This is a genomic window from Blastococcus mobilis, assembly GCF_900188025.1.
Taxonomy (GTDB): domain Bacteria; phylum Actinomycetota; class Actinomycetes; order Mycobacteriales; family Geodermatophilaceae; genus Blastococcus_B; species Blastococcus_B mobilis.
Genome location: NZ_FZNO01000026.1, coordinates 1 through 57,671, shown reverse-complemented (window position 1 = coordinate 57,671; position 57,671 = coordinate 1). Strand labels below are relative to the sequence as shown.

Annotated in this window: 54 protein-coding genes and 3 pseudogenes (1 of these 57 running past the window's edge); 19 read left to right on the top strand and 38 right to left on the bottom strand. The window is 73.1% G+C overall.

The window, feature by feature from the left end; genetic code table 11:
• From CHB94_RS19770 to CHB94_RS19750, 5 genes and pseudogenes are all read left to right on the top strand, one after another.
• Positions 1-951, top strand: partial view of a sensor histidine kinase gene (locus CHB94_RS19770; RefSeq protein WP_089338280.1) — the 3' portion only. It extends 51 nt beyond the left edge of the window; the window shows 951 of its 1,002 coding nt (coding positions 52-1,002); its start codon lies beyond the left edge, outside the window; its stop codon occupies positions 949-951.
• On the top strand, positions 948-1,607 hold the full coding sequence (locus CHB94_RS19765; RefSeq protein WP_089338270.1) for a response regulator: 660 nt from the start codon (positions 948-950) through the stop codon (positions 1,605-1,607). Before CHB94_RS19770 ends, CHB94_RS19765 begins: the two co-directional genes overlap by 4 nt.
• A gap of 620 nt (positions 1,608-2,227) precedes the next feature.
• On the top strand, positions 2,228-2,926 hold the full coding sequence (locus tag CHB94_RS19760; RefSeq protein ID WP_141137570.1) for a hypothetical protein: 699 nt from the start codon (positions 2,228-2,230) through the stop codon (positions 2,924-2,926).
• Between the two features lie 71 nt (positions 2,927-2,997).
• Positions 2,998-4,109: pseudogene (locus CHB94_RS19755) on the top strand (IS630 family transposase).
• Positions 4,110-4,386: 277 nt separating this feature from the next.
• Positions 4,387-4,896, top strand: coding sequence for an inorganic diphosphatase (locus CHB94_RS19750; protein WP_089338268.1), 510 nt, complete (start codon positions 4,387-4,389; stop codon positions 4,894-4,896).
• Between the two features lie 368 nt (positions 4,897-5,264).
• Here the strand turns inward: CHB94_RS19750 and CHB94_RS19745 are convergent, their stop codons facing one another.
• Positions 5,265-5,843: a hypothetical protein gene (locus tag CHB94_RS19745; RefSeq protein WP_089338267.1), complete on the bottom strand. Its 579-nt coding sequence runs from the start codon at positions 5,841-5,843 to the stop codon at positions 5,265-5,267.
• 544 nt (positions 5,844-6,387) lie between these two features.
• Entirely contained in the window at positions 6,388-6,828 is a 441-nt protein-coding gene (locus tag CHB94_RS19735) for a hypothetical protein (RefSeq protein WP_089338265.1), read from the bottom strand.
• Between the two features lie 150 nt (positions 6,829-6,978).
• On the opposite strand from CHB94_RS19735, the gene CHB94_RS19730 reads away from it, so the two are divergent.
• Together CHB94_RS19730 and CHB94_RS19720 are read left to right on the top strand one after the other, a co-directional pair.
• Complete coding sequence (locus CHB94_RS19730) at positions 6,979-7,326, top strand: hypothetical protein (protein ID WP_217899391.1); 348 nt, start codon at positions 6,979-6,981, stop codon at positions 7,324-7,326.
• 478 nt (positions 7,327-7,804) lie between these two features.
• Complete coding sequence (locus CHB94_RS19720; RefSeq protein WP_089338263.1) at positions 7,805-8,464, top strand: hypothetical protein; 660 nt, start codon at positions 7,805-7,807, stop codon at positions 8,462-8,464.
• Between the two features lie 322 nt (positions 8,465-8,786).
• On the opposite strand, the gene CHB94_RS19715 is transcribed toward CHB94_RS19720, so the two are convergent.
• Positions 8,787-9,194: a hypothetical protein gene (locus CHB94_RS19715; RefSeq protein ID WP_089338262.1), complete on the bottom strand. Its 408-nt coding sequence runs from the start codon at positions 9,192-9,194 to the stop codon at positions 8,787-8,789.
• Positions 9,195-9,797: 603 nt separating this feature from the next.
• Here CHB94_RS19715 and CHB94_RS25370 point away from each other — a divergent pair.
• Positions 9,798-9,968, top strand: coding sequence for a hypothetical protein (locus CHB94_RS25370; RefSeq protein WP_176445657.1), 171 nt, complete (start codon positions 9,798-9,800; stop codon positions 9,966-9,968).
• Positions 9,969-10,412: 444 nt separating this feature from the next.
• On the opposite strand, the gene CHB94_RS19705 is transcribed toward CHB94_RS25370, so the two are convergent.
• The 6 genes and pseudogenes from CHB94_RS19705 to CHB94_RS25800 form a co-directional block, all read right to left on the bottom strand.
• Positions 10,413-10,991, bottom strand: coding sequence for a response regulator transcription factor (locus CHB94_RS19705; protein WP_089338279.1), 579 nt, complete (start codon positions 10,989-10,991; stop codon positions 10,413-10,415).
• The gene (locus CHB94_RS19700; protein WP_089338260.1) at positions 10,901-12,946 is read right to left on the bottom strand and encodes a sensor histidine kinase; all 2,046 of its coding nucleotides are present in this window, start codon (positions 12,944-12,946) and stop codon (positions 10,901-10,903) included. The genes CHB94_RS19705 and CHB94_RS19700 overlap by 91 nt, the downstream gene beginning before the upstream one ends.
• A gap of 4 nt (positions 12,947-12,950) precedes the next feature.
• Positions 12,951-13,538 carry a hypothetical protein gene (locus CHB94_RS19695; RefSeq protein ID WP_089338259.1) on the bottom strand — a complete coding sequence of 196 codons (588 nt, stop codon included), beginning with the start codon at positions 13,536-13,538 and terminating at the stop codon, positions 12,951-12,953.
• Between the two features lie 637 nt (positions 13,539-14,175).
• Entirely contained in the window at positions 14,176-14,463 is a 288-nt protein-coding gene (locus CHB94_RS26810; protein ID WP_497006394.1) for a bifunctional hydroxymethylpyrimidine kinase/phosphomethylpyrimidine kinase, read from the bottom strand.
• A 119-nt stretch (positions 14,464-14,582) separates the two neighbouring features.
• A pseudogene (gene thiD, locus CHB94_RS26805) lies at positions 14,583-15,008 on the bottom strand (bifunctional hydroxymethylpyrimidine kinase/phosphomethylpyrimidine kinase); the annotation flags it as partial.
• Between the two features lie 120 nt (positions 15,009-15,128).
• Entirely contained in the window at positions 15,129-15,251 is a 123-nt protein-coding gene (locus tag CHB94_RS25800) for a hypothetical protein (RefSeq protein WP_217899389.1), read from the bottom strand.
• Between the two features lie 1,237 nt (positions 15,252-16,488).
• On the opposite strand from CHB94_RS25800, the gene CHB94_RS19685 reads away from it, so the two are divergent.
• The 5 genes from CHB94_RS19685 to CHB94_RS19665 all read left to right on the top strand — a co-directional run bounded on the left by CHB94_RS19685 (position 16,489) and on the right by CHB94_RS19665 (position 23,236).
• Entirely contained in the window at positions 16,489-18,810 is a 2,322-nt protein-coding gene (locus tag CHB94_RS19685; protein ID WP_254920791.1) for a putative bifunctional diguanylate cyclase/phosphodiesterase, read from the top strand.
• A gap of 96 nt (positions 18,811-18,906) precedes the next feature.
• A complete protein-coding gene (locus CHB94_RS19680) occupies positions 18,907-19,338 on the top strand; it encodes an S-adenosylmethionine decarboxylase (RefSeq protein ID WP_254920790.1) in 432 nt (143 codons plus the stop codon).
• Between the two features lies 1 nt (position 19,339).
• Positions 19,340-20,149: a hypothetical protein gene (locus tag CHB94_RS19675; RefSeq protein WP_089338257.1), complete on the top strand. Its 810-nt coding sequence runs from the start codon at positions 19,340-19,342 to the stop codon at positions 20,147-20,149.
• A 687-nt stretch (positions 20,150-20,836) separates the two neighbouring features.
• Positions 20,837-21,721 carry a hypothetical protein gene (locus CHB94_RS19670; RefSeq protein ID WP_089338256.1) on the top strand — a complete coding sequence of 295 codons (885 nt, stop codon included), beginning with the start codon at positions 20,837-20,839 and terminating at the stop codon, positions 21,719-21,721.
• An 84-nt stretch (positions 21,722-21,805) separates the two neighbouring features.
• Positions 21,806-23,236 (top strand): hypothetical protein, encoded by a 1,431-nt coding sequence (locus tag CHB94_RS19665; protein ID WP_141137568.1) that lies wholly within the window; start codon positions 21,806-21,808, stop codon positions 23,234-23,236.
• 227 nt (positions 23,237-23,463) lie between these two features.
• Here the strand turns inward: CHB94_RS19665 and CHB94_RS19660 are convergent, their stop codons facing one another.
• Positions 23,464-24,153, bottom strand: coding sequence for a LuxR family transcriptional regulator (locus CHB94_RS19660; RefSeq protein ID WP_089338254.1), 690 nt, complete (start codon positions 24,151-24,153; stop codon positions 23,464-23,466).
• The gene (locus tag CHB94_RS26325; RefSeq protein WP_254920789.1) at positions 24,146-24,535 is read right to left on the bottom strand and encodes a hypothetical protein; all 390 of its coding nucleotides are present in this window, start codon (positions 24,533-24,535) and stop codon (positions 24,146-24,148) included. Before CHB94_RS26325 ends, CHB94_RS19660 begins: the two co-directional genes overlap by 8 nt.
• A gap of 2,112 nt (positions 24,536-26,647) precedes the next feature.
• Here CHB94_RS26325 and CHB94_RS19645 point away from each other — a divergent pair.
• The 6 genes and pseudogenes from CHB94_RS19645 to CHB94_RS19620 all read left to right on the top strand — a co-directional run bounded on the left by CHB94_RS19645 (position 26,648) and on the right by CHB94_RS19620 (position 31,806).
• On the top strand, positions 26,648-26,977 hold the full coding sequence (locus tag CHB94_RS19645; protein ID WP_089338253.1) for an STAS domain-containing protein: 330 nt from the start codon (positions 26,648-26,650) through the stop codon (positions 26,975-26,977).
• Positions 26,978-27,228: 251 nt separating this feature from the next.
• Positions 27,229-27,417, top strand: a pseudogene (locus CHB94_RS26800) (DUF6518 family protein); the annotation flags it as partial.
• A 32-nt stretch (positions 27,418-27,449) separates the two neighbouring features.
• Complete coding sequence (locus CHB94_RS19640) at positions 27,450-27,686, top strand: hypothetical protein (protein WP_089338252.1); 237 nt, start codon at positions 27,450-27,452, stop codon at positions 27,684-27,686.
• Positions 27,687-28,079: 393 nt separating this feature from the next.
• The gene (locus tag CHB94_RS19635) at positions 28,080-29,771 is read left to right on the top strand and encodes a PHA/PHB synthase family protein (RefSeq protein WP_254920788.1); all 1,692 of its coding nucleotides are present in this window, start codon (positions 28,080-28,082) and stop codon (positions 29,769-29,771) included.
• A gap of 199 nt (positions 29,772-29,970) precedes the next feature.
• The gene (locus tag CHB94_RS19630; protein ID WP_089338251.1) at positions 29,971-30,300 is read left to right on the top strand and encodes a GNAT family N-acetyltransferase; all 330 of its coding nucleotides are present in this window, start codon (positions 29,971-29,973) and stop codon (positions 30,298-30,300) included.
• Positions 30,301-30,972: 672 nt separating this feature from the next.
• Positions 30,973-31,806, top strand: a complete 834-nt coding sequence (locus CHB94_RS19620) for a DUF5710 domain-containing protein (protein WP_089338249.1) — start codon at positions 30,973-30,975, stop codon at positions 31,804-31,806.
• On the opposite strand, the gene CHB94_RS19615 is transcribed toward CHB94_RS19620, so the two are convergent.
• The 27 genes from CHB94_RS19615 to CHB94_RS19485 form a co-directional block, all read right to left on the bottom strand.
• Positions 31,800-33,134, bottom strand: coding sequence for a hypothetical protein (locus CHB94_RS19615; protein WP_089338248.1), 1,335 nt, complete (start codon positions 33,132-33,134; stop codon positions 31,800-31,802). The two genes, CHB94_RS19620 and CHB94_RS19615, sit on opposite strands and share 7 nt — an antisense overlap.
• Positions 33,135-33,136: 2 nt before the next feature.
• Positions 33,137-33,433: a hypothetical protein gene (locus tag CHB94_RS19610; RefSeq protein WP_089338247.1), complete on the bottom strand. Its 297-nt coding sequence runs from the start codon at positions 33,431-33,433 to the stop codon at positions 33,137-33,139.
• Entirely contained in the window at positions 33,430-34,023 is a 594-nt protein-coding gene (locus CHB94_RS19605) for a hypothetical protein (RefSeq protein WP_176445656.1), read from the bottom strand. Before CHB94_RS19605 ends, CHB94_RS19610 begins: the two co-directional genes overlap by 4 nt.
• The gene (locus tag CHB94_RS19600) at positions 34,020-34,598 is read right to left on the bottom strand and encodes a hypothetical protein (protein ID WP_089338246.1); all 579 of its coding nucleotides are present in this window, start codon (positions 34,596-34,598) and stop codon (positions 34,020-34,022) included. The genes CHB94_RS19605 and CHB94_RS19600 overlap by 4 nt, the downstream gene beginning before the upstream one ends.
• A complete protein-coding gene (locus CHB94_RS19595; RefSeq protein ID WP_089338245.1) occupies positions 34,595-36,517 on the bottom strand; it encodes a type IV secretory system conjugative DNA transfer family protein in 1,923 nt (640 codons plus the stop codon). Before CHB94_RS19595 ends, CHB94_RS19600 begins: the two co-directional genes overlap by 4 nt.
• A 62-nt stretch (positions 36,518-36,579) precedes the next feature.
• Positions 36,580-37,746, bottom strand: a complete 1,167-nt coding sequence (locus tag CHB94_RS19590) for a M23 family metallopeptidase (protein ID WP_089338244.1) — start codon at positions 37,744-37,746, stop codon at positions 36,580-36,582.
• The gene (locus tag CHB94_RS19585) at positions 37,743-39,251 is read right to left on the bottom strand and encodes a putative type IV secretion/conjugal transfer ATPase (RefSeq protein ID WP_089338243.1); all 1,509 of its coding nucleotides are present in this window, start codon (positions 39,249-39,251) and stop codon (positions 37,743-37,745) included. Before CHB94_RS19585 ends, CHB94_RS19590 begins: the two co-directional genes overlap by 4 nt.
• On the bottom strand, positions 39,248-40,762 hold the full coding sequence (locus CHB94_RS19580; protein WP_217899388.1) for an SCO6880 family protein: 1,515 nt from the start codon (positions 40,760-40,762) through the stop codon (positions 39,248-39,250). Before CHB94_RS19580 ends, CHB94_RS19585 begins: the two co-directional genes overlap by 4 nt.
• On the bottom strand, positions 40,759-42,417 hold the full coding sequence (locus tag CHB94_RS19575) for a hypothetical protein (protein WP_089338242.1): 1,659 nt from the start codon (positions 42,415-42,417) through the stop codon (positions 40,759-40,761). Before CHB94_RS19575 ends, CHB94_RS19580 begins: the two co-directional genes overlap by 4 nt.
• Positions 42,410-43,183 carry a hypothetical protein gene (locus CHB94_RS19570; RefSeq protein ID WP_254920787.1) on the bottom strand — a complete coding sequence of 258 codons (774 nt, stop codon included), beginning with the start codon at positions 43,181-43,183 and terminating at the stop codon, positions 42,410-42,412. Before CHB94_RS19570 ends, CHB94_RS19575 begins: the two co-directional genes overlap by 8 nt.
• Positions 43,184-43,227: 44 nt before the next feature.
• Positions 43,228-43,539 carry a hypothetical protein gene (locus tag CHB94_RS19565; protein WP_254920786.1) on the bottom strand — a complete coding sequence of 104 codons (312 nt, stop codon included), beginning with the start codon at positions 43,537-43,539 and terminating at the stop codon, positions 43,228-43,230.
• Positions 43,540-43,607: 68 nt separating this feature from the next.
• Complete coding sequence (locus CHB94_RS19560; RefSeq protein ID WP_254920785.1) at positions 43,608-44,471, bottom strand: hypothetical protein; 864 nt, start codon at positions 44,469-44,471, stop codon at positions 43,608-43,610.
• Between the two features lie 442 nt (positions 44,472-44,913).
• On the bottom strand, positions 44,914-45,168 hold the full coding sequence (locus tag CHB94_RS19555; RefSeq protein ID WP_089338238.1) for a helix-turn-helix domain-containing protein: 255 nt from the start codon (positions 45,166-45,168) through the stop codon (positions 44,914-44,916).
• A gap of 6 nt (positions 45,169-45,174) precedes the next feature.
• Positions 45,175-45,654, bottom strand: a complete 480-nt coding sequence (locus CHB94_RS19550; protein WP_089338237.1) for a hypothetical protein — start codon at positions 45,652-45,654, stop codon at positions 45,175-45,177.
• Positions 45,655-45,809: 155 nt separating this feature from the next.
• Positions 45,810-49,046, bottom strand: coding sequence for an AfsR/SARP family transcriptional regulator (locus CHB94_RS19545; protein ID WP_089338236.1), 3,237 nt, complete (start codon positions 49,044-49,046; stop codon positions 45,810-45,812).
• Positions 49,043-49,489: a TadE/TadG family type IV pilus assembly protein gene (locus tag CHB94_RS19540; RefSeq protein ID WP_089338235.1), complete on the bottom strand. Its 447-nt coding sequence runs from the start codon at positions 49,487-49,489 to the stop codon at positions 49,043-49,045. The genes CHB94_RS19545 and CHB94_RS19540 overlap by 4 nt, the downstream gene beginning before the upstream one ends.
• On the bottom strand, positions 49,486-49,881 hold the full coding sequence (locus CHB94_RS19535; RefSeq protein WP_254920784.1) for a TadE/TadG family type IV pilus assembly protein: 396 nt from the start codon (positions 49,879-49,881) through the stop codon (positions 49,486-49,488). Before CHB94_RS19535 ends, CHB94_RS19540 begins: the two co-directional genes overlap by 4 nt.
• A 26-nt stretch (positions 49,882-49,907) precedes the next feature.
• Positions 49,908-50,336: a TadE family protein gene (locus CHB94_RS19530; protein ID WP_254920783.1), complete on the bottom strand. Its 429-nt coding sequence runs from the start codon at positions 50,334-50,336 to the stop codon at positions 49,908-49,910.
• A gap of 43 nt (positions 50,337-50,379) precedes the next feature.
• A complete protein-coding gene (locus CHB94_RS19525) occupies positions 50,380-50,577 on the bottom strand; it encodes a hypothetical protein (protein WP_089338233.1) in 198 nt (65 codons plus the stop codon).
• Positions 50,578-50,607: 30 nt separating this feature from the next.
• Entirely contained in the window at positions 50,608-51,522 is a 915-nt protein-coding gene (locus CHB94_RS19520; RefSeq protein WP_089338232.1) for a type II secretion system F family protein, read from the bottom strand.
• Positions 51,519-52,430 (bottom strand): type II secretion system F family protein, encoded by a 912-nt coding sequence (locus CHB94_RS19515; RefSeq protein ID WP_089338231.1) that lies wholly within the window; start codon positions 52,428-52,430, stop codon positions 51,519-51,521. Before CHB94_RS19515 ends, CHB94_RS19520 begins: the two co-directional genes overlap by 4 nt.
• The gene (locus tag CHB94_RS19510) at positions 52,427-53,845 is read right to left on the bottom strand and encodes a TadA family conjugal transfer-associated ATPase (protein ID WP_254920782.1); all 1,419 of its coding nucleotides are present in this window, start codon (positions 53,843-53,845) and stop codon (positions 52,427-52,429) included. The genes CHB94_RS19515 and CHB94_RS19510 overlap by 4 nt, the downstream gene beginning before the upstream one ends.
• Positions 53,835-54,650 carry a hypothetical protein gene (locus tag CHB94_RS19505; protein WP_089338230.1) on the bottom strand — a complete coding sequence of 272 codons (816 nt, stop codon included), beginning with the start codon at positions 54,648-54,650 and terminating at the stop codon, positions 53,835-53,837. The genes CHB94_RS19510 and CHB94_RS19505 overlap by 11 nt, the downstream gene beginning before the upstream one ends.
• Before the next feature lie 15 nt (positions 54,651-54,665).
• A complete protein-coding gene (locus CHB94_RS19500) occupies positions 54,666-55,355 on the bottom strand; it encodes an SAF domain-containing protein (RefSeq protein WP_089338229.1) in 690 nt (229 codons plus the stop codon).
• Positions 55,352-56,248, bottom strand: a complete 897-nt coding sequence (locus CHB94_RS19495) for an ATP/GTP-binding protein (RefSeq protein ID WP_254920781.1) — start codon at positions 56,246-56,248, stop codon at positions 55,352-55,354. Before CHB94_RS19495 ends, CHB94_RS19500 begins: the two co-directional genes overlap by 4 nt.
• 5 nt (positions 56,249-56,253) lie before the next feature.
• A complete protein-coding gene (locus CHB94_RS19490; protein WP_254920780.1) occupies positions 56,254-56,841 on the bottom strand; it encodes a hypothetical protein in 588 nt (195 codons plus the stop codon).
• Positions 56,842-57,072: 231 nt separating this feature from the next.
• Positions 57,073-57,525, bottom strand: coding sequence for a helix-turn-helix domain-containing protein (locus CHB94_RS19485; protein ID WP_089338227.1), 453 nt, complete (start codon positions 57,523-57,525; stop codon positions 57,073-57,075).
• Positions 57,526-57,671 lie beyond the last annotated feature (146 nt).

The window sequence follows — 57,671 nt, the reverse complement described above, 5'->3', positions numbered from 1 at the left end:
CGGGTCTGCCTCATCAACGGTGCGGTGTTCACAGCCGGCACCGCCGTCCTGGCGGCGTCGCCGGCGACGGTGTCGGCGCCGGTCCTTGCCACCGAGGCGATCGTGCTGGCAGTCGGGCTCGGCGTGATGCTGCTGGCCAACGGCGCGCTGCTGCGAGCCACCCTCGCCCCGCTGGACCGCCTCCGGCACCTGATGGAGGGGGTGGACCTGCTCCGACCCGGTCAGCGGCTGCCGGACCTCGGCTACGGGGCGGTCTCCGACCTCATCAGCAGTTTCAACGCGATGCTCGCCCGCCTCGAGGCCGAGCGGAGCTCCAGCAGCGCGCTGGCACTGGCCGCCCAAGAGGGGGAGCGACACCGGGTGGCCCAGGAACTGCACGACGAGGTGGGTCAGGGACTCACAGCGGTCCTGCTCGGCCTCCAGCGGGTGGCCGCCCGGGTCCCAGCCGATGTGCGGTGTGAGGTGCAGCTGGTGCAGGAGACCGCACGGGCGAGCCTCGACGAGGTGCGGCAGGTCGCCCGCCGGCTCCGTCCCGGTGTTCTCGACGACCTGGGCCTGGTCAGTGCGTTGACCTCACTGGTCACCGAGCACGCACGGCTGACCGACGCCGACGTGTGCCGCCGATTCAGCTCGAACCTGCCCGACCTGGGTGCCCAGGCGGAGCTGGTCGTCTACCGGGTGGCGCAGGAGGCCCTGACCAACGTGGCGCGGCACGCCGCGGCCGACCGGGTGTGCGTCGAGCTCATGCAGACCCCGCGGGGGGACGCAGTGCTGTTACGGATCACCGACAACGGACGCGGCGTCGGCGGACGCCCGGAGGGAGCCGGGATGCGAGGCATGCGCGAGCGGGCGATGCTCGTCGAGGGGAGCCTGACCGTGACACCCCACCAGGAGGGCGGGACCGAGCTGCAACTGTTCGTCCCCGTGCCGGGACGTCGGGACGACGCATGAACGCCGCCGGGCCGACCCGCATCCTGCTCGCCGACGACCACGCGCTGGTCCGCCGCGGCGTGCGGCTGATCCTGGAGAGCGAGCCCGACCTCACCGTGGTCGCCGAGGCCGGCGACGGCGCCGAAGCCGTCGCACTCGCCCGCACGCACGAGATCGATCTCGCGATCCTCGACGTCGCCATGCCGCGGATGACCGGCCTGCAGGCGGCGCGGGAGATCTCCCGGCGCCCGGCGGCACCCCGGATCCTGCTGCTGTCGATGTACGACAACGACCAGTACTTCTTCGAGGCGCTGAAGGCCGGGGCAAGCGGCTACGTGCTCAAGTCCGTCGCCGACCGGGACCTCGTCGAGGCCTGCCGCGCCGCGATGCGCGGCGAACCCTTCATCTACCCGGACGCCCTCACGGCGCTGATGCGCGAATACCTGCAACGGGCCCGCCGCGGGGAGCGGCTGCCCGGCAGCATCCTCACCGAACGCGAGTCCGAGATCGTCAAGCTGATCGCCGAGGGCCGGTCGTCGAAGGAGATCGCCGCGCTCCTGGTGATCAGCATCAAGACCGTCGAGCGGCACCGCGCGAACATCCTGCAGAAGCTCGAGATGCGCGACCGCACCGAGCTCACCCGCTACGCGATCCGAACCGGACTCATCGAGAGCTGACACGGAACAACCCCCGGCCCGGCGGCGGACGGCAGAAAGCCCAAGGCGTACCCAAAGCCCTGACATTGGAGATCCCGTGGACATCGATCCGCCAGCCTCGCGGCAGGCGCCGGGCGGCCGCGACCGATCTCTGCTGTCCCGCGTCGACCCGAGGACAAGCAGAGGCTCCTCCAGCACTTTCGTCGGCGAGTGTGAACGCGCGGAGCCCCGCACTTCACCCAACCTTGGACGAGACGACGACCTGCTCCCCCACGTACCAGCCGAATATGAGACTCCTGCCGTAATGCGCGCGTTGGCTGCCCGCGACCATGGTTTTGCGGGACGCGTGACGCCTCCAGCCGAAGGTCGCAGGTCAGACTGAGTCGTCGGGTCCGTACCCGTAACGCGCTTCGGCTTGCGAGACGCGCGCGCGCCAATGAGCGGATGCTTCAGCACAACCAACCCACTCCCCTGAGGCGGGCGCTGCTCCGGTCCGCCCAGCCGTAGCCTCCCGAGACGTGGGCGGACCGCCAGGCTGGGAGCGCTTCGACTCGTGCTGGGCTCGGCTCGATCGCGCTGCCGAACACCTGCACGCGTTCGGCGAGGCGTGGGCGGCGTTCCTCGCAGACCACCCCTACCGGGTGTTCGTCGAGGTCGACGACGCCGGTTCGGGCGTCGTCGGGATTCGGCGCGAGCGGCCGCTTCCGAAGCGGTTGCCGCTGCTCATCGGCGAGTTCCTGTACGAGCTTCGCGCGACGCTCGACAACTGCCTGTACGAGGTCGCGGTCATCCACAGCGCGCAGAACCCTCCACCAGGCGCGTCGCAACTGCAATTCCCGATCTACAGCACGCCGGCCGACTGGGGTCGCAACGTGTACCGACTCAAGCACCTGAGCGACGAGCACCGCCAAATGCTCGAGCGCATCCAGCCCTACCAGGCGCAGCGCCAGGACCTGAACTGCCTCAGGGTGCTGAACGACCTCGCGCGGATTGACCGCCACCGCACGATGCACCTCGTGGGCGCCTGCGTCGTCGAGGGCGGACTCGCCGTGAAGGCGCCGCCGGGGTCGGAGATCACCCGGTCGCGCCGCGTCGAGCGGCCCGTCATCGACGAAGCAGGCGACATCGCCACTTTCGTCGTCGACCCGTGGTCGCGCGGGCAGCAGGTGCAGCTGTACCCGGACCTCGTCTTGGAGGTCGAGATCGCAGAGATGGCGGCTGACCGGCCGTGGGGTTCGCTCGCGAACCGGCTCAAGGCGCTGCACAAGGCGGTCACCGAGTACACCACTGGGCTCGCCGCGTACGCGCTCGGGTACACGGAGCCGGACGTCGGCAAGTAGCGCCCTAATTCAGCTAGTGCTCCGTCGCAGCGGTTCTTGATGGCTTCGCCGGTCAGGGTGGACCATTTCTCATGGCCGCGCACGTGCGCACGGTGGAGATTCCGGACGCTGATCGGCGGGAGCTGCGGCGGCGGGCGCGGAGCAAGGGCGCGCCGGCCCGGGTGGTGGAGCGGGCGCGGATCGTGCTGCTGGCCGGTGAGGGGATGCCGGCAAGCAGATCGCCGCGCGGGTGGGCTGTGCCGAGCCGACGGTGGTCACCTGGCGGCGGCGCTATGCGGAGTTCGGACTGGCCGGGCTGGAGGACCTGCCGCGGCCGGGCTCGGAGTCGCCGTTGCCGGAGGCGCTGCGCGATCGGGTGCTGGAGTTGACCCTGACCGCACCGCCCACCCAGTTCGGCGCCACGCACTGGTCCTCGCGGTTGCTGGCCGCGGCGCTGGCGGCGGAGGGCACGCCGCTCTCGCACGCCACCGTCGCCCGGATCTGGCACCGCTTCGGCGTGCAGCCGTGGCGGGCGGAGACGTTCAAGTTCTCCACCGATCCGCAGCTGGAGGGCAAGATCCGCGACGTCGTCGGGCTGTATCTGCATCCGCCGGCGAAGGCGGTGGTGCTCTGCGTGGACGAGAAGCCGCAGCTGCAGGCCCTCGAGCGCACCGCGCCGGTGCTGCCGGTCCGGCCTGGATCGGCGGAGCGGCAGACCTTCGACTACGTCCGGCACGGCACCACCACGCTGTTCGCCGCGCTGGAGGTGGCCACCGGCAAGGTGACCGACGCCTGCACCGAGCGGCACCGCCACCAGGAGTTCCTCGCGTTCCTCCAGCAGGTCGCCGCCGCCTATCCGCGCCGCGAGCTGCACGTGGTGGTCGACAACTACGCCACCCACAAGCACCCGGCGGTGCGCGCCTGGCTGGCCCGCCACACGCGGGTAACCCTGCACTTCACGCCCACCTCGGGGTCCTGGCTGAACCTGGCCGAGGCGTTCTTCTCGATCATCACCCGCCAGGCGCTGCGCCGCGGCAGCTTTCCCACCGTCGCCGACCTCATCGCCGCCATCGAGCGCTTCATCCACGCGTGGAACGACCGCTGCGCCCCGTTCACCTGGACCAAGGACCCCGACACCGTCATCGCCAAGGCCACCAATCCGCGGCGGCGCAAGACACAAGCCACGCCAGTTACGGAGCACTAGGCCAGGCGAGGGAACGGCCTCGGCCGTGTCCTCATGCCGCGAAGCGCGCGGTCGTCCCGCTCGGGGTTCCTCCTGCCGAACGCTCAGCGAGGTAACGGCTGCAGCGCATCGGGCTGTCCCTTAGCGGCCCACTCAAGGACAGCCCTTGGCCGGGTTGACGCACGACGGGCGCCGGGTCAGGGTCGCCTGGCGATGACGGACCCAGCATCGAGACGAACACCGTCCGCTGCCTGGCCACTCCGAGCTCTGGGGTCCTACCGCCGGGGAGGGCGTGTCCGTGGAAGTCGATGTGATCGTCGAGATCCCCAAGGGATCCCGGAACAAGTACGAGTACGACCAGCAGCTCGGCCGGATCCGGCTCGACCGAATGCTCTTCACCGCGACCGGCTATCCGGGCGACTACGGGTTCGTACCCGAGACGCTGGCCGAGGACGGCGACCCCATCGACGCCCTCCTGCTCCTTGCCGAGCCGACCTTCCCCGGTTGCCTCGTCCGCGCCCGGGTCATCGCCGTGTTCTGGGTACACGACCGCCTGGGCCCGGACGCCAAGCTGCTGTGCGTCCCCGCGACCGACCCGCGGCAGCTCCATCTCCAGGAGCTGGAGGACGTGCCGATGCACCAGATCGCCGAGATCTGGCACTTCTTCGAGATCTACGAGGCCCTGGCACCCGACAAGTCGGCCGAGACCCGCGGCTGGGAGCGCCGGGAGAAGGCCATCAATGCGCTGGAGGACGCGCGGCGCAGGTTCGCCGACCGGCTCACCACGGCCTCCAGTACCCAGGGCTGAGCGAGGTCCGACGCCAGGCCACGCGATGACGAGGCCGCCAGGTCGCTGGGGAGGTTCGACCGCTCGAGACGGTCTTCGAGCCAGCCGTCCCCTCCGGGACGTTTCGACTCTTGCCGCCAGGCGCGGCGGGCCGCCCGTCGACTGGCTGACGCGTCCGTCGCCGTGGCCTCGGGTCGCCCATAGGCCGCCCTCAGAGACAGGCCTGTGGCCTTGGTCCCCCGTCACGGCACAGGGATCGGCTTGCGAGACGACTCGGCTCAACGACTCCAAGCCGACGGGTGGGCGGAGCCCGCCGACGTGTAGGGGCAGATTTCACTACGCACGCGCTGAGCAGGCCGCAGCGTCGACGAGCGGTCCGGCGGGCCGGGTCAGCGACTCGCGGCCTCGATGGTCGCCTCGTGGTCCCCGAAGCGGGCCACCAGCTGCTTCGTCGGCGTGATCCCCTGCGGCAGCTCCACCACCGTGACGTGCGGGCTCATGTCTGCAGTACAGGGGTCCCGCCCGGGGAACAGCGGCCCTAGACGAATCTCGATCTCTTGCTCCGCGGCGACCTCGATGCTGTCCGGCCCGCTGGGGCAGCTACCACTGCCGTGGGTGATCACCGCGAGGTACTGCCCTTCGTTTACCCAGGCGATCGACGACCGGAAAGCCGACTCGAGAGGCGACTGGCCACCGGAGTCGGGCGCAGGCGCCGGCGAGGGCGTGTAGGACAGCTCGAAGCCCTCCCCAGGATCGGGCAGCGTCATTCGCGGCGCATGCGACGGCTCCGGGAGAACCTGAACACGGGGTCCGGGCACCGGCGTGAGCTCGTATTCCCGCGCCTCAGGCGTATCAGCTCCGAGGCCGAACTCCGCGACGTAGGGCGCGCTGCCCGGCCCGCCGGCGCCGCAGGCAGCCAGCACAGGCGTGGCGGCCAGCAGCGCCGCCATCGCCAGCAGGAGCCACACCGGCCGGGGTCCGTTCACAGCTCGCATCGTGCGGCCCTACGGCCTCGCAGTCCAGCAGCTCCACCCGAAGCGGCGATCGGCGTCCCGCAGGGGATCGCTGATCGGTGTCGACGGCTGGTCTGAGGCTTGCTCCGAGCTGTCCTTGAGGGCGACCTACAGGCGCCGCAGGATGTACGACGTCCGCGACTACCTGGCCGTTGAAGACATCAGCCGCCGTCAACCGGGCCATCGCCGCCGCCGCAGACGCTCCGAGGTCGGAGCAGTGATCCTGCCGCCGATGAACGAGGCCATCAGCATGTAGATCGTGTCGCAGCACGGTGTCGACCTCATCAGCTCCGGCTGGGGAAAGACCGTCATGCGCCCGCAGGGCAAGATGTCGCTGATCAAGCGGCTGGGGGCCTCCGGCGCCGACGCTCTGCATGGCGTGCTGTTTCGCCAACTTCGAGATCGACGGCAGCGGACACACCGCCGACGGCGGCTACGTCACCGACATCAAGGGCTTCTGCCTCACCCGCCTGCGCCGGGTCAGCGGCCCGCAACCGGCTCAGGGACCCGAATCCGGATCTGCGGTCGGCGAAGTGGCTTGCACCTGTTTCGGCCCCGCCCGATGTCGCCAGCGCGACAGCCACCGTGGCCGGCGCAGGCGGTCTTCTTCCCAGGACTCCCGGAACTCGTCGTTTGCGAAGGCGATGGGGTCGGTGACGTCAGCGGGACGGCCTCTACCGTGCTGGTAGGCGTTGATCTTCTCGAGTAGTCCGACAAGATCCCGCTCTTCGGTGGGCTCGAGGTCGAGATGGACGTCGGGCTCTTCTGGGACCACCCGTCGCAGCACGGTGCCGTCATCGAGGTACGCGCCGTCGTAATCGTCGTCGGGGTCCTCGGCTTCCATCATTTCCATAAGTTCGATTGCTTCGTCCACTGTCTCCTTGACGGAGACCGCGGTTCCGTAGAACTCGCCTCGGTAGAAGACGAACACGGCGCCCATGACAGGAGTCTGGCACTGGTCGCCTTGCGACGGGCGGGACGCTAACGCAGGTCTGCTGCTCACGACCGGTTAGGGCGCTATGGGCTAGGCGCTTCACGGCTGAGTCACTGACGACCTCAGCCCTGTCCCCCCTGTCCCGCAAGGCGATCCTTGAGCGAGACCAGGCCGCCCCGCTGGCCTGCCCCCCCGGCCGCCGGTTGTGGGACAGCGTCGTCGACCGCTACGAGCTGGACGAACACGAGCGCCCTGCTCGCCGAAGCCGTACGCACCGTCGACCTGCTCGACCACGAGGTCCGCCGCGACGTCCCCACGATCGACAGCCCCCGGGGGCTCCGCGCTCACCCGGCCGCGGTCGAGGCCCGCCAGCAGCGCATCGCCCTCGCCCGGCTGATCAGCGCGCTTCGCCTGCCCGACGACAACGTCGGCGTCCGCCGGCCACCGGGCCGACCGCAGCGGCGCACCGGCGTCCGCGGCGTCTACAGCGTCGGCGGAGCCTGATGCGTCGTGCGCTGCCGAGGAGCGCCGGGGCCGGCACGATCCCCGACGAGCTGCGTCGCTTCGATCCTCGAGACTGGTGGGACGGCCCGGTCTCCGTCGCCGGCACCGAGGAGCACTGTGGGTGGGTCGCCGGCCCGTGCAGCGGTACGAGGCCGCCTGCGCGGCGTGGACGGCGACCACCGGACTGTCGGTGCACAGGCCGGCGGACGGCGAGACCTGGCCGAGGTACTGGTCGCGGGTCGGGCCGCCGCCCGGCTCCGCCGCGACGATGCGGGCGCGGCTCTGTCTTCCGCGGCTCGCCCGATCCCAGTGACAGTTCATCCGGGCCCGCGGGGAACTGTCGGGATCGTGGCTGCCGGGCCGGCGTCCGTCATCGACACTCCACGCGGGCCTGTTCTCTCCACCGCGAGACGAGGACAGTGAGCGGCGCGACAGTGTCGCAGGGGCGCCGTCGCCAGCAGCAGAGAGGAGCGGTGGCATGTACGCCCGATCCACCACCATCCGCGGCAACGCCACGAGACTCGAGGACGCCGTCGCCCACATGCGCGACGAGATCCTGCCGCAGTTGCAGGAGATGAACGGCTTCATCGGCCTGTCGATGCTCGCGGATCGTGAGACCGGCCGCTGTATCGCCACGTCGGCCTGGGGCGACGAGCTATCGATGCGGGCCAGCGCGGACCGCGTCCACCCGATGCGCGAGCGCATGGTGCAGATCTTCGGTGGCGAGCCCGAGGTACAGGAGTGGGAGATCGCCGTCCTCCACCGGTCCCGGATGGGGGACGGGACCTGCGCCCGGGTGACCTGGGTTCGCGCCGACCCGGGGAACCTCGAGGGGATGATTGATGCCTACAAGTCGAGCCTGATGCCGTCGTGGGAGGAGATCCAGGGCTTCTGCAGCAACAGCCTCCTGGTCGACCGTCGGACGGGACATTGCGCGGGGTCCGTCGTCTTCGAGAGCCGCGGGGCGATGGATCACACCCGGGACCAGTTCACGACACTGCGCGAGGAGTTCGCGCGGAAGATGGGTCTGTTCACGACACGGCGCGAGGAGTTCGCGCGGAAGATAGGCCCGGAGATCCTGGAAGTCGCCGAGTTCGACCTCGTCCTTGCCGACCTGCGGGTTCCCGAGACCGTTTGAACCGCACCGGTCGGTACACCCGGGCGGGCGGCTGTACTGACCGGGCCTTCCGTCGCCGGATCCCGGGGGCCTCCTCCGCTGCAGGTCCGCGCCGAGCAGACCCGGTGGATCGGCGTTGCCATCGCCGTTGTGATCGCTCGTCCCGTGGAGTCGAGCACGTCCCGGGCCACGACCCCGGGTGCCGAGGGCTCGGGTTCCACAGCTGAGGGATCGCCTGGTGGCGTGAATCCATACGTTGACCTGCGGGTTCTAGGTTCCGCCGGTGACGGGGCGTGTCACAAGGCAGCGTGGGCCCGCGGGTCCCGGCTGGCCGGGCCGCCGGTCAGCTCACGGCGAGGTCCTCGCTGGTGGGGGGCGTCGTCGGCCAGTTCGGCGGGGGCCGCAGGCGTAGGTCGAGGATCTTCTTCGGCGGTGGAACGCCGAGGGCGGTGAGGGCGTCGCGGGCGCCGGGGGTGGGAGTGCTGGTCTGGGTGAAGGTGCCGACCGGGCCAGTGAACACCCCGACGTGCAGGTCTTGCAGGTCGTCGCGGACGTCGGTCCAGGTACGCCCGGTGCGGATCTCGACGATGCGGACCAGCAGCAGGGCCAGCCAGCACAGCAGCACGTGGGCGCGGATGCGGTGCTCCAGGCGGTGGTAGACCGGCCGTAGCTCCAGGTGGGTCTTCAGGTCCCGCCAGCCGCGTTCGACGTGCGATGAGCTGCTTGTAGCCCAGCGCGATGTCGGCGGCACTCATCGACGGGTCGGAGCAGCGCAGCAGGTACTTGCCGTCCAGCTTGGCCTCGGCGACGGCCTTGGCCCGGTCCACGCGCAGCAGCCCGGCCGGGGTGCCGCGCAGGTAGCGGTAGGGGGCCGGGGGAGGCGCTGATCCGCCCGGCAAGCTCGGCCGCTTGGTGGCCGACAGGGCGTCGGAGCCGCGGATCAGCGCCTCCAGCTTGCCGCTTATCACCTCGCGCAGAGCGGTGTCACGACCGGCCTGGTCGGGGTTGAAGCAGACGATGAAGCGTTCACCCTCGGCGATCTTGACTTCCTCGACCTGCAGGTTGCCGGCGACCGTGGCGTGGCGGCCGGGCCGGGCCAGCGCCGCGGTGGCCTCCACCGACCCCGAGCGCAGCTTCTCCCCGAGGATGTAGGCGTGCCCGCCGCGGCGCAGGTCGGCTCGGTTGGCCGCGGAGGTGAACCCCCGGTCGCCGACCCAGACGACCCGGCCCAGGTTCCATTCCCGCAGGTCGGCCTTGGCCTGGCGGATCAGCGCGGAGTCGGCGGTGTTGCCCAGCCAGGACCACACCCGCACCGGGATCGGCAATCGGCACGATGCGCTGGTTGACTCATCGCATGGTCGAGCCCCTCCCAGAACCGGATCCGATCATCGATCCGAATGAGCCGGTGCCCAACGATCCGGCCGAGCTGCTCCCGGACGCACCGGAGCCCCTTCCGCCCGCGCCGATCGAATCGACACCTGATGATCCCGGCGGCGACACCGGCGGTGTGCCCGAGCCTGCCTGATACGCCCATCGGCAACCGGCGGCCGGTGAGCTCCCGCCCGCTCACCGATCCCCTAGCGACGAGGGTGTGTGCCCACACAGCTCGGCCATGAGGTCGAGTACCTGGTCCTCGCTGGAGCGGCTCCCGCCTCCGTGCGCAAAGAGCTGGCGCAGCAGGTTGCGCCCTTTGGTCGGCTGCCCGTTCGTGGTCGTCGCGGGTCCAGCCGGCGGTGGCTGCCGTGGAGCCGGCGAAGTGCTCGTGCACGCCCACGCTGTAGCGGGACGTGAGGGCTTCGCTCACGGCGTGCACGCGGCGGGTGAGACCGGTGAAGGGACTCCTCGTCCTCGAGCGTGGCGGTGCCTCCAGGTCGGCGATGGTGGGATCGGCGGCGGCAAGGACCTGGCCGAGCCGCTTGCGGTCGGCCGCCAGCTCCTCTCGGTGGCGGCGTCCGAGCCGCTGCGATGGTCAGCTGATGCCGGCATCGCGGGCGAGGGCGACCGCGGCGGCGCGGCTGGCCACGCCCAGCTTCAGGAGCACGCTGGAGACGTGGTTCTGTACCGTCTTGACGCTGATCCCCAACTGGAGGGCGATGGCGTCGTTGGTGGCTCCGTCGGACATCCCTTCCAGCACGTCGAATTCCCGCTCGGTGAGCTGCGGGAATAGGGGACGGCGAGGGTTTCGGCCGGGTTCGATGAGCGCTTCGGTGATCGCGGGATCGAAGATGGCCTGGTTGGCGTGTACCGCCTCGATGGCGCGCAGGATGTCCTGGGGCGGCGCGTCCTTGACGATGTAGCCGCGCGCGCCGGCGCGAACGGCCTCGCCGACCCGTGTGGAGACCGCGTGCATCGTGAGCACGAGGATCCGGACTCGGGGAGCGGTGCGAAGGATCCGCTCGGTCGCCGCAATGCCTCCTCCGCCCGGCATGTCCAGGTCCATGACGACCACGTCTGGGTTCAACTCGACGGCTGCGGCGACGACCGCCTCGCCATCGGCGGCTTCACCGACGACTTCGATGCCGGGAACGGCGTCGAGGAGGCGGCGCATACCGAGACGGAAGACGGAATGGTCGTCGGCGACGACGACTCGGATGGCGCGGGCGTCGGCCACAGAGCCTCCTCCAGACGGAACTCGGCTCGGACGCGGGTTCCGCGTTCCGGCCCGGGCTCGACGGTGCAGGTGCCACCAGCTTCCAGGGCGCGGCGCCGCATCGAGCCGATGCCGACGCCGGCGACGTAGGGTTGTGGCAGTCCGGCGCCGTCATCTGTCACCTCGACAGCGAGGACATCGCCGGCACGAACGAACCGCACGGTTGCGCGCGTTGCCGAGGCGTGGCGCACCACGTTCGTCACCGCCTCCAGCACCAGGAAGTAGGCCGCCTCCGCGACGACCGGAGGCAGCCGCTGCACGTCGTGGCCCAGAAGTGTGAACGACGGGGCCTCCGGCAGGCGGCCCAGCCGCTGAAGGTGTTCGCGGACGGCGTCGAGGAGACCGAGTTGAAGCAGCGCGGCGGGTTGGATCCGGTCGATGATCCGGCGCACCTCTCCCGAGGCCGCGCGCAACTGGGCCGCGATCTCGTCCAGTCCCCGCGCCGCGTCACCAAGGTCATCGGCGGAGCGGCGCAGACCGTCGACCGCCAGGCCGGTGCCCACCAAGATCGGGCCCAGCCGGTCATGCAGATCCCGGTGCAGCCGTTCGCGTTCGACCGCAGCGGCCCGCTGCGCCCGGTCGGCGACCAACCGTAGCTCCGCGCGCAGGCGGACGGCGTGCGCTGCCGCCGCCACCTGGTGGCTCAGCTCGATCAGCAGCAGCATGTCGTCGCGACCGAAGGGGACTCCGGGCTGGCGAAGCCCGACTGCGAGTCTGCCCAGCAGCTCCGACTGGTGCACGAGCGGCAGCTGGACGGCTTCGTGGTCCGGCTCCCCAACTCGGGCCGCCTCCCGGATCTCGCCGTCGGCGAGCAGGTACAGGGCCACCGTTCGCGTCCGCATCAGCCGCGTCACGGCGGTCGTGACCGACGCCCCTAGCTGTGCGTCGTCCGCGGCGTCCCGCAACCGGTCGCGCAATAACGCCAGCGCCGCGAGGGGCTCGTCGCGGTGGCCGAAAAGCAGCCGAGTCGTAGCCCGACTCAGACGACGGCGCGCCGGCTCGGCGACAGCCGCTACGACGACGGCGGCGATCAGCGCAGCCCGCTCGGACCTCGTCGCGCCGAAGGCGGCGGCCACCCCGAGGTAGGTCGCAAAGACGAGGACCGCGACCCCGACGAACACCGTCGTCCGCCGGATCACCAGGTCGATGTCGTAGAGGCGGTACCGCACGACCGCGAGGGCCACCGCGCCCAGCAGCAACAGCGGGATGGCGAGAAATGCTGCCTGGCGCACGTGGTAGGGCAGGACATCGGCGACCGAGTAGAGGATGAGCACCAGCAGCCCCGCTAGGAGTAGGTACTTCAGCTGCTGCCGTGCGATCCCCTGCGCGCCGTGCCACCGGACGGCCAGCGCCGCCAGCCCGCCGATGCCAGCTGCCGTCCACATCACTCCTCCGGCCGCCGCCGCAAGCATGTCCGAACCGACCGCCGAGCCGACGGCGAGACCCAGCGTGGCCGCCCAGCCCAGCCAGACCACCGGGCGCCACCGCGGCGTCGGCGCTCGACCGTCGGGGAAGACTGCGAAGAGCACGGTCGTCAACGGGACGACGCTGAATGCCCAGAGCCAACCATCCGCCGCCCACCCGACGAGTTCCCCGCCCGGGCCGTCGACGGCGGCCCAGCCGCCGGCCATGAGCGACAGCGCCATCGCGGTCCCCGTGACCAAGAGCAGCAGGCCGATCCGGCGCCCTTCCGGCCGCCGCGCGAGGAGGTTCCCGACGCCGACCAGGGCGAGGGCGACGATCACGTTCTGTGCCAGGCCCCAGCTCATGCTGGCGGCCGCGCCGTCCGCCGCGACGAGCAGGGCTACACCCAGCACCGTCGCGGCCGCGGCAGCAGCGGCGAGCGTCCGCACGGGCTCAGGGTGAGGGCGCGGGCACCGCGCTGTCCAGGGAGGGGTGCCGCCGACCCGCGGTGAGCAGCAACCCGGCCAGTGCCGCACCCACCGCGAGCCCACCGAATGGCAGCCAGGCGGCCGGGGCGAGGATCACGACCAGGGCCCCCTGCCAGCGGGGCAGCCCGGGGTCTCGCAGCATTGCAATCCCGGCCAGGACGATCCCGGGCATGATGAGGTAGCCAAGCCACTCGACCGCCATGAACCCGGTCGGCAGGTCACCGCGCCCGAGCAATCCCTGGAACACCGCACCGAGGGTGACCACGGCGTACTGCAGCGGGCCACCGATGAAATTCAGCCAGGCACCGACATGCCCGGTGGACCCTTGGTGCATCCGGCGCCGCGCCCACAGCGCCAGCACAGCCGTCGGAAGGAAGGCCCAATACCACAGCACGGTGACGCGGCCGAGCCACTGCGGCCACTCCTGGCGTCCGTCGCCGTACAGAGATTCCACAACTGCCTCGTGCACCGGGATTAGCGCGCCACCGACGACCAGCAACGCGACGATGACAGGGACGGGGATGCGGGCGAAGGCGCCCCAGATACGTGTCATGCGGAGAGCCTCTGTCCGAGCTTTCCCGGGTGACCAGGGAACAGCACCCCATAGGCCCAGGAAAAATGATCGGGATGGCGCACCCGCTTGCTGCACTGCCCTGACCAGCAACGGTCCTGCGGGCGCCCAGCGGTCAGCGTCCGGGAGACTGGCATGGGTGAGACGAGTCGCCGACCCCTGCCACTTTGGCCTTGCCGGCAAAGCGCGTGCTCTGCCAAGACCCGGATGCCGCACGGCTGGGCGACGACTCGCCGTCGGCGCGCTGTCGACGACGCCTGCAACTGACCCCTGGCCGCTTCCACGTGATTGCCGGTCGGGTCGACTTTCAGCTCCGCCTGACGGGGGGTCGCTTCAAAGCCTTGCCGGGCGGCGACCCGCCGGGAGATCTCCTCCACCGACACCGCCAGCCGCTCGCCCGCGCCCGGCTGTAGAAGACGGCGTACTGCCACAGCGGGGTCTGCCACCAGTCGGCGTCGCCGGTGGACCTTCCTTCTGCGGAACGGCCGGCAAGGTGACAGCGGTGCGCATCGAACTGTCCCTTAATCGGCCTGAGTTGCGAGGAAGCGGGCGACGGGATTCCTTCCAGCCCGGACTCGCTTCGGGGCGGGCTCCGGGGTTCGGCCCTGCCGTGGCACCGCTATGCCGCGGCAATCGCGCAACGGGAGCGCGAGGCATGCACGGGCCAGCTGGCGCCGGAGTGGTCGAGGGCGCCGTGCCCGTGGCCGAGCCGCCAGGTGGCGCTGCCGGCGACGGCCCGGGTGACGAAGGACTTGGCGGCCGCGAGCGCGTCCTGCACGCTGCCGCCCCTGGCGAGAAGCGCGGCAGTGGCGGAGGCGAAGGTGCAGCCGGTGCCGTGGTTGTTGACAGTGTCGATCCTGTCCGCCCGTAGTTCGTGCAGCGAGGTGCCGTCCCACACGATGTCGATGGCCTGCTCCGGGCGGTCGCTGCTGGCGTGGCCGCCCTTGACGACGACGGCGGCGGGCCGAGGGCGCTGGCCGGTTCGCGCTGGTCGTCCAGCGTGTCGATGGCAGTGCCGAGTAGCACCTCGGCCTCGCGGAGGTTGAGGGTGATCACGGCCGCGTGGGGGAGCAGGGCCTGCAGGTAGAGGCGTTCGGCCAGTGGTTCCAGCAGCCGGTCGCCGCTGGAGGCCACCATGACCGGGTCGATGACGAGCTGGGGCAGTCGGCCGGTCGCGGCCAGCTCGGCGACAGCTGTGACGATCTCGGCGGTGGCGAGCATTCCGGTCTTCACCACGGGTAGGTCGTCGAGGACGGCGTGGATTTGGGCGGTGACGAAGTCGGCGGGCACCGGATGGATGCCGCGCACTCCTTGGGTGTTCTGGGCGGTGAGGGCGGTGATCGCCGTGGCGCCGAAGACGCCGAGGGCTTGGAAGGTCTTGGAGTCGGCCTGGATGCCGGCGCCTCCGCTGGAGTCGGAGCCGGCGATGGTCAGCGCCACGGGCGGGGTCATGTGGCCGTCTCCTGCAGTGCGGCGAGGTAATCGGCGACAATTTCCGGGTCGCGCATGACCGGGGCCCATGACGGCGACCCCGCGGGCGCTGGCGGCCAGGCAGCCGCCGACGTCGGCGGGCTAGATGCCGCCGAGGGCGTAGGCCGGGGGTGCCGTCGGGATCGGTGCGGCGAGCTCATCCAGGCTCAGGGGCGGGCCGTAGCCGGGTTTGGACGGGGTGGGGAAGACGGGGGAGATCATCACGTGGTCACAGCGCTCCCGGCGCGCCCGCAGCACCGGGCTCCGGGACGAGCGCCTGCACCTCTTGCGGCTCTGGCTGAGGTCTGGCCGGAGGCCTGAGCCGCGGATACTCGGCTGGTCGGGCGGCATGCCGACCGTACGCAAGGGAGTGCGGCGAGACGGCCACGGTGTCGACCAGACGGCCACGGTGTCGACCAGTTCGTCCACCGCGTCGGGCGCAGGTGCTCGGTGTCGGCCCCTTGATGCGGTCGCCAAGCCGGGAGCAGTCGTGCCAGCCCGTGCAACGTTGCACGTCATGAATCCCTCTATCGGCAGTCGCGAAGGGATTCGTGACCGTTCGAGTGAGTGTCACAGGGTGTGCCAGTGACCGTCCCTGTTCGGGCGGAGCCGGGGCGGGCCGGGCCGGTCGCAGACGCCGGCCCAGAAGGGAAGACCCCGGCGATGCCGGTGACGCCCGGGTCGGGGTGTGTCGACGGCTCCCACAGACGACCGCGACGACAGGGCGCTGGACGGCGGGTTGCCCGCTGTCCCAGTGGCAGATGCCTCCGGTTTCCCTCCAGCCTGCGGTAAACCCAGCCTGGGGTCCTCGAGTCGCTCCGCAGTGATCTGGCCCCATGCGGGCCGGGCCCGTGACGACCGAGTTCTACAGCGCGGGCAGGAGAAACCCGCTCCGCCACCGGCCTTGTGGACAACGACCTCCCGTCATGTGCGCCAGAGTCTGGGCCATGCGGTGACGGTCTGCCGGTGGGTCGTGGCGGGATCTACCGGCGTAAACCGTGCATCAGCGGCTCGGACGAACGCAAGTCGGACTGGCGAGCCTGAAGACCGGGCTGCAGGACGCCGGCGTGCGGAGGTCCGCCTGCGCGACGGCCGGCACACCTCGGCGACGCTGCTCCTCGCCGAGGGCGCCCACCCCCGGGTCGTCGTGAAGCTGCTCCGGCACGCGCAGATGCGACGACCACGGATACCTTAAGGCCGCGTCCTGGTCGCGCTGGCCAAGGAAGCAGCCGAGCGCATGGGGACGACTTTCTGGGGCTGATGGCCACCGCCGCGGCCCCGACGGCGATCACGGCGGCATCAGGGACACCAGTTTCGGGGCACGCCTGCGCCGGCGACGTCGCACGGTGAGGCGACGAGGCGGATGCCTGCGGCGATCGCCGTGCATCCAGGCTTAACCCGTTCCGGTGAGATCAGGCGGAATTGGCTACGCATGCCTGAGCCAGAAGTCGATGTCTGGATCGTGGCAGAGCATGGACATCCGGCGACCGCGCAGCGGCGTCCGGTCCGCGCGCTGTTTCTGACCATCGGCCTGGCCGGGCTGTTCGCCACCGGCATCGGGGATCGTCCCGACGGCGCGGCGTGGGACCGGGCGTACGACGTCGTCCTCTTCAACCTGCCCTACCTGACCGCCGCCTGGGCGTGCTTGGCGGCGGCGCGCCGGGTGCGGACCGAGCGGATCGCCTGGGCCGCCCTCGGCGTCTCGTTGACGCTGGGTGCGATCGGCAACGCCCTGCGCGTGCTCTCCGCCGGCCTCCAGGGCAATGAACCGCCGTCAGCGCTGTCCACCGTCATCCTCGTGGCCGGCTATCTCATCCTCTACGTGCACGTCGTCGGGTTGATCCGCGCTCGCGTGCCCCGGTTCCACCCCAGCATGTGGCTCGACGGGGTCATCGCTGCGCTCGGCAGCCTCGCTGCCGGGGTCGCGTTCGTGCTGGGCCCCCACCTCTACCCGGCCCCCGGTGAGACGGCGGTGGCGGCCGTCGACCTGGTGGCCCCGACAACAACCGTCCTGCTCATCGCCGTGCTCATGGTTGTCGGCTCCATCCTCGGGGCCCGCCTGGACCGCACCCTCTTCACGGTGCTCTTGGGGCTGTGCTTCATCTGCGCCTCGGACATCATCCTGTTCGTCTGGAAGGTCCACGGCACGTACGTCGACGGCGGGCCGCTGGAGCTGGGCTGGCTGGCGTGCGTGGTCTGCGCCGCGGCCGCGGCGTCGGGGGCGCGCAACCGCCCCGCGCCGGTCGACCGCAGCGGCTCCCGCATCGGCTCGCGGTTGCTGGCCGTGCCGCTGGTCTGCATCGTGGCCAGTCTCGTCGTCCTGAGCCCGGGCTGGTCCCCCCCGATGCCGGCCATCTCCGCCTGGCTGGCCATCGGCTGCGTGCTGGCCGGCATCGCGCGCATCGCCGTGACCTTCCACGAGGTCCGCGGGTTCAACCAGGTCAAGCAGGAGTCCCGGACCGACGAGCTCACCGGCCTCGCCAATCGCCGTGCGCTGCTCGAGCGGGCCCAGCGGGTCGTCGCCGCGGCCACCGCGAGCTGCCCTGCGGCACTCCTTCTGCTCGACCTCGACGGGTTCAAGGAAGTCAACGACAGCCTGGGGCACCGTGCCGGTGACGACCTGCTGCGCCAGATCGGCCCGCGGCTGCGCGGCTCGCTGCGCGCTGACGACATGCTGGCCCGGCTCGGTGGCGACGAGTTCGCCGTCCTGCTGCCGGCCGCGGGGGTCCAGGACGCGCAGGCCCTCGCCGACCGGCTGCGCGAGCTGCTGCTCGAGCCGTTCACCGTGACCGGCGTCCGGCTGCACGTCGGCGTCAGCATCGGCGTCTCCACCACCCCGGCCCCGGCGGCCACGGTGGAGGAGCTGCTGCACTGCGCGGACGTCGCCATGTATACCGCCAAGAGCGCACGGGAGGGGGTGCACGTCTACGTCCCCGACCCCGTCACGGGGACCGCCGGCAGCGACCGGCTGCGGACCATGGAGGAGCTCCGGACCGCGCTCGCCGAGGACGAGCTCGCCGTCTTCCTGCAGCCACAGATGGACCTGCGCCACGGCGGCATTGTGGGGGCCGAGGCCCTGGTCCGCTGGCACCACCCCACCCGGGGGCTGCTCTCTCCCGGTCACCTGCTGCCCGCCGCCGAGCAGGCCGGACTGCTGCGGCCGCTGACCGACCGGGTCCTCGAGCTGGCGCTCGCGGCGGCCGGCCGCTGGTGGGCGGACCACAAGGTGCCGGTCTCGGTGAACCTCTCGGCGGCCAACGTGACCGACCTGGACCTGCCGGACAAGGTCGCGGCAGCGCTCCGTCGGCACGGGCTGCCGGCGCTGGCGCTGACCCTGGAGCTGGTCGAGGACACCCTCATGGCCGATCCGGAGCGCGGCCGGACGGTGCTCGCCGATCTGCGCCGGATCGGGGTCCGGACGTCGATCGACGACTACGGCACCGGGTACAGCTCACTGGCCTACTTGCGGCACCTGCCCGCCGACGAGCTCAAGCTCGACCAGAGTCTGACGGCTGATGTCGATCGCGATCCCCGCGCGGCGGCCATCGTGCAGCACACCGTCGCGCTCGCCCACGACCTCGGTCTGCGCCTGGTAGCCGAGGGCGTTGAGACCGTCGCGACGAGCGCCACGCTGGCCCGCCTCGGTTGCGACGTCGCCCAGGGCTACGCGATCGCCCACCCCATGCCGGTCGAGGAGTTCCTGCGGTGGCTGGTCGCCGCCGACTCCGCGCTGGTCGACGAGACGCTGGTCCCCCGGCTCAGCCGGGGCGCCGCTCCGGCCTGACCCGACGGCGGGACGTCCCGGATCCCGTCCGGTGCCCCCGCCGTGACTCACGCCTCGTGCCGAGGCTCTCCGTTATCCTCCCGGTACGCTGCGTACGTGACGCCGTCCTCGCCCGCGAGTGAACGCCTCCACCCTCGCCGCCTCGAAGGCCCCGATGGCGGGTCCCGCGCCGCAGGGCCCTACGACTGGCGCGACCTCGCTCCCGAGATCGTCCGTCAGCGGCTGGTCATCGAAGGCATCCCCGCCCGTCCCGTCGGCGCCACGGAGATCCGGGCGTACCTCTCGGCACTATCCCGCGAGGTTGACATGGTGCAACTGATCGAGCCGGTGACGCACCGCTCGGACCTGTACGGCTGGGCCGGCTGGATCCACTGGGAAACGTCGGGGGCCCACTTCTACGCCTGGGAGCGGCCGCAGCTGTTCTTCTCGGTGGACATGTACACGTGCAAGGCGTTCGACGTGGACACCGCCGTGTCCTTCACCCGCGCGTTCCTCGACGCGGACACCGTCGTCGCGAAGTCCTTCTGAGGTGCCGCTCCGTCTCCTCGTCGCCCACTCCTCAGCCGAGCGGGACGCCGCACGGGCGGTCGAGGCACGGGTGTTCCTGCAGGCGTTCGGCAACACGCCGGAGGTGATGGAACAGGAGTACGGCCACTACCAGGGGCGGTCGCGCTTCGTCACGGTGATCGACGAAGAGGGCGGTTCGGCCCTCGGTGTCGCTCGATTGATCCTCCCCGACGCCACCGCCCCGGTGAAGACGCTGGTCGACGTGGCGGGCGAGCCCTGGCATCTGGACGTGGTGAACAGCCTCAGGGCGGCGGGTCTCTCCAGCCGGCCGGTCTGGGACGTCGCGAGCCTGGCGGTGGACCGGCGCTTCCGCAGCGGCGCAGCCGGTGCCGAGGTCATCGTCGCGCTGTGCCACGGCGTCCACCAGTACTCCCTGAACTGCGGCGTCGAGGGCCTGGTCACCGTCCTGGACGACCGGATCCTCCGGGTGGTGCGGGCGATGGGCATGCCGTGGACCCCAATGGCCGGAGCCACCTCCCAGTACTACCTGGGCTCACCCGCCAGCACGCCGTGTGTGATGGTCATGTCATCCGTCGCGGAGAGCATCCGGACCCGCCGGCCCGACCTCGCCCCCGCCGTGATCGACGGCATCTTCCGCTCGATCGTCCTGGACCCGGCCGATCTGCTTCCCGGCCGCGGCGGTTCCCTCCCCCGGGTCCCACCATGCGACCAGCCGGACCGGCCACCCGTGGGACGGGACAGGTCCGCGTGGAAGCCACCCACACATCGCCGCACGGGCACTCTGGTCAGCTCGCCGGACCCGAGTACCTGAGGGCACGTCAGCGGACAGCTGGGTGGCTGACTGGCTGCCGGCCTTGACGGGGAAACCCTGGACACTTTGGTATCCCATCCCCGGGACGACTTCCCTGTGATGAGGTAACCACCTTCTAACCGGCCCGCCGACACATGGGTAATGGGTCGGCACGTCTACGAGGCGGTGGTGCCGTGGTGGGACTCCTGGCCGCCGGGGACCTGCCCGAGGACGCGGCGAGCCCGCCCTGCACTGCTCCGGACAAGCTCTCGCACGGCCGCCCAGCGGCACCCGGTTCTACCGGCTGCAGTATCCGCAGTCGGCCACCCGCCCCATCTCTGCCCGACCTGCGTTTCCGGCTCGCCGGCCTCCCCGTCCCCGCACTGGTGGTCAGGGATCCTGCGACTACCAGACTGGTCGTCCGCCGTCACCTACCTCGAGACCCTGCCCGAGGCGCGGCTGATCTACCTCCGCGGTAGACACGACAGCTACCAGGACCTCCCGGACACCTACCTGGACACCGTCCGCGCCTTCCTCACCGACGTCCCGCTCCCAGTCGCACCAGAACCTGCGCTCGCTCTGTCCTCACAGTCGGTGACCAGCGCCGGCAGAGACCACCCGAACGGGCCAACCGTCTGCGGTCGCCACCCTCTCAAGCCGGGTTCTAACCTGAAGTGACTGGGTGAACCCGTAGAGCGAGGGGCGGCGATGAGCGAACACGTGGCCGTCACCGCGCCCCCGCGCCGCCGGCTTCGCCGTTGGGCGTGCCGTAGCACCGTCCTCACCGGGCTCGGCATCGGCCTCTGGCTCGCGGGGACGTCAGTCGCGTCGGCGGAGGAGGTCACTCCCCGCGAGAGCCTGTGGGGGACGGCGGCACAGACCGTTGACGCACTCGCCCCGTCGCCGGCCCTGCCTGTCGCCGAGGCGGTTCATCAGGTTGCCGGTACGGCGGTCGCGGTACCCGAGACTGCCGCTGCCGCTGCCACTGCCGCGGCCGCACCGGTCACTGACTCGGTCGGTGCCGTGACCACGCCGGTCGCTGAGATGGTGCGTCCGGTTGCCGCACCGGTCACCGACGCCGTCCGCGACGTTGCGCGGCCGGTCGTCGCACCGATCCGGGACGCCATCCTCGCCTCGGTCCGGGAAGCCATCTTCGCCCCGGCCCGAGGGGTCCTCCTTGCGGCGACCGTCCCGGCCCCCGCGGGTGAGCGAACCGAGATCGCCGGCCCGGTCGTCAGCGACAGCGCCGTCTCAGCGCCCCAGGTCACACCCGGCGACACCGCCCTCGGTCCCGTGTCGCCGAGGGCGACCACCGCCGCGGCAGCGGCCTTCGGGGCCGACCCGTCCACCGTGGCGGCGAAGGCGGGCGCGCCGGCCTCCGCGCCCGCCTGGCCCCTGCCGGTTCCGGTGCCGGCCGTTCCCTCCACCGGCGGCGGGGTCGCCGCGGGCGCCTCGAACGGCTCGGATCCGATGCCCGCCGACCTCACGCACACGCCGTTGGACGCCGAGCTTGCGGCCGCGGGGATCTGCCCGGCGGCCGGGGCTCACGTTCCTGTGGGCAGCGCTGCCGATCCCTGCTTCTCCCCGGACTGAGTGTGGCCCGGCCGGTCTGGTGCCGGCACGGCATGTCATCGGCCCGTCGAGGGCCGCACTCGGGACTTTCAGGAGAGAGCAACGATGAATGGATGGGTGAAGCGCGGCTTGCGGACGGCGCTGCTCACCGGTGGCTTCCTGGCCGCCGGTGTGGGCGTCGCCGCCGCCGACGAGAACGACTTGACCGCCGACCTGCTCGGCGTCACCGCCACTGTGCCGGTGCAGGACGGTGCCGTCGCCGAGGCGCCCGTCGTGACCGGAACGGGGCAGGACCTGGCCGTCGGCGCCGAGGACGGGCTGCGGCTGCCGGTCGACACCGACACCGCGCCAGGAACGACCGTCCACGATGATGCGGGGACCGGCGGGCTGAGTGCGCCGGTCCGGGTCACCGAGGCCGAGGACCGGGCTCCGGATCCGGCCGATGGGCTGACCGTCACCGTGCCGATGAACACCTCCGGTGGTGGTTCGGCCGGGACGACGGTGACCGCGCCGATCGTCACCGGGAACGTCGGGGGCGTGCTGGACGGCGATCCGCTGACCGGCGGTGAGGTCCACGTCGACCTCGACGGCCCGGTCACCTCCGGACCGACCGACGCTGGGCTCGTCCTGGACCTGGCCGACACGGTCACGATCGGGGACAGCGGGGCGACCGCCCGGGACACCGTGCTGGAGGTGCCGGTCAGCCTCGACGGCGATGCCCCCAGCACGGTGGACGTGCCGGTGCCGGGCGCCGGCGGAGCGCTGCTGTCGGACAACGACGTGAACATTCACGTCGGTGACCTCCTCGAGGACGGCTCGGCCGGGCGGCACCCCTCCGTGGACGGCGAGCCGACAGAAAGCCTGCCCGTCGACCTCGGCAACCTGGTCCCCGAACTCGGCGACCGCACCGGCACGGGCGCTGACGGTGCGCTCACCGGCAACACCGTCGATGTGGACCTCGCCGATCTGCTGGGGGGCGACGGTGAGAGCGCCGGCACGGTGGCCGTTGTCAGCATCGACGGCGACGGTGAGGGCACGCGGGACGACAACGTCATTGGCATCAGCCTGCCGCTGGACGCGGGCGCCCTGCCCGGTACCGGCACCGGCACCGGCACCGATGACGGCACCGGGACCGGTGGTGCCGGCGCCGATGACGGAACCCAGCCGGAGGATGGGACCGCGACGCCGAACGCCGGCGGTGACGGGACCACCTCTGGCACCGGGACCGGCACCGCCGAGGGGGCGGCCGGTTGCGGGCACGAGTGCACCGACGCCACGGGCGGCTCCACCGGCGACACCACCCCTGGTGGTGCCCGCGCGGAAGCCGGTCCCATGAGCGGTCCCCAGCCGGCTGGTGCGCCGACCGGGGACGGTTCGGCCTGGGATCCCTGTGCGGGGCAGTCGCTGGCCACGCAGGCCGCGTCCACCCTCGACCGGCACAGCGCGGCCGCCCCGGTCGCAGCCGGTGCCGCGGGATTGCTGGCGGCCCTGCTGCTCGCGGCCTCCCGCGGCCGGCTGTGGACCGACCCGCGGTAGTTCCTGCACGTCGGTGGCCCGGACGTCGCTACGGCGCCCGGGCCACCGGCGTGCCGGCCACACCCGCCCCACACCTCGGCGGCCAGGCCGGACCTTCACGCGACGTGTCGCCGACCCGGAGAAGCACCCTGGGGCAGCCGAGATCACAGCGGGGTCAAGCCCGCTGTGACCGGTGCGCCAGATGCTCACAGCAGCGGTCCCGGGCGGCGGCCCGGGCGGCCGCGGGTTCAGTAGAGGTAGCGGTCGATGCCGGAGCCGTGCGCCCACATGTGGTTCATGCGGTCGGCGGTGCGGGCGTGGGCGGCTTCCTCGGCGTCGGTCAGCACGCAGTCGGTGCCGGGCGGGGTGGCCCGCAGCCGGGCGGTGAGCAGGCGGGTGTCGTCGCTGGGGGCGAGGTCGAGCAGGCCGGCCAGCCGTGCGAGGAGCGAGACCAGGTCTGTGCGGTCGGTCCGGCGGTAGCCGCCGCCGAGCTGCTCGGCGTGGTCGTCGACCAGCTCGGCGATGTTGGCGTTCAGCCGAGGGTGGCCGAGTGCGTCCGCGGTGGCGGAGAGGACGTTGATGTCGGCGGCGGGCAGGGTGAGCGCGGTCAGCGGCGCGTGCTCGTAGCGGCCGTCCGGGGCGAGCAGCCGGCCGCACCCGGGTCCCCGGGACTGGGTGGGCGCCAGAGCGGTGAGCAGGCGCTGCGCGGCGGCGAGGGCGACCCGACCGGCCAGCGGCGCCGACACCCGCAGCGGCTCGGTGTCGGTGCCCGGACCCTGCCGGTCGTCGTCCTCCCAGGTGCCCAGGCACAGCAGGATTTCCTCCAGGGCGCGCAGCGGCGCCAGCGGCTCGCCGTCGAGGTCGACGACGAGCACGGTGCGCTGCCCTACCGGGGTTTCGTCGCTCGCTCCGGGGCGGCCGGTCGCCTGCTCAGCCACGGGCGGACCACCGCTCGGCGGCCGACCGGCCGGTCAGGCCGGTGACCCGGCCGATGTCGGCCCACGAGGCCCCGGCGGCGAGTGCGGCGCGCACCGCCTGGTCCAGCGCGCGGGCGGCGGCGGCCTGCCGGGCGGCGGCCGCCTCGACGTCCTCGAGGGCTTGCCATCCGGCGATGTGGCGGCGCCATTCGGTCATCACCCGGTGCTCTTCGGCGGCCTCCAGATCGGCCCACGGGCCGGCGGTGGCCAGTCGCCGCGCCGCGGGGTCGGCCAGCTCCGCTGGTACGCGGGTCCAGGGGGTGCCGCGCCAGCCGCAGGTGCAGCCGGCGGCCCAGCCGACGACCGCGGCATCGGGGCGCCACTGCTCCGCCTGGTCGATCACCTCCAGGCGGGTCCTGGCCGCCGCTGTGGGAGGGCACGATCCCGTCGCCACCGATGACCGTGCCGTCCTGCCAGACGCCCTCGGCGGTGGAGCCGTCGCGGTAGGTCAGCCGCACCCGGTCGCCGTTGCCCGGCCCGTCGTCGGGCCGGCGGGCCACCAGCACACCGCGGGCGCTGCTGGCGCCGGCGCCCTGCGCGCCGTCGGCGAACACCGGCACCACCCAGCCCTCGTGCTCCTGGCCGTCCACGACCGGGCCCATCCATCCCATCGCTCCTCCTCTCCGTGCGTGGAAGCAGCGTCGCCGTTCCGGCGCCTGCCGGAGCCCGTCCTGTTCGGCTTCTGTGGATGGCCGTCGTTGTCCACAGCCGGGGCTGGCGACAAGACCTCACCGTGTGCCCGGAGCCCGAAGCAACGACGGCCATTCCACGTCGCCCCGCTCTCCGGAGGCGGGGGCTATCGCCGCGGGGACTGGGCTTGTTGCTCGGTTGCCAACCCAGTCGGTTGATGTCCTCGCGCCGGTACACGACGCGGCGGCCGAGGCGGAAGCCATCGGGCCCGACGCCCAAGTGCCGCCATAGCGCAGGGTGGCCACCGGAGTGCGCAGAACGGCGCCGCCTCCGCCAAAGTCAGCAGCTCGGCCGCCGCCGTTCGAACATCGTCGTCAGTCACGGTCGCGCACCTCCGCGCTTGGAGAACAGCATCGACGGGCGCCCGCCCAGCACGCCGCATCGCAACGCGCGGCCCAGCGGGATTCGATCCGTCCCGATAAGCAGGCTCCCGGGGCCTGCTTCAGTTGTTCTCCGGCCGCTGCCCGGCCCTACTCCGCGGCACGGGCTGCTGACCGGCCTGAGCCGCCCGCGCTTCTGCAGCCGTTCTCCGGTAGGCCGGCGACAGCCGCGCGACCAGCGCCCACACGGACTGGAGAACCACTGGAGGTCCGCTGCTGACCTGCCAGGCACCCGCCACCTGCTGCCAGACCTCGCACCCGGCGAGCCTGAGACTGAGCCCGCACGGTCCCGCAGGTGCGGGCGGCATTCCGGCGCCGAGCCCCCCCACGGTGCTGTGCTCACCGAACAGCCTTCGCGGACCCCGAACGACTCGCTCGCAAGGGCGAGCGTCAGGGGGCCGAGCGGGACACCATCGGCCTCAGCGTGCGGTTCGTGGTGCAGGTGGTTCCTCCGTCGGGCGAGCGCTGACCTGGCCAGGCTCGGCTCATGGCGCTCGACACCGCACCCGGAGCACGGCGAGACCGCGGGGCCGGTGATCGGTCCGCCAGGGGCCTCCGCGAGGGGTCGGGTGATCGAGGTTCCCTGACCCGGTGGCCGCGCCGCCCACGTCGTCGCGCCGGGGCCGGTGGGGCAGGCCAGGAGCACCTTCGGGCCACGCTGCGCGTGGCGCCGGCTGCGCCGTCGTCAAGGTCCGCCTGCAGCGGGCTGTGCTCGCTGGTCCCCCGACCCGTCCGGCAGCTCAGCGTAGGGGCCTCCCGCGCCGTCTCCTCCCGACCGGACCAAGATCCTTCCGCCCTGCGGGCGCTGCGCTGCGGAAGCAGTCTTGGTCCGGTCCTCCCCCGCCGTCGCTCCCGGCCCCGGAGCAGAGCTCTGTGCCGGACGGGCCGGGGGAATGGGTGGCAGGACACCCTGTTCCGTGGTCCCTCCCGATCCGGTTTCGGCTCCGGTACCGGGAGGGTCCAGATGACCACCACCAGCAGCACGACCCCCGCCAACAACAGCCGCGGCGAAACGGGCAGGGCCGGACGGAGTCGGCGACCGCAGCTGAGTCCGGCGCAGGGGGACGCGGCCGACGCCGCCCGGTAGTTCGTCGGGTCCCTGGCGTGCGTCGAGGTAAAGAAGTTCAAACCGCGATGCCCGCAGGCCCTACACCGACTCCACGACGTGACTGACGATGCGAAGGCGGGTCAGCACCTGAAGTGACGGCTGGCGCGGACCGCTTGAGGTGCCGGCTTCGCCTCGCCGTCGTCGTGTCCCCTCGGTGTCCCTCGCGGTCCGAGGCTCACGTTGTGGCCACCGTCGGCTGTGCCAACTCGTCACGCTCGGTATGGAAAGAGTTCCGATCTGTATTGATTGTTGGTGGGCGGCCAGGCACTATCGGGGCATGCCGGAACTGCGGTGCGCGGGTAAGTCTCTCCCCGGTTTCATCAGCGTCGAGGTCGAGGACGACCAGCGGGTGCTGCGGATGTCCGGGGAGATCGACGCCGAGGTGGTCGACGCGTTCCGGGAAAAGCATCCGGCCGCGCCGCTGATCACTGCGGTCGACCTGGCCGGGGTCACGTTTCTGTCCTCGGCGGGGCTGAGCTTCCTGATCCGCCAGACCCACCCCGGCCGGCAGGCCGGTCGGCTGCCGGTGCTGCGCGGCGTCACTCGGCCCGCGCACCGTGTCATGCAGATCGCCGGCGCCACCGGGCTGTTCCAGCCTGCCGCCTGAGCGACGCGAGGACCTCGCCCGGCACCTCGCTGCCGAGCTGGCGGTCAACGGCTGGTCGGACCTGCTTACTGTCAGCATGGTCGGCTTGGTGAAGGGTCGGTTGACCTCGCCCCGACCGGGTCCACCGGGTCGAAACCTCCTCCGATCTCGGTCTGCAGGCCGCCCTGCGTGAACGCTCCGGCAGGCGGTGCTTCCGGGGCGCCCGGCGCTGATCGCCCGCGGTGCCGGCCTTCTACGGCGGCAGGAAGATCATGTACGGCATTGACTATCCCGGGATGCCGTACTCCCTGAACAGCGCGCAGATCACCACCTGGGTCGTCCTGGCCGTGGTTGCCGGCAAGGTTGTGGGCGCCGCCTTCTCCTGGGTCGGGCGCCCGGGCCGCCGGGGTGCCGTCGTCACGGCCGCAGTCATCGGCCTACTGGGGGCCGACGCCTACCGGCGCTGGCCAACTACCCCGCAGACGCCCCGGTCGTGGTCGCCTTCACCGTGTTCGCCGCCCTGGTCGTCCTCGGGGTGGCCATCCGCTCATCCCGCCAGCTCGCGGCGGTCGCCGCCTGGGCGCTCCCCATGGCACTGCTCGGTCTCGCGCTCGTCTCGGCACCGGACCTGCTCGAGCAACTGCTCTTCAGCGGCAGCTGCTCGGGAGAGCGAAGTCCGCTCCTCTTGACGACCTCGGCCGGTCCCCGGCTCCTACCAGCTGGTCGGTGATCAGGTCGGCCTGGATCGTCGTCGAGAGCGGGATGGGGCGCTCGACGGGATGGGGCGCTCGGGTTGGTCGAGGTCGGCCCCGGACGTGGCCACAGCCTCGATCACCGGCCCGGACTCGCGTCGGGATGCGCCGTCCTCGCTCATGGCCCACCTGCACGGTCATGGCCCACTGTTGCGGCCTCGCCCACCCCGGCCGCCGGAAAGTCGCGAGAAGCTCCTCGGTCTGCTCCTGCGGCGGCGGCCGGAACCATGCGTGGTGAACCGAACCCTCGCGGCAATGGCCGCGCCGACCACCTGTCACGTGTGACGGTCACGTGCCGGAACGGAATCGAAGCGCCCTGTTGACGGTGTCGAGAACTCGATAGCGTCCGCCATCCGAGACCAGGAGGCCCTGTGTCTGCGTCCGTCGCTTCCCCCGACGAGCGAGCTCCCCAGCCGGTCCCTCCGCCGGAGGCGGCCGAGGTCGTCGCTCTCCCCTCCGCCCGCGGCGTCGCCGGCGGCCTGGTCCGCGCCATGGCCCGGCCGCGCCCTCTGGCCCGGGAGACCGTCCGTCTCGGCCGGGACTTCGCCGCGATCCTGCGGGGCACCGACCGGCTGGCGCCGTCGGAGCACGACGAGCGCTTCACCGATCCGGCGTGGCGCGAGCACCCCGGCTACCGGCGGCTGGGCCAGGCCTATCTGGCGTGGGGTTCGTCGCTGGCCCGAATGGTCGACCAGTACGAGGCCGAGGGCGCCGACTGGCACGCGGTCGAGCGGGCCCGGTTCGCGCTGCACGCGCTGACCGGCGGCATGGCGCCGACCAACACGCTGCTGGGCAATCCGGCAGCGCTACGGCGGGCGATCGACACCGGCGGCCGCAGCGTCCTGCAGGGCATGGGACACCTGGTCGAGGATCTGCGGCACCACGGTGGGTTGCCCGCGCACACCGACCGTGCGGAGTTCGCCGTCGGCCGGAACCTGGGGGCGACCCGGGGGGCGGTGGTGTACCGGGACGACGTCGTCGAACTTCTGCAGTACAAGCCGTCGACGCAGCAGGTGCGGCAGCGGCCGCTGGTGATCGTGCCGCCGCCGATCGGCCGCTTCTACTTCCTGGACCTGCGGCCCGGGCGCAGCTTCACCGAGTACGCCGTCGGCCAGGGGCTGCAGGTGTTCCTGATCAGCTGGCGCAACCCGACCCGGCAGCACGCCGGCTGGACCCTCGACACCTACGCCGAGCGCATCCGCCGCGCGATCGGGGTGGCCCGGGAGATCACCGGTTCGCCGGACGTAAACACGATGGGCTTCTGCGCCGGCGGAATCCTGCTGACCACGCTGCTCACCCACCTGGCCGCGATCGCCGACCACAGCGTGCACAGCGCCGGCTACGCCGCCACCCTGCTGGACTTCGCCGCACCGGCGCCGATCGCCGCGTTCGCGGGGCGCCGTCTCGGCGCCGGCCGGCGCGTCTCCCGGCCGCGCGGGGTGATCCCCGCGCGGACGATGCAGTCGGCCTTCAGCTGGATACACCCCGACGAGCTGGTGTTTCACTCCCTGGTGCACCAGTGGCTGATGGGCGAGGACCCGCCGGCGTCGGACCTCCTGGCCTGGTACGCCGACGGCACCAACCTGCCGGCCGCGCTGCACGCGCAGTTCCTGCAGATCTTCCGGGACAACAGCCTCCTCCGGCCCGGCGCGCTGACGGTGCTCGGCACCCCGGTGGACCTGGGCGAGATCACGCTGCCCACGCTCGTCCTCGCCGCGGCCGACGACCAGCTCACGCCGTGGACCGGCTGCTACCGGACCACCCAGCTGCTGTCGGGCCCCGCCACCTTCCTGCTCAGCTCCGGCGGCCACCTCCAGAGCCTCATCACCCCGCCGGGTAACCCGAGGGCCTGCTACTGGACCGGCGGGGCCCCGGAGCCGGACCCAGAAGACTGGCGGGCCGCGGCCGAACGACACACCGGCAGCTGGTGGCAGGCCTGGGCGCCGTGGACCATCGCGCGCTCCGGCGACCAGGTGCCCGCGCCCGCCCAGCTCGGCAGCGGCCTCCATCCGCCGCTGCAGCCCGCACCCGGTTCCTACGTCCTCGACCGGCCGCCCGCCTGACCCGCCCTCTCCGCGGAGGGCCGGTCCCCAACGCGGCGACGCCCTCGCCAGCGTCAGCCGGCGCAGCGGCAGTCGGGCGGCAGCCGCGGGACGGCCGCGCATTTCCGGCGCTCGCCCCGCACTGTGCCGGTGGCCGCACCGGCTCGGTGACCGCCCCGCACGCCCAGCCAGGCTTCCCGGCGGACAGGAGCAGCAGGTCATGAGGATCACCGTGGTCGACCGTCCCGACCTCGCCCGCTTCCAGCTGCGGATCGACGATGAGGTCCTCGGCTGGGCCAGCTATCACGTGGCCGACGACGCCATGACCCTGCCCTACACCGAGGTCGACCCGAGCAGGCACGGCCGGGGGCTGGGCACCATCCTGATCCGGGGTGTCTTGATCGCCGCCCGCCAGCGCCGGCTGCGGCTGCAGCCCTACTGTCCCTTCGTCCGCCACGTCCTGCGCGCCCATCCCGCCGAGCTCGACCTGGTCGCCGCCGCCGACCGGTCGCTGTTCGGGCTGCCGCCCGCCCAGCCGGACCGAGCCTGAAACCCGATCCAGGGACCGGCCGCCCGCGGGACGACGGCGCGGACCATCTGGGCACGCTGGCCGCTGGGTACCGGCTTCGTTGAGCGCCGCCTCCCTGACGTGAGACCCGGGTCCGCGGTCACGGGGCGGTGAGGTCGGTGATCGGAGCTTTGCAGGGGGCCATGGACCAGAAGGCGACGACCGAGGAGAAGCTGCGCCGCCTCGACGGCATAGAAGCCGTCATGGGGACCACTTCCGCTACGAAGAGCGCTGCCTGCTCGAGGTCCTCGACGGCTTGGGCAACTTCGACAGCGACGAAGCGATCAGCGTGACCGACGTGTTCGGTTCTCTTGCCTGAGCGGACGTCCGACCCGCGCGGTCCCATCTCATAGCTCGAACCGCCACCGGAAGCCCAGAACGTCTCGATCGGTACAGCGGGGAATCACCGCAAGGATCGGCTATCGGGGCAGACCGGTAGCGGGTGCCCAAGGGTGACGGCCGCCGCAGGTGAGTTGCGCGCTTGGGCCGCGGGTCCTACCGGTCGCCTTGGCCGTCTCCGGCGTCGTATCGGCATCTCATGGGTTAGCCGCGACCTCCCTGGCATCCACCGCGACACCACGGCGCGCGTGCGGCCCACGGTCATGTCGGTACCTGGCTGCATAGTCAGCGCTCCCGAGCAAAACGGGAGTCTCGATGCCCGAGCGCTTGTGGCTCGATGTGCCATACGCCGAGAAGGACGCCGCCAAGGCCGCCGGCGCCCGATGGGAGCCCGACGTGCGCCGCTGGTACGCGCCCCACGTGGCACTGCTACCGAAGCTCGCGCGCTGGGAATCCCGGATACCCGAGCTCTTGCCCGGGGAGGACCGCGGCTTCGGCCAAGGCCTGTTCGTCGACCTCGTGCCGTCGACCTGCTGGTTCACCAACGTCCGCAGCTGCGTCGACGCAGCTCAGTGGGACGCGCTCCGGTCCATGGTCTACCGGCGGGCCGGTCACCGCTGCGAGGTCTGCGGCGTTCCGCGCGGGCGTGACCGCCAGCGCCTCGAGGCCCATGAGCGCTGGGAGTACGACGAGGACAGCTTCACCCAGACGCTGCGGCGTCTGATCGCGCTGTGCTGGTCGTGCCACCGGGCGACACACTTCGGCTTCGCCGAGGTCACCGGCGCCTCCGCCGAGGCGAAGGCCCACCTTCGGGCGGTCAACGGCTGGTCGGCCGGCGAGTCTGACGCCCACATCGACCGGGCATTCGCACTATGGGAGATGCGGTCGGCTCATGAGTGGCGGCTCGACCTCAGCATTCTGACGAACGCCGGAATCAAGGCAGTCGAGCTCCCTGCCCCCGGGCGTCGGAGTGAGGAGAGCACAGCGCGCCTGGCGGTCGGGCTGTCACTCTCGGCTGCGGGGGGCGTACGTGAGAGTGCTGGTCACACGGCCTCGGCTGACCGATGCAACGACGAGGAGGGACCAGGTCCCGAGCCGCCCCGCCGGACGCGCTGGGCACGTATTCGAGGAGCCCTCGCAGGTCAGTAGGAGGGAGGGCCGCCTCCGCCTGGCGCCGGGGGGTTGATTCTTTGCGCACACCGGGATCGTGCGATGGCCTGGGCCACGTTGTCGGCGTGGCTGAGCAGTCGCTCGCCGGAGCCGGGCGCTCGGGCCCGCTCGGCGTAGAGACCGGCGAGGTGGCGCTGGCTCTGAGGCTCGGCAGGCGCAGCGCGGTTGACGGCGTCGGCCAGGCTGCTTGCCAGCGCAGTGGCGGAGGTGAGGGCGCGACCGAGACGGTCGAGGTCGGCGCCGCGGGCCTGTACTCGGCGGCCGGCGATGACGTCCCGGACCCGGTCTTCGGGCATGTTGTCCATGCGCGGCAGGTCGCGGGCGGCGGCGTAGAGCTGCCCGTTCCTTGACCAGCGGTCGACGGCGACGGCGAGTCGGTCGGCGAGGACGGGAAGCTGGTTGGTCACCTGTTGAACCGTGCGGGTCAGGCGCGGGAGGTCGGCACGGTCGCGGAGCGCGCTTAGGTCGGCGTGGGAACCGAGGTCGTTGCGAAGCGTGTCGGCGAGGGTGCGGGCCCAGGAGACGACGCCGTGGGGGTCGGTGGGCCTGGCTTGGTGACCGTCGTCGAAGGTCATGCTGATCCGGCCGAGTTCCCACGCGACCGCCGCCAGCAGGGGCCGCATACTTTCGTCGCCCGCCGCAACGGCGACGACGGACGCGGCGTAGTCGCTGGCGATCTCGGCGGCGGCGACGGCGGCGCGGAAGTCCCGCAGGGCCAGGCCGTCGGTGCGCAGGGCTCGGTCGAGCGCCGCGGTGAGCGCCGCTGCGGCATCGACGGCGGTCGGCTCCTCGCCGCGTCGGGGGCGGGCGGGTCGGGGTACCAGGCGATCGAGGACGGCCGCGCCGCTGGCCGTCGGCGGGTCGGCCTGGGCGTCGCGCTCGACGGCTGCGGCCATCCGGCGGACGGCGGCCAGCTCGGCGACCGCGGCCTGCGGCAGCAACCGGTGCGCCAGCCGGGCGCCGTGGTCGGCGGCTTCGGCGAGTGCGACGGTGACCGCCCACCGGTGGGCGCGACCCATGGTGGCGCGGTCGCGGCCGATGAGGTCGGCGGCGACGCCGGCGAGGTCGGTCAGCGGTCCGCCGGTGCGCGGCCACAGCCGGCCCACCGTCGTGCAGGCCGCGGCCAGCTCGGCGGCGGTTTGCTGCCGGTGGCTGACGCCAGCGGTGAGCCCGTCCTGGGTCATGCCAGCGAGGGCGCGGCCGAGGTGGGCCAGCGCTCCGGTGACGTCCTCGATCGCCGCGACGGTGGTCGAGGCCGTGGTGCGTTCGGTGAGCGCGTCGAGCAGCTGCTGCAGGCTGGTGGCCATGGTCAGCGCAGCTGTCGCAGGGCGCGACGGGCTGCGCGGGCCGCGTCGAGGACGTAGCTGGTCGCGAAGGTCTCCTGGTCGAGCAGGCCGAGCGCGCCCATGGCGGCGCGGATGCTGGCGCGGGGGTCGTCGTCGATGAGCGGGATCGGGTGGGCGAGCCCACCGGCCAGCTCGAGGAGCTCGGCGGCCTGCAGGCACTCCAGGGCGATGTGTGCGGAGACCTGCTTTCGGTCGGCGCCGACGGCGTCGAGCAGGGAGGCGGCGTAGCTGAGCGGGTCGATGACTGCATCGGCGGTCACGGCGGGTCTCCTTCGCTGCAGGGCTGAGCCGAGGCTGGGTCGCCGCGGCCGGGAAGTGGGATGTGGCCGGGGATCTGTGGATCGCCGGCCGTGCTGTGGAGGGCCGGTGATCCGGCCGGCGGTGTCGCTGGTCGGCCTTCCGCGTCGGGCACGGGCAGGGCGGCCGGGCAGTCGTCGAGCAGTCGCCAGTGCAGCTCCCGCGCCGGGTGCCGGTCGGGCAGCGGCGCGGCGGCGAGTGCGGGCAACAGAGCGGGGACGTCGTAGCCGGCGGCCGCGGCGCGGGTGAGGGCGGCGGACAGCGGCCGCCAGTCCGGACCGAGCAGGAGACGCGGGTCGATCCGTTCGGCGATGGCCTCCCACGCCGAGCCTCCGGGCTCGCGGTCGCGGCCGACCGGCTCGCTCTCCAGCTCGGTGGCGATGCGCAGGATCTCGGCGGCGATGGCGTGCCGCCGGGCCTCGGTGGCGGCCTCGCGCCATGCGGTTAGCAGCTCGGGGGTGTGGCGGGTCATCCACTGCCGGCTGACCCGCACGCCGCCGTGCAGGGTGATCCAGTCGCCGTCCGACCGGTCCGCGCGGGAAGCAGCGTTCACGGGATGGCTCCTTCGTCGTCGTCCGGTATGACTGGGCCCGGTGCCCCGGCTGACGGCTGGTCGCCGGCGTCGGCGTCGAAGCGGCGGCGCCGCTCCGCGGCGGCGGACGGAGTGCGGTAGTCGGCGTCCCAGGAGCGGGCGGGCCAGTCGACGTGTCGACCGGGCGGGCAGCCGAGGCCCTGGCGCTCGTTCATCCGGGCGTAGAAGCCGGGCAGGGCGTAGCGGTGCCACTCCTCCATCGGATGCGGGACCGTGGCGTCGGCCGCCGCGGCGCGCAGGCAGGTGAGGACGGCCAGCTCGCGGACCAGTGCCGGGTGGGCCGGCCAGCAGGCGGGGATGACGTTCGCGGTCTGCCAGGCGTAGGTGTGGTTGAGCCAGCCGGCGACGTCGTCGAGCCACGACCACAGCTCCCGGCGCACCTGGGGAGAGCAGGTCGCCGGGTCCCACGGCCGGTCGAGCAGTCCGTAGGCCGATGGCTCGAGCCCGGACAGCTCGGCCTGCCGCAGCATCTCCAGGGCGTGCCGGACCCAGCGCGGCGGCCGCGGAAACGGGAGCGCCAGGGGGATGGCGGTCACGACAACTCCCAGCTCGCGGGCATGGTCCGTGCGGCGTCGGCGGTCGCCTCGGATGCGCGGCTGGTGCGCTCCCCTCCCCCGGTGTGGAGGTCGCGGGCGGCGGCGACCCGGTCGCGGGCGGCGGCCTGTGCGGCCAGCAGCGCCGTGCCGCGGCGCCCGGTGAGGCACCGGGTCAGACGGGCGATCACCGGCGGCGCGTTCTCTGCGAGCACCAGCGCCCGGCCGGGCGGTAACAGGCGGATCTCCTCCGGGCGCAGCACCGGGGTGTCCTCGCCGTGGGTGGACCGCGACCAGCCGGCTCCCCGGTAGCTGTAGGAGGTGCGGCGCACGCGGGTCCGGCCGATCAGTTCGGAGAGCTCGCGGTAGAAGCCGCCGTCCTTGCCGCCGCCGAAGGCGATGACGACGTTGGTGAGGCCGAACAGGGCCCGGGCCTCGTCCTCGCCGTAGAGCAGCACCAGCTGCCGCCAGGTCTGGGCGGCGTAGATGTAGCTGACGCCCAGGGCCCGGTCGTTGGCCATGCGGGTGCGCAGGGTGGGCAGCGGCGCGGTGGAGGGCAGTTCGTCCAGGCAGGCCAGCAGCGGCGGGCATAGCCGGCCGGTCCGCGAGCCGGTGGCGAGTTGCAGGGCGGCGTCGAGGACGTGCTCGGCCAGCGCGGTCAGCAGCGGAGACGCCGAGGCGTAGGGATCGTCGCGGCCGAGCAGGTAGAGGGTGCCGCCGGAAGCGAGCAGACCGGCAACCTCGGTGATCGGACGGCCGGGCCCGGGGGTGCAGCGGCGGCGGATGTCGGCCTGGAAGAACAGCGCCAGCGCTTGCTGCACGGTCGTGGCGGTGTTGCCGGCGGTGCGCGGGTCGCCGTGCAGGGCGCCGTGCAGCAGCCCGTCCCACAGCGGCGCGGCATCGCGGTGAGCACGCAGGATGTCCGCCGGCTGTGTATTCGCCTGTGGATGGGCGGCCCACTCCAGGACGTGCTCGATCGTGCGGCCGGTGAGCGCGGCCGCGTGCAGGTAGGCCTGCAGCACCTTGGCCGCCTCGAACGCATAGAAGCGGGCCGCGCTGTCGGTGCTGCCGCCGGTGACCGCGCCGGTCACGGTGCCGGCGGTGAAGGCCTTGGCGCGGCGTTCGGCCGTCATGGGGTCGACGCAGCCGGCGACCGGGTCCCACACCAGCTCGGGCAGGCCGGGCACTGCTCCGAAGGGGTCCAGCACGGCGACAGGTCGGTCGCCGGCGGCGCGGGTGTCGAGGGTGAGCAGCAGGTCGTCGGCCTTGGTCAGGGTCACCAGGGCAGCGCCGGGCGCGTCGAGCAGCGCCGGGGCGAGCAGGTCGAGGGTCTTTCCCGAGCCCTGAGGGCCGTAGACGCCGGTGGTGCGGTCGAAGGGCACCCACAGGTCCCCGGCGGCGGGGACGGCGGCGCGGCCCAGCCGCCACCCGACCTCGTGCGGGTCCCCGGGCGCCGGTCTGACGCCGAGCGGGCGGTCGGTCGGGCGCAGGTCGGGGCGGATGACGGGGGCGACCCGGCGCAGCCGCACGACGCCGAGCACCTCGGCGACCTGGCCGCTGGAGGCCATGCCGCTCTGCTGACCCAGCCATCGGTACCCGGCCCACGCCGCTCCCCCACTGCCGGCCAGAAACAGCGCGAGAACGCCGGCCGTGACGGCGTACACAGCGACAGGTGAGGGCAGCGCCGCTGCCTGCGCGGCATCCAGGCCGGCGGTGCGGTCGCCGGTGAGCAGCCCGCCGACGGAGGACACCAGAGCGGCCGACCCGTCCGGCCACACCCAGCCGCCCCCGGTCACGAGCGCCGCGACGGCGCGGCCGGCCGGGAGCAGCAGTGCGGCGGCCGTCAGCCATCCCAGAACGGCGGCGACCGGGATCTCCCAGCTGGCCGGGCCCACGTCGCCCCGTGTGCGGCCGGCGCTCACCGCCGCCGCCCGATGTTCGGAGGGTGCATAGCTGCTCCTCTGTTCGCTGGCGTGGACGTGGCTCAGCCAGGGTTGGGTGCGTGCAGGTCGACGCCGCGGTCGGCCACCCACGGCACCGGGTCGACCGGACTGTCGTGCTGGCGGACCTCGAAGTGCAGGTGGACACCGGTGCTGTTGCCGGTGGAGCCCTGAAAACCGATCAACGCCCCGGCGCTGACTCGCTGGCCGGAGGTGACGGTGTAGGCCGACAGGTGCCCGTAGCGGGTGGTCACTCCGCCGCCGTGGTCCAGTTCGATGAGGTTGCCGTAGCCGGCCAGGCCCAGATTGCCGTCCCGGTCGCAATAGGCGCTGGTGCACGCGGCGCTGACCACGGTGCCGTCGGCGGCGGCGTAGACAGGGCTGTTGCGGGGCCCGGCGATGTCGACCCCGGCATGCAGGGCGCCCCAGCGGGACCCGTAGCCGGAGGTCACCGCACCGGCGGTGGGCCGGACCCAGGACCCGGCCGGCACCGGCAGGCCCGGGCAGACGCCGTCCGCCGCGCCGGCCGGGTTGGCCGCGGTCGCCTGGGCCGCCGGCCACAGCATGGCGGTCAGCTCGCGGGCGAACGGCTCCCAGCGGGAGTACGCACCCCCTGCAGCCGAGATCTGCACGGCCTGCGCGGCCAGGGTGAGCGGGATGGTCCGCCAGTCGGGCACGGCCTGGAGCCGTCGGTAGAAAGCCTCGGCGGCGTACGCCGGGTCCATGAGCTGGGCGACGGTGCCCCAGCTGGCGATCCAGCGCTGCTGAAAGGTGTTGACGCTGTCGTGGTCGGAGCCGAGCCCGTCGTGCGGGTAGGTCAGGCTGGTGGCGGTCACCGCGGCCTGCTCGGCCGTGAGTGCGGGGCTACTGCCGTCGTTGGCCAGCATCCGGATCCGGGACTCCTGCTGCGCGGTGGCCAGTGCCACGGTGGCCGCGTGCGGGTCCAGCCCCAGGGCTGCGGCGACGGTGACGATGGTCTGCGCCTGGCCCATCTGGCCCGCGTCGAGATCGATGCCGGCGGCGGTGGCGCCGGTGCCGCCGATCGAGCAGGCCGGGAACGCCGCGGATGCCGGCGCATCGGGAGCTGCGAGAAGGGCGAGGAGGATCAGCAGCAGGGTGAGCGCGGCGAGCACCGGAACAGCGATCGGGACGGCGGCCTTCCACAGCCATGCCCGCGCGTAGGACTGGGCCACCTCTGCGGTCCCGCTCATGCCGGGCGTCCGGCGGTGAGGGCCTCGTTGGTGTCGGTCAGCCGCAGCTCGGGGGCGGTGAGGACGGTCTGCACCTTGTAGGCCCGGTCGCCGACCAGCCACAGGGCCCGGCCCTTGCCGGCCACGGCCCAGCCGGTGACCACCCGCTGGACGGTCGGGGTCAGGCCGAGCAGGCTGCCAAGTTCGTCGGCGACGGCCTGGTCCTGGCCGTGCAGGACCTTGACGTCGCACAGGTGCAGCAGGTCGCGGGCGATCGCGACCGCCTGGGAGGTGGCGTCGCCGGCGGTGAGCATGTCCGACGGTTTGTGCGCGAGCAGGATCTGCACGTCGGCGTCGCGGCGGGACAGCCGCAGATTGGCGTCCAGGCTCTTCATCGCCTCGGCGCCCAGGCGCATCTGCCGCCACGTCTCGTCGCGGATGACGATGCGCAGGTCGCCGGGGTCGGCGATCTCCCGCATCGCCTGCCCCCAGGAGTTCAGGCAGGTCAGCGCGATGCCGACGGCCTGGTCGCCGAGCGGTTCCAGCCGGGACAGCGACAGCGACTGGATCGGGGCCCGCCAGTCCACGGCGATGGTGGTGTGGTCGTCGAACAGCCCGGCCAGGGAGCCCTTGACCAGGGCGCCGAGGGCGTCGCGCAGGGTGCGGGTGGCGTCGAGGAAGTGCCGCCGGTCGGCGTAGCGGCACCCGGTGACCAGCTGGTCGGGAGGCTCGTCCAGGGCCCGCCACAGCTGCGGGATGGTGACCTCGGTCAGCCGGGTGGCGCCGGAGCGGTAGCCGGTGAGCAGCCGGAGCGCCTCCCCCACGGCGGTCTCCTCCACCGGGCCGAACGGCACGGATTGGGAGCCGACCAGGCCGCGCAGCAGCACCAGCCACCGGGCGAACATGATCGCCTCGCGGCGGCGGGCCTCGGCCGCGTCGAGCCGGTCCCAGCCGGAACCGAGGGGTCCGAAGGCCAACGGGTTGACCCGGGCGGGCAGGCCGGAGCCGATGACGAACGGCTCCACGCCCAGGGCCCGGCACAGCGGCTCGTACTCGTCCTTGGTGTCCCCCAGGATCAGGGTGCGGTAGCCGTAGCCCAGCATCCGCAGCGCGAAGGCCTTGACGGTGGCGGACTTGCCGCGGCCGGGCTTGCCGAAGACGACGACGTTCGGATTGGTGACCGGAATGTCCTCATCGGTGACCCAGCCGACCGGATCGCAGTAGAACGCCCCACCCGACAGCAGGTCGATGCCCATCTGCGCGCCGGTGGGCGGCAGCCCGGGAGTGGCGATCAGCGGCCACACCACCGGCGTCTGCTCCGAGGTCATCCGCCACACCGACAGCGGCGCCGGCGTCGCCGCCCGGCCCCGACCCCGGCCGCGGGGTCCGCGGCGAGGCACCAGCTCGGTGAAGGGTCCGCGCTCCCGCTGCGTTGCGGGGACGGCGGGGGCGGTGGGCAGCCGGTGGCCGAAGTCGTCGAGCAGGACGGCGACCTCGCGGCCCCGGCGCGAAGCGCGGCGGCTCATCGTCGGCCTCGCCGGTTGGGCAGGCCGACGCCGAGGGGAAGGGCGGCGGCGGCGAAGCCGGAGTCCTGCGCCAGGTCCAGCCGCAGCGGCACGTAGCCGGCGGCGCGGATGGAGGCGTCCAGCCGTCGGCCGTGCTCGGCCACCGGCCAGGTGGCGGGCACGGTGACGCAGGCGGCGACGGCGGGGCGGACCAGGGCCCGGCCGGCGGCCAGCTTCTCGTCCGCGGCGCCGATCCGCTCGGTATCGCGCCGCTGCCGGGCCCGCTGGCGGAAGCCCATCCGGGCGCGCAGCTCGTTGCCGGTGGTGGCGCTCATCTCCTCCCGGCCGACCAGCCGGGTGGCCCGCGCCAGCGGCAGCGGGGCGAGGAACACCGTCAGACAACGCCGCTCCCCCGCCGTGGTCGGCACCAGCACCGGGGCCAGCGCGCCCAGCACCGCACCGGAGTCCGGCAGCAGGACGGTGTCGGTGACCGACGCCCACGCATCGTGCAGGTAGTGCCGCACCTCCGCCCGGGCCTGGGTGGGCCCGGCGGCGGCCATCGGCACCCCGGTCGCCAGCGTGGCGCCGTCGGCGGCGGCCAGGTCGGCGGCGATGAGCGGGCCGCGGTCCCCGGGGGCGAAGCCGGTGCGGACCGCGGCGGCGAGTGCGGCCGAGTCCAGCCAGGTCGCGGAGGTGCAGCCGACCGGGCCGCGCAACGCACTCTCGACCTCGGCCATCACCCCGTGCAGCACCCGAGCGCGGCCGTCCACCCCGCCGCCGGACTCCTTCGCGGCCCGGCCGATCCGTCCCTCGCCCACCACGACGGTCACGAAGACCTCCGTGCGCACCGCCGCCGGGGTGAGGGAGGCGCCCAGCAGCGCGTTCACCCGGGTGGCCAGGGGTGCGGCGTCCGCGCGGGTGTGGGCTCGTTCCCACGCGGCGCGCTCGGCGCCGTCATCGGGCACGGTGCGCACCTGCAGGGCCAGGACGTCGACCAGTTCGGTGCGCGCGGCGAGCTCGCACAGCTCGGCCAGGCCGGCGCCCATCCCGTTCCGGTCGTCCGGCTCGGCCAGGCCGATACCGGGATGGGCGATCCGCGCCACCACCGCCCAGGTGCGCGCCGCGCAGTTCTGCACGATCACCGGGCGGCTGAACAGCTGCCCGTAGGGCGGTCCATCGTGGGTACGGATGCCGGCCAGCACCCCGGGCAGGTCCGCCGCGGACAGGTCGCCGGCCGTCCCGGCCGCGGCTCGTGAGCCGAACACCGCCCACCCCATGACTCCTCCGATCGCGTACAGGCAGAGATCGCCGAACCAGCGGCCGGCCGCACGGCCCCGGATGGGAATCAGCAGCACTACGGCCAGCAGGGCCCACACCGGCAGCCATAAGGCGAACGGCGCCCATGCCTGCGCGTTCAGGGCCAGCAGCGCCGGCACGCCGGCGAGGGTGACCAGGGCCAGCTGGGCGCCGGTCATGCCGAGGAACCATCCCGGAACGTCCTTGGCGTAGTCGCCGTAGCGGTGCGCGCTCACGGAGAATCGCCATCCCCAGGACCGTCAGCGCGTGGCATCCGGGGCGCTGGTGGATCGACCTCGTCCAGTCCGCCGGGCACGGTGCCGTCGATCTGCTGCGCGGGCCAGGCACCGGCGACCGGGCCGTCGTCACCCTCGGCGACGGCTCCATACGGACCCGGGCTCATGGGGCCTGGCGGTGGGGCGCTGTCCTCCCGACGGGTCGACCCTCCGAGCCGGGACGGACGCGGCATCGCCGGGGCATGCCCGTGGCTGCCGGGGATGGCCCGGTCGGGTGCCGGCAGCCCGTAGTAGGGCACGGAGTGCCCGACGCCGGCGCCGGAGAGCACGTCGGCGGCCGAGGCGGCCACCCCGGCGGCCAGCCGGCCGGCCGTGGAGCTGCCGGAGGTCAGCGCATGCAACGCGCCGGCGAAGCGCCCGTTGGTTGCGCCATCTGCGGTTGACTCGCCCTGCGCGCGGTCACCAGCCAGCTGTGCCGCGGCACCGGAGGCGGCCACCCCACCCGAGGCCGCGACGGCGGCGGCACCCGCAGCGGGACCACCTCCACCGCCGAGATTGCCCAGTGCGCCCATGACTCCGCCGGAGGCGGCCAGCGCGGAACGCAGCGCCGCGCCGCTGGAGGTACCCGGGTCGACGAAGGCCAGCAGCCGGAACAGCGCCAGCGGGCAGATCGCGCCGAGCAGGATCAGCAGGCAGCCGACCACCGCCATACCGACCGCAGCCTCGGTGCTCGTCTCCTCGGCCCCGGTGACGATCCCCTCAGTGATGGTCACACCGACACCGAGGACGAGCACGGCGACCGGGGAGACCAACAACGCGGCGAGAAACCAGCGCAGGCTGCGCCAGAACCAGGCGCTCGACGTCTGCGCCAGCAGCCCGCCGGCCGAGATCGCCGACGTCGCTGCCAGCACGATCAGCGCCGCCTCGCGGACCAGCATCAGCAGCAGGTAGCCCACGCTGGCCGGCACCAGCAGGAAGATCGAGGAGACGCCGAGGACGGTGGCGACCGTGCCGTCCACCAGGTCGCGGCCCACGCTGATCGACGGATCGAAGGAAGCCATGTTCTCGATGTCGAGCAGGCTGCGCAGCAGGCCGGTGGTCAGCCCGGAGACGCCGGTGACCAGCAGTGCCGCCACGCTGACGTAGCCGACCCAGATCAGACCGAACTGCAGCAGCCCGACCAGCAGCCGGCCCAGCGTCTGCCCGTCCCGGCGCGCCGCCGCGACGCCCAGCTGCACCAGCGCCATCAACACCGCCACGGTCGCGCCGATGCCAAAGGTCACCGGATACACGGCGGCCAGTGGGCCGTCGGCGGACAGGTCCGGGGTGGCCAGGGCGTCGATCACTGAGAAGGCCAGGCCCAGCAGCCACAGCCCGGCCTCCCACAGCGACAACATGGCGCTGATCCACACGTTGGCGACCACCGCGCCGGCTGCCTCGCCGATCACGCAGAACGGGTTGATCGGCAGGCACGGCAGCGAGCCGTCGTCCGCCGCCGGAGCTGCGGGGAACGCCACCGTCGTCGGGTCGGCCGAGGCCGGAGCCGCAGTCGCAGTCGCAGTCGCCAGCGAGCCCACCGCTGCCAGCACGAGGACGACGACCAGCGCCCACGGGCGCGGCAATCCGGTGCGCCGGCGCAGCGGGGGCCTAGACATGGCGCAGCTCCCGCCAGCCGGCCCCGATCGCGGCGTCGGTGCCCGGCCAGATCGACGGCGCCGGCGCCGGCTCCGGCCCGGCGCCGATCACCCACCGGTCCCCGACCCACGCCATGCGCTGGCAGTCGGCGATCGCGATCCGCGAGGTCTGCTCCACGGTGACGGTGAACTCGAGATTCACGCACACCACCGCGAACTCCGCGCCCACGGTGCCCTTGATCAAGCCCATCACCGGGCGGACGGCGATCGCCAGCTGCGGAGACCCCGCACCCGACAGGCCCGCCGCCGACAACAGGCTCGCCATGCCGTCCACACCAGACCACGACTCCGGGTTGGGCCCGCCCGGGGCGGCCCACTCGGCGATCACCCGCCGCACACCGTCCATCGAGCCGGTCTGCATCGCCGTCACGTCCAGCGCCGCCAGCTGCGCCAGCGCACCCTCGGGAGTCTGGGGAAAGCCGGTGGGCACGTCGGCCCGGCCAACACTCATGGCGCGTGGCACCTCGAGGACGCCCGCGGCCTGGTTCGAGACCGGCCCGGGCAGCGCGTCGTCCGGGTCAGCGGTCGGCATCGGCGCGGCGGCGAGTGCGTCCTGTCGGGTCACCGCCGCCGACGACGTCCTCGTCGAGTCCGGCTGACCCTGTGGTCGGGCAGGCTGGTCGTCGGTCAGGTCGGCGACGACTGTGAGCACGAGTCCGGCCAGCATCGCCAGCCCGGCTACCGCGCACGCAGCCAACACCGCGAGCAGCTTCGCGGGGCTCCACACTCCAGGCGCAGCTCCGCCGACCCGTTCCTTCTGCCGACGGCGCATCATGTGCACCCGCTGCCGGTGATCGAATCCAGAATCACGAGGATGACCGTGTAGGTGATCGCCACCATCACGACCACCGCGACGCCCATCGCTCCGTACCGGGAGGCGTGCGGATGGGAGAAGATTCGGCCCACCAGGATCGAGCCCAGCGACACCACAGCGCCGATTCCGATCAGCGCCAGCACCCCCCACTTCGCCCACGCGGTCACTTGATCCGCGAAGGTCTGCATTCCTGGCGGGGCCTCAGGGCAGACCGCCGCGGTCAACTCCATCGGCGCCGCAGTGGCAGGCCAAGCGTTCAGCACGACCACCCCCGAAGCGACGAGCGCGACCGTCGAGGTCGCCCGGAGCGCCGCGGGTGCGGTCCGGCGCGGCTCCGTCACCGGGAGTCCCCCGCCGGGCCCGTCCGGGACGGCTCCGCCCGACGCCGGTGACGCGGTGGCGGCGGCACTGCCGGCATCAACAGCGCGGCCAGCCACCGGCCGGCGGCCGCTACCGGCTTGGGTAGCCGGTCCCCGGTCAGCCCGGTGGTCTCCAGCCGTCGGTCGATCGGCACCCGGACCACTCGGTGACGCGACCGCAGCTCAGCCAGCCGGGGTCCGCAGCTGGCCTCCACGGCCCGCGGCCACCGCGCCGGGCCCACCGCGGCCACCACGGCCCCGCCGTCGGCGGCGGCTAGTACGTGCTCGGTCTGCCGCACTGCCGGCACCGTCACCCTGGTGACGACGACCAGCGCGCCGGGGACCAGCGAACCGGGTGAATCAAGCAGCGCGGTGGTCAGCGACCCGCCCGCATCGACCACCACCAGTCGCTCCGCGTCGTCGGTCTTCGGGAGCGGCGGGAGCTCTCCGTCGGCTGGGCACCGGGCGAGGCGGAAGACGTCGAGTCGACCGCGGCGACCGCGCCGCCACCAGGCGCCGTCCGTGCCCAGTTCGATGGCCGAGGCCGCCGCCAGCCCCGACCGGGCCGGCTCGGCGTAGTCGACCAGCCGCACCCGCCAGTCCTCCGCCAGTCCCTCGGCGACCGCCAAGGCGACCGTGGAGGCGCCGGCCCCGGCGTGACCGGCCACGGCCAGGACGACGGGTCCGCCGGCGTCAGCTCGCGTCCAAGGAAGCTGATTGCGATCCGACCGCCAGGCAGTGCCGGCGATCACGGCGCTGGACGCCTCGGCACCGACGACGGCGTCCGCATTGTCGGCGCCGTCGAAGACGCCAGCGCGGATGGCGATGACGGCCGCTCGCATGGCCGGAACTGTCATCGGCCGTGTCCCACGGGGACTCGTGGGGCTCGGGATAGCCATCGGCGCCGACAGCGGCGCTTTGCGGCCCATCCGGACGCGCCTCGAGCCCCGACGCGGGGCTGTGGTCTGCATGCGCCGAGCGTGTCGCCCCGACCTCCAGTAGTCCTCCAGTCGGGCTCTCCACAGAGTCCCCTGCCGAGGTCAAGCATTTGCCGGCGCTGCGGGCGGTGACGGACGGCCCCACACCGAGGGCTACTGGAGGATTAGCCCCCCACCGTGGGCTACTGGAGGATCACCGGAGAACCCACGCCGCATGCCGGGCGGGGCGCCGAGCGCCCCAGCCCCGTCCAATGGATGACGCCAGACCGCCGACCACGGCCGTGACAAGTCGACCGTGCTCAGTTGAATGTCCGAGCGCGGACCGTCCCCAAGTCGTCGGCTGTATTCATGTGTGGTTCGCCTGCCGTGGAGCGCCCACGGCGCGCCGCGGCACCCCGTGCTTGTCGAGCACGCGGCGGACCGCGGTGGGGGAACGGTCGATCAGCTCGGCGATCTGCCGCAGGGAGCGGCCGGCGGCGTACTCGGCGAGGACGAAGGCCTCCAGCTGGGCCTGCAGCCGCTGGCTGGGCACGGTGCCGGTGCGGGCGGTTCCGGCGAAAACGGGCAGCGGGCGCAGCTGTGGCCGCGGCGGATACGGCATGACTCGTCAGTGCCGGGCCGGCCAGGCGATCAGTGGTCCAAGCCGCAGGTCGGCGTCGGGGCGGGGGCCGGTCGGGGCGGGAGCGCGGTGGTCGTGGCTGCCGGCAGCATGCGCCAGCGCGGCGAGCACCAGCCCCAGTGTGCGGCGGTCCAGAGCCACCGCCACGTCGGCGAGGTCGACCGGTCGGCCGTCGGCGAGGCTGACTGCCACCCGGAGCACCGCCAGCTCCTCCTCGCTGCCGGGCAGCCGCCCGTCGGCGAGGGCAGCGTCGAGCTCCGCCCACTCGATGCGCGCCCACAGCTGCCCGCCGACCGGCTCGGCCTCCACCGTGATCAAGCCGGCGGCGCGCAGCCGAGCCAGCCAGTACCCGTCGTTGGCCAGCAGCAGAACCGCGGCCTCGGCGGCGTAGTCCCCGACCGCGGCACGCAGCAGCGCCACCTCTACCTCGTCGAGATCGAGGCCAGTGGCGATCGGCTCGATGATCACCAGCGTCTCTCCCTCCCCGAAACCTACCTGCGCGCGCGAGTGTGGCCAGCGGGTACGACATCCCTACCAGGCAGCAGTCCCCGGACGGCCCCCAGACTGCGGCCCATCCAGGTGGGACGCTTCCCTCGTTGTGGGGGTGCGGGCGGCGGCCTGCCTCAGGAGGCACGGTCGAGGAACTGCCGGCGGGCGCGGTTGATGGTCTCCGCCGTGCTCATGGGCAGGTCCATCTCGTCCTCACCGTCGTGGATGGCCACGATGCGCGCGACGTAGGTCTCGGCTTCGGCGCGATTGCCCTGGTGGTAGGCCACCCACATCGCATCCAGCAGGACCTGCTCGTCGTCCGGCGCCACGAGCAGGGCGGTGGCCGAGGCGGTGACGGCCGCGGCCAGGTCGTCGTCGGCGAGGGCCACGGCGACCACCTGGTGGGCGACGTCGCAGACGGCCGCGGTGAGCGTGAGGTCCAAGCCGTCCAGCCACTCGTAGCCGGCCGGGCGCTGCGCGAACGGCGGCCCCGACACCAGCTGCAGAGCCGCCAGCAGGTCGGGCAGGCCGTCGTCGCCCCGGACGGCGGCGCGGGCGCGCAGTTGCCGGAACAGGTCGGCGTCGACGAGCACGTTGGTCAGCGTGTATCGGCCGCGGTGGCCGGAGCTGAGGTGCTTGTCGCCGGTAGCGGGGTCGCTGCCGAGCCAAGCACGAGCGCCGGCGGTGACCCGGTGCACGTAGGCGCGGGCGCTGACCGGGTCGGTCTTGCCGCCTCGGGCCGGTTGCAGGGCGGTGGCGGCCTCGTCGGCGGTAGCGCCGTGCGGGCGGGTGGCGAGGTAGGCGACCGTCTCTTCGTAGCGGCGGCGCAGCCCGGACCTGGCGACGGCCGCTTCGTCGCCGTGCGCGCGCACGGTGACCGGTCCGAACAGGGTCAGCCGCGGGCGGGCACAGCCGGGTGACCACCAGTCGGCGAGGTCGCGGTCGAGCTGCTCCAGATCGTCCTCGATCCGGCTGCACAGGTCGGCCGGCGCCGAACGCCCCGGCGCCTCGGCGTCGTCGCTGATCGGCGACGGCGTCCCGGTCTGGGTGTCGGTCGGCCCCAGCAGCGCCGAGTCGAGTGCCGCAGCAGTGGAGGGCTGGCGTCGGGCCGACCGCGGGGCAGGCAGCTGGGCCCGTGGCGCGGTGGTGTCCGAATGTGACACGTCGGCGCGGAGGGCGCCGGCGGCGTCGGTGTGGACCTGCCAGGGCCGTTCACCATCGGCGGCGGGGATGGGTTCGTCCTCTGTGTCGCGTTCAAAGGCCAACAGCGTGGCGATATCGCGGGCCTGCTGGGCGGTCAGCTGCGGGGCCGGAAGCTGCAGCCCGAGTGCCGGGACGAGCAGTGACCCATCGTCGGTCAGCGTGACCAGCCACTCGTCGGTGACCAGAGTCGGCGCGACCCCGAGCACCACAGCGACCGCTGCCCGATCCGCCCGGACCCGCAGGAGGGCGGCCGCTTCGGCCAGTTCGCCGTCATGATCGGGCTCGTGGGGGGCGAGAACGACCTGTGGCATCCAGCCGTCTCCGGCTCCAGCCCGCAGCCGCCCGTCCAGCACGTCGTCGGTGTCGCGCTCGGCGGACTCGCGCAAGGCGGTGTGGAGTCCGCGGTCGGCGGCGGTGTCGACCGGGTGGACCCGTTCGGGGGCCAGGTCGACCAGTTCGTCGCCGAAGCCGACGGGCGTGACAATGAGCAGGTCCGACCAGTTGTTGACTGCCAGTTCGGCGGTCAGGTGCCGGGCGAAGTCCTCGCGGCGGTCGGCCAGTCCCGTCACGTACACGGCGCCGAGGCGTTCCAGGTCCAGCAGCCAGCGCCACCGGTCGTCGGTGCCGATGGTGACCAGGGTCGGGTACGGCGCCAGGCGGGTCCGGGCCACGGCGGAGGCGACGCCGGTGTCCTGGTCGAATTGCAGGGACCACCACAGGCCGGTGCCGTCGGAGGTCCACGGTTCGGGCGGGGGACGGTCGGCCGGGGCGTGCAGTCGCAGCTCGAGCCGGCCGCCATCGAGTCGGGCGGCGACGACGTCGGGCAGCTGCCCGTCCGGATCGGCGGAGATCCGGACGGCGAGGCCGCGCAGCGCCAGGTCGAGCGCGGCGTAGTCGGCCGTGCCGGCGTCGGCCGCCGATGCCACGACCGTCTGCGTGGCCGACTGCGCCTTCGGGAGGGGGGCCAGCCGTCGGCCGGGACGGCGGCGGCGCAGCCGCTGGCGGCGATGCGCCAGCCATGCCGCGCCCACACCTGCGGCGAGCAGTGCCCCGCTGCCGGCGAGAACGGCCGCCAGCTCCGATGGGAACTGGTCCCCGTCGGCATCGAGGGCATCGGCGTCGGCTGCCGACTGCTCCGGTTCCGCGGGTGGACTCTCCGATGTCGGCGAGGCGGCCGGGGTCGGCGAGGACTCCGCCGGCGCGGCTGGCCCGTCCTCGTCCGACGGGGGCGGCGGCGCTTCCTCGGCCGACCGTTCGGGAGGAGCCGGCGGAGAGGAGTCGGCGGCTGCCCGGTCGGCCGGCGGGAGGTCGAGGACCTGCCCGGGGCGGATCAGATCGGGGTCGGTGAATCGGCCGCCGCCGGGAAGCGGTTCGCCAGCGTTGAGGTCGAAGATCGGCTGCCAGTGCTCCAGGCCGTGCTGCTCGGCGAGGTCGGCCAGGGTGTCGCCGGGCTGCACCGTCACCTCGCCGGCGGTCGCGGCGGCTTCGGGAAGGCGTGCGTCGGGCGGGAGGACCAGGACCCAGCCGGGGCGGATCATTCCCGGGTCGGTGAGGAGCGCGCCGTCGGGCTGGGGCCGGCCGCGATTGAGCTCGAGGATCTCCTCGAACCGGGTCCAGTCGCCCAGGTAGCGGGCGGCGATGCGGCCGAGGGTGTCGCGCGGGGCCACCGTGTAGATGGGACCAGCCGCGGCGGGCGCGGTCGGCCGGGTGTCCGCTGGTGGGGCGGGTGCTGGCGGCGGCTCCTCGTGGCCGACCGGCTGTTCGGCGACGATTGGGGGGCCGGCCGGGGCGGGAGCAGCCAGCAGCGGTCCGCTGCCGACACCGAGGACGGCGGCCACGAGCAGGCCGGCCAGCTGCTGCGGAGCCGCCAGGCCGGGCAACCGCAGCGGCGGCAGGCCGCGCAACTGACTGACGAGCTCAACGGTCACCGACAGTGCGAAGCAGGCCCACGCGGCCCAGCCGATTACCACGAGTAGGCCGAGGAAGACGGCGCCGGTGTCCGGGCCGCTCAGCGCGGTGGTCACCTGCGCCCAGGAGGGCAGCTCGTCGGGCAGGTATGCGCCGCCGAGCTGCCACAGCCCGACCGGAATGCCGGCGACTGCGGCCGCCAGCACCAGGAGGGCGAGCAGCCGGCGCAGCAGGTCAAGCGCCCGCGGTGGTGTGGTCATGGGCCCGCTCCCCCGTTCTGGCCGGTGCCGGTGATCAAGTCGGCGGTGCCCGTGCCCTCCACGGTGAGGGTGGAGATGCCGATCAGGCCGAGGAAGGTGGTGGGCTGGGTCATGGTGGTGGTCACGTACAGGGTGTCGCCGTCGACGACGGTCACCGCGCCTTGCACGTCGTTGCGGTTGAGGTAGTCCTGAGCGGCGGCGACCGCAGCGGTCGGGTCGACCCGCACCTGTCCGGTGAGGGCGGCGGAGACGTCGAGGGCCTGTCCGCCGGCGCGGGCGGCCTCGTCGGCGATGGCGTTGGCGCGCTGGGTGGCGGCCACCTTGGCGCCGCCGTCGACGGCCAGCCCGATGATGAGCAGCAGCCCGGGGACGAGGACGGCGAGGAAGACGCCGATCGCGCCGCGCTCGGCGTCCGGCTGCTGGTGGCGATGGTGGAGGGTCATCGTTCGCGGTAGGCGTCGACGGGGCTGGCGAAGGACGCCTCGACGGTGACCGATCCGGGCAGGCCGGGGGCCAGCAGGTCGGCCATGCCGACCACGCAGGTGATCGACACGGTGACGTCGCCGGGCCGGCCGGGCGGGGCCTTGAAGCCGGCGGTGTCGACGTCGACGGTGGTGCGCTCGCAGCGCAGGTCCTGGGCTGCCAGGGTTCGCTCCGCCTGAGCGCCGGCCAGGGCGGCGGCGGTGGCGGCGTCACGGGCGAGGGAGGCCTCCCGGGCGGCGGCCCGGGCGGCTTCCTCGACGGCATTCTCGGCCACTTGGGAGCGACCCGTGACGACGGCGAAGGACAGCAGCACGAGCAGCGCCGGGGCCAGCAGCGCCAGCTCGACCGACACCGACCCCCGCTCCCTTGCCTCGGCTTTCATGGGGTGGGCCGTTCGACGGGGCCGACGGCGGTCTGGGTGACCGACCACCCGGACAGGCCGGGGACGAGGCTGAGCGAGGTGCCGGTCACGGTCACCGCGATGCTGGTCGGGGAGCCGCTCACGGTCACGTCCCGGCGGGTGAGCAGGTCGCGGGCGGTCTGGTCGAGGAAGCCCTCGGCGGCCGCCTGGGCGCGCGCGGTCGAGGCCGGCTGCACCCGACCCTCGCGGGCGCCCTCCTGGGCGGCCCCGAGCGCAATGGAGCGGGCGTAGAACCACAGGGCCGCCTGGATCAGCGTCAGCACCAGCAGCAGCACCACGGGGAAGGCGACCGCCAGCTCCACCGACGCCGCGCCGCGATCCCCGGACAGTCGCCGGGCCGCCGCACCGCCGGGCCGGCCGCCGGGGGCACGGCCGGGCCGGGACACGGCTTCAGGGCCACACGGGCCGGCGGGGCGAGCCACGGGGCGGCTACTGGATCTGGGCCGACCGGGAGGTGACCGCGTCGGCGATCACCGCCACCAGGGCGACGGCGATGCCGACCAGCGCCACGGTGATGATCACCTGCTCGACCGACAGCGAGCCCCGCTCCGGCTGCGCCCGCAGCGCGCGCAGCCGGTCACGCAGCTGCGCGCCGACGATGGTCAGGAGGGTGAGCAGCGGCGTCATCGGGGTTCCTCTCGGGTCGGGGTCGCAGGGTCAGGTGGCCATCAGGCGGGCCAGGGCGGGATAGAGGAACAGCAGCAGAAAGGCGATCGACAGCAGCGCGACGGGGGCGGTGAGCTTCTCGCTGGTGGTGTTGGCCGCCGCCTCCTCCTCGGCCAGCAGCTGCACCCGCAGCGACTGGGCCCGGGCCCGCAGCGTCGGGGCGATGGACGCGCCCTCGACGGCGGCGACCGCGGCGATGTCGGCGACGTCGGCCAGCTCGCCAACGCCGGTGTCGGCGGCCAGCCGGCGCAGCCCGTCCCACGGCGGGTCGCCGGCCAGCCGGGCGGCGACCAGCGCGTCGGTGATCCGCCGGAACACCCACCCGTTCCCGAGTGCGGCGGCCCGCTCCAGGGCGATGGTTGGGCCCTCGCTGGCGTCGCGGCGCAGGCTGATCAGGTCCAGATAGGAGCACAGCGCCCGGCGCATCTGCCCGCGGGCCTCGGCGGCCTGGTCGCGCACGACGAGGTCGACGACGAGGAACAGCACGCCGGCCAGCGCCAGCGACCCGGCCACCGACACCACCACCGGCAGCCGGACGCCGGTCACGCCGAGCACGGCGGTCAGCAGCGGAACGAACACCGCGCCGAAGGCGGCCAGGCCGACCTTGCGGGCGGCATAACCCTCCGGCGTCCACCCGATCAACGCCAGCGCCTGGGACGGCGCCCGCAACGCGCCGGCGGGCAGCCGGGCCGCGGCCCACCTTCCGGCGCAGCCGGTTGCCCGCGCCCACCAGTCGCCTCCCTCCGGCATCGGCCCGACCGGGACCGGGGGCGCGCGCCCGTCGAGGCGCGCCAGCGCATCGGCCAACTGCGACTGTTCGATCACCAGGACGGCACGCAGCAGCAGGAACGCGCCGAGTCCGACGAGCGCGCCGGAGCCGATCAGCAACGCCTGGGTGCCGCTCACCGGACCGGCACCTCGGTCGGCTCGAGACCGGTAGCCCGCCGGCTGCGGTCGGGATCGACCAGGAAGCGGGGCAACGGCGCAGGTGCGGTGAGCCGGCGCATCCACAGCAGGCAGGCGACGATCAGCCCGGCGATAGCCGCCAGCACCAGTTGCCCGACCCCCGTGCCGTAGGGAGCCAGGTAGTCGCCGTTGAGCGCGGCCAGCCCGGACGCGGCGACGGTGATCAGCAGCAGCCAGCGGGCGTTGGCGCGGGGCTTGGCGCGGTCGGCCTCCACCTTGCGGCGCATGGTGACCTCCTCGGTGAGGCTTCCCGCCAGCTCGGTCAGCACCCGCGCCAGCCCCGGCCCGCGCAGCTCCGCACCCAGCAGCAGCGCGGCGACGACCAGGTCCCCGGCGGCGTCGTCGAGGTCGTCGGCGAAGGCCAGCAGCGCCCGGGACGTCGGCCACCGGGCCTGCAGCCGCGCCGCCAGCGCCGCCACCTCCGCCGCGATCGGCTCGGGCGCGGTGCGGGCCGAGCGGATCAGCGTCTGCTCCAACCCGCCGCCCGCGGCCAGCACGTCGGAGGCGCGGCGCACCCACTCCTGCAGCGCCTCCAGCCGCTCCACCGCGGCGTTGCCATCGGAGAACTGCGCCAGCAGCCACGGCACACCGATCACCGCCAGCCCGGCCAGCACGCCACCGACCGGCCAGCCCGAGGCGAGCCACACCACCGCCGCCCCGACGGCGGCGGCCAGCCACAGCGCCCGCTGCCGCCGCACCGCCGGGCGGCCGGCCTGCGCCGTCGGACGCGGCTGACGGCGCCGCGGCCGAGCCGGCGGTTCCGGGGCGGTGAGCGCGTGGGCGGCCACCAGCAGGCCGCCCACCACCAGCGCCCCGCAGGCCCCGACCAGCAGCACGGTGCCGCTCATCGCCGGCCTCCGGCCGCGCCGGCCCAGCGCCCGTGGCCGGACCGCAGCCAATCGGGATCGAAGCCGACCCGCAGATAGTCGGCCAGGTCCACCGGGTCGTGCTCGGGCACCGCCCGCCCGTCGGGCCCAGGGGCGAAGACGTCGGTGACCGCCGGGCGCCCGCCCTCCCCGATGCCGTTGCACTCGACGACCTGGCTGACGAACCGGTGCCGCTCGCCCCCGATCCACCGCTCGTCCACGGTGGTGATGTGCACGATCAGGTCGATCGCAGACGCGCACGACCGGTAGGCGTGCTCCGGCGTGACCGCGGCGCGGCCGCGCATGCACAGGTTGGCCAGCCGCTCGACGGCATGGTGGGCCGAGCGGGCGTGCAGCGTGCAGCACGAGCCGCCCTCCCCGGCCTCCATCACCTCGATCAGCGGCCAGGCCTCCTCGCCGCGCACCTCCCCCAGCCACACCCGGCTGACGTTCATCACCAGCGCCTGCTCCACCAGCTCGGTCAGCGTCACCTCGCCCAGGCGGCGGCCGTCCGGGCCACGCTCACCGGTGCCCTCCCGGGCCTCGAACGGCACCACCCGCGGATGCCGGTCGGGCAGCTCGTGCAGCAGCAGCTCGAAGTGCTTCTCGATCGTGGCCAGGTTCTCACTCACCGGCAGCTCGTTGGCCAGCGCCCGCAGCAGCAGGGTCTTGCCGGCGCCCTGCCCGCCGGTGACCACGATGTTCTTGCGCGCCCGCACCGCGGCCCGCAGAAACTCCGCCGGCGGCCGGTCGATCGCCCGCAGCCCGACCAGGTCGTCGAGGTCGACGTCGCGGATCCGGTGCCGGCGGATCACGAGCTGCGGGCGCGGCACGGTCTCGATCACCGCCGCCAGCCGCAACCCGTCGGGCAGCCGCATGGTCAGCAGCGGGCTGGCTGTGGTCAGCGTCCGCTCGGCGCGGCCCAGCCGGGCGGCGATGTGCTGCAGCTGGCGCACCAGGTCCTCGTCGGAGTCGGCGACCGGGCCGACCCGGACGTCGCGCCCGTCGGCGTAGCCCACCCACACGTTGTCGTGCCCGTGCGCCTCGATGTTCTCCACCTGCGGGTCGTCCACATAGGGCTGCAGCCGGCCCAGGCCGAACTGAGCCGCGAACACCGCCTCGGCGATCGCCAGTTCGTCGGCCGCCGACGGCACCGCCTGCCCGGCGCGCATCCGCTCCCGCACCAGCTCGTCGATCCCGTCCTGGATGCGGGTGCGGGCCAGCTCCTGCTGCGCCACGGCGCTCAGCGCCGGGCGGCGCTTGAGCTCCTCGGCCAGCGCCGTCGCCGTCGCCTCGTGCAGCCGGCGCACCAGCGCCCAGTCCACCGGGGCCGGCGGCGCGTCCACTCCCCGGAACCTGCCCCCGGCCGTCCGGTCGGTCATGGGCTCAGCGACCACGGCCGCCTCCGACGGTCGCCGCCGGCGCAGCCGGGGTCGTCGGGGGTGGGGTCAGCCGGGCCTCCTGCGCTGCGGCGAACCCGACCAGCCGGGCCGCCGCGGAGCGGGCGGCCCGCAGCAGGGCCGACTGGCTGAACAGCCGGCCGGCCGGTGCGCCGTCGCTGAGCACCGCCGCCGCCCTGGCATCGCGCGGCAGCACGCCGACAACCGGAACACCCAGCGCCTCGCCGATCTCCCGCTCGCCGTACGGCTCCCCCGGCCCCACGACGAGCGCCGCCAGCCCTCCCGCCGGCGGGGCCGGCCCGTTCCCTTCGTTGCGGAGTTCGGTGACCGCCTGCGCCGCCGCGCGCACCGCCCGCAGCGTCGAACCGGTCACCATCACCACCGCGGCAGCCCGACGGACCACGGCGGCCGGGAAGTGCTCGACCCGCAGCCGCCCGCAGTCCGCCACCACATCGACGGCGCCGTCCTCCACCGACGCCAGCGCGGTGGCCAGCCGCTCCCAGTCCACATGCCGAGCGGTGGCCGGATCGGCCAGGCCGGGCAACAGCCGCGCCCGGCCGGCGGTGTCCAGCTGCACGAGATGAGCGTCCAGCTGCCCGGCCAGCCCGCCGCGCCGCGCCACCAGCTCCAGCTCCGCCAGCCCGCCCACGGTCAGCTGCGCTCGCCCGTAGCCGGCCAGCACGTCGCCACCCGCCGGATCCAGCTCGGCCAGCACCACGCCACGCGGCCAGGACAGCGCCAGCGCCAGCCCGCTGGTCGTCACGCCGGGGGCGCCCTTGGCCGAGCACAGCGCGATCAACACGGCGGCCGCCCTCGCCTACTCGCCGGCCACCACGACGATGGCGATCAGGCCGGCAGCGGCGCGGGCCGCGACGTCCGGCCCATCGGCGGCGTCGACGAGCACGTCGACCACCCGCAGTCCGTCGGTGCCCGGCGACCCGGCCTGCACCACCGTCGCTTCCACGGTGCGGGGCGTTCCCGATGCCGCCGACTCCCCCGCGTCGCCGCCGCCGGCCACCGGGACCAGCAGCACGTCATCGCCGGGCCGCAGCGGCGTCGCCGGCAGCTGCACCGCCGACACGCCGACGCCGACCAGCTGCTGACCGGGAGGCGGAAGCGGCTGGTCGGTCAGGGCTTCACGAGTCAGCAGCGATCCCGGCGTCAGGGTGGTCCCGGCGACCATGCCGACCACCTGATTCCGTTCGGCGTACGGGATGGGTTGCAGCGCCGGATCGGCGGACACCCGCGCCTCCACCAGGTCGGCGGCGGTGATCTGCTGCCCCCAGGGCACCTCCCGCGCGACCGCGATCACCGGAGACGTCTGCCCAAGCGCGGTGGCCAGGTAGGCGGCACCCAGCGCACCGAGTACCACCATGGCGACCGCCAGCGCCAGCAGCGCCGGACGACGGCGGCGGCGCGGCGGCGGCAGCGCCGGCGCCCGGGGCAACCCGTTGGCCGCCGCCGTAGGAGCCGGCGTGCTAGTGCTCGGAGGCTGCGTGCGCGTCATCCGCTACCGCCGGCCTGGTTGAGGACGTGCAGCTCACCGACGAACAGCTCCGCCGATGACGACAGCTCCAGCGTCTCGGTGCCCGACAGGCCGCCACCGGACCAGGTGATCGTCCACGTGCTCGTCGCGGTGATCGGCCAGGGGCCGCCACCGGCAACGTGGCGGCTCGACGCGCGCGCATAGACGTGGCCGCAGTCCGGCGACTCCCCGTCCACACCGGGCGGATACGGCGTCCCGGCGCCACAGACCACCGTGGTGCCATCCCCCATGTCCCAGACGATCCGGCTCACCTGGCCCACCGCCGCGACCGTGACACCACCGGCCGACACCGACTGTCGGATCGGGCCGAGGAGCTGCTCCCCCCGCTCGGTCCACATCCACACCGGCAGACCGACCAGCCCGCTGGTGGAGCCCGGCGGCGGAGCCAGCCGGATCCCTGGCGCCCCCATGACCATCGACGCGATCACCTGCTCTGCCAGGACCCGCGGATCGACAGGCGGACCAGCAGGCGGGGCGCCGCCGTTCGGCACGAAGTGATACATCGTTTCGATGCCAGGGCCACCCACGCGGGGACAGACCCTCAGATACATCACGCCGTCGTCCGGCGTAAAGCCCGCCCACACCACGCTGGTGGGTGGCGGCTGCGGCTCGGCCACCTGGTAGGTACACGGCTCGGACGAGACGCGGGCTCCACCGCTCTCGTGTCCAGCGGCCGTGTCGATGCCGCTACCGCCCGGATGCTCACCGCCGGCCTGACCCGGAGAGGACGCCGCCACCAGACAGATACCGGTCTGTGCATCCCTCTTGGCGCACTCCACCGGAGGATCTGCTCTGGCGACACTCAACACGCTGGCAACGAGGAACACCGGAACCGTCAGCAGGGCCAGGCGCACGAGCCTCAACATGGCCGCGTCGTCAGGGGGTCGAGCACGCTGACCAGCCACGGCGAGTTCGGCTCAGCCTCGTACTGCGTCACGGTGATGTCCCAGACGTAGCGGGGCGGGGTTCCGGGCGGCACGACCTCACCGGTCTCCACCTTCACCACGCGCGTGCTGGCGGCGTCGTAGCAACCGGTGATGCGCACCGTCGGCCCCTCTGAGGCCTCAAGTTCGACGGCGGTGACGTCCAGCTCCACCGCCGTGTCGCCCTCCTGGCGAAGGCCAAGCGTGGCGTAGTCCCGCACGGACGTGACTGCGAGGAAAGCAGCCGGGTCACCCGCGTATCGCCGGATCTCTGGCTCCCAGTCCTTGGCGGCTGGGGCCTTCTTAGCTGCGTCTGTCACGCGCAGCATCTCTTCCAGTACCGCAGTCGCGCTCCGGGACGCCGACTCTTCCAGGGTGGGCGCCGCGGTCGTTGCGGACGGCGTCGTCGCCGACGACGTCACCGCAGCCGGCGGGCGCTGCTCGCGGGAGCTTGCATCCTCCGTACACGCGGCAAGCGGCAGCAGCACGCAGAGAAGAGCGCCGCCCGTCCGCCGCGTGATCATCGTGACGGGATCCCTGGTGCCTGGACCAAGCAGTCAGATCCGTCCCCCTGGTGGAGGTTGGACCCCCGTTCCGTGGCGCTCGTCGGCACAGCAGCCGACACCATGCACGACGCTGGAGTGCGGACCACGGGTACCTCCCCCGGCAAAGGGTGGCGGGAAATTACCACCGCGGGAGCCCGTGGGCGCAAGGACTTCCTCCAGGATTTCTCCTGCTTAACCCAACTCCCCTGCTCAGCCGCTGGAAGATGTCAGCGCGGCATGATCGCTACGCGAGCGACGGATGGCGGCCTCCACACGGGCGACGTCCACGCCGAACACCTGGGCGATTGCGGTGATGACCCTGGCAGGGGGATCGGCACCCGGACGGCCGTCTTCCAGACGCACGTATGTCATCACGGACAGGCCAGGAGCACTCACCTCGTTCGTGGCCAGACCGGCCGCCACCCGAAGAGCGGCCAAAGGCGGATCGTCGGGATCGACGTCCAACAGATGAAACGGCCCGACGCCCAGCACCGCCGCCAACCGCGGCACGAACCGAGGCCGAGGATGTTCGAGGCCCGCCTCCCATACCCTGATCCGTCTCGGGCCCGATAGATCCAGCGCCAGGGCGAGGTCTTCTGGGGTCATGCCGGCGGCCTTCCGGGCGGCGAGGAGACGATCGCCGCGCAGTAGTGGCCGCGCCACAGCAGTCCCCCATCGCCACGGGTCAAATGCCCACCCCGTGGCTGTGCACCTTAGGCCCTGTTTGAGAAGTCGCTCGCGGGCCGTGGCTGGCGTGTCGGTGCCGAAAGAAGGCGAGGTCTCCGGTAGAGGGATCAACGACCAAGAAG

Excerpts from the sequence above, each read along its gene's own strand:
- CHB94_RS19500 (WP_089338229.1), bottom strand. The coding sequence starts at position 55,355 with ATGACGCGCACGCAGCCTCCGAGCACTAGCACGCCGGCTCCTACGGCG.
- CHB94_RS19590 (WP_089338244.1), bottom strand. The coding sequence starts at position 37,746 with ATGAGCGGGACCGCAGAGGTGGCCCAGTCCTACGCGCGGGCATGGCTG.
- CHB94_RS19540 (WP_089338235.1), bottom strand. The coding sequence starts at position 49,489 with ATGACCCTCCACCATCGCCACCAGCAGCCGGACGCCGAGCGCGGCGCG.
- CHB94_RS19515 (WP_089338231.1), bottom strand. The coding sequence starts at position 52,430 with ATGAGCGGCACCGTGCTGCTGGTCGGGGCCTGCGGGGCGCTGGTGGTG.
- CHB94_RS19665 (WP_141137568.1), top strand. The coding sequence starts at position 21,806 with ATGAATGGATGGGTGAAGCGCGGCTTGCGGACGGCGCTGCTCACCGGT.
- CHB94_RS19720 (WP_089338263.1), top strand. The coding sequence starts at position 7,805 with ATGTACGCCCGATCCACCACCATCCGCGGCAACGCCACGAGACTCGAG.
- CHB94_RS19490 (WP_254920780.1), bottom strand. The coding sequence starts at position 56,841 with ATGATCACGCGGCGGACGGGCGGCGCTCTTCTCTGCGTGCTGCTGCCG.
- CHB94_RS19585 (WP_089338243.1), bottom strand. The coding sequence starts at position 39,251 with ATGAGCCGCCGCGCTTCGCGCCGGGGCCGCGAGGTCGCCGTCCTGCTC.
- CHB94_RS19695 (WP_089338259.1), bottom strand. The coding sequence starts at position 13,538 with ATGACACGTATCTGGGGCGCCTTCGCCCGCATCCCCGTCCCTGTCATC.
- CHB94_RS19670 (WP_089338256.1), top strand. The coding sequence starts at position 20,837 with ATGAGCGAACACGTGGCCGTCACCGCGCCCCCGCGCCGCCGGCTTCGC.
- CHB94_RS19525 (WP_089338233.1), bottom strand. The coding sequence starts at position 50,577 with ATGACGCCGCTGCTCACCCTCCTGACCATCGTCGGCGCGCAGCTGCGT.
- CHB94_RS19575 (WP_089338242.1), bottom strand. The coding sequence starts at position 42,417 with ATGTCTAGGCCCCCGCTGCGCCGGCGCACCGGATTGCCGCGCCCGTGG.
- CHB94_RS19645 (WP_089338253.1), top strand. The coding sequence starts at position 26,648 with ATGCCGGAACTGCGGTGCGCGGGTAAGTCTCTCCCCGGTTTCATCAGC.
- CHB94_RS19620 (WP_089338249.1), top strand. The coding sequence starts at position 30,973 with ATGCCCGAGCGCTTGTGGCTCGATGTGCCATACGCCGAGAAGGACGCC.
- CHB94_RS19545 (WP_089338236.1), bottom strand. The coding sequence starts at position 49,046 with ATGACCACACCACCGCGGGCGCTTGACCTGCTGCGCCGGCTGCTCGCC.
- CHB94_RS19615 (WP_089338248.1), bottom strand. The coding sequence starts at position 33,134 with ATGGCCACCAGCCTGCAGCAGCTGCTCGACGCGCTCACCGAACGCACC.
- CHB94_RS19765 (WP_089338270.1), top strand. The coding sequence starts at position 948 with ATGAACGCCGCCGGGCCGACCCGCATCCTGCTCGCCGACGACCACGCG.
- CHB94_RS19630 (WP_089338251.1), top strand. The coding sequence starts at position 29,971 with ATGAGGATCACCGTGGTCGACCGTCCCGACCTCGCCCGCTTCCAGCTG.
- CHB94_RS19555 (WP_089338238.1), bottom strand. The coding sequence starts at position 45,168 with ATGCCGTATCCGCCGCGGCCACAGCTGCGCCCGCTGCCCGTTTTCGCC.
- CHB94_RS19705 (WP_089338279.1), bottom strand. The coding sequence starts at position 10,991 with ATGCGCCGCCTCCTCGACGCCGTTCCCGGCATCGAAGTCGTCGGTGAA.
- CHB94_RS25370 (WP_176445657.1), top strand. The coding sequence starts at position 9,798 with ATGGTCGAGCCCCTCCCAGAACCGGATCCGATCATCGATCCGAATGAG.
- CHB94_RS19560 (WP_254920785.1), bottom strand. The coding sequence starts at position 44,471 with ATGCGAGCGGCCGTCATCGCCATCCGCGCTGGCGTCTTCGACGGCGCC.
- CHB94_RS19735 (WP_089338265.1), bottom strand. The coding sequence starts at position 6,828 with ATGGGCGCCGTGTTCGTCTTCTACCGAGGCGAGTTCTACGGAACCGCG.